Below are 57,671 nucleotides of genomic sequence, written 5' to 3'. Positions count from 1 at the left end.
CGCCGTGGTGGCGAACCAGGCGGACATCGGCCTCGCGTTCGACGGCGACGCCGATCGCTGCTTCGTCGTGGACGAGAAGGGCGCCCCGGTCTCGCCGTCGGCCATCACGGCGCTGGTGGGGCTGCGCGAGGTGGAGAAGGAGAAGGCCGAGGGCCGCGACTCGATCGTGATCCACAACCTCATCACCTCCCGCGCGGTGCCGGACTTCCTCACCGCGGCGGGTGCCGCCACCGTCCGCACGCGCGTGGGCCACTCCTTCATCAAGGCGCAGATGGCCGAGCACAAGGCCGTCTTCGGCGGCGAGCACAGCGCCCACTACTACTTCCGCGACTTCTTCTTCGCGGACACCGGCATGCTCGCCGCGATGCACGTGCTCGCCGCACTCGGCACGCAGGAGCATCCGCTGAGCGCCCTGGGTGAGATGTACGAGCCGTACGTGGCGTCGGGCGAGATCAACTCGCGGGTGACGGACGTGCCGGCGGCACGGGCGCGTGTCTACGAGGCGTACGTGACGCAGGAGGGCGCGGGCTCGGTCGAGGTCGACGAGCTGGACGGGCTCACGGTGTCCCACTGGGACGGCCACCCGCAGTGGTGGTTCAACCTGCGCGCCTCGAACACCGAGCCGCTGCTGCGGCTCAACGTGGAGGCCGCGGACGCCGACATCATGGAGAAGGTGCGCGACGACGTGCTGTCGCTCGTGCGCGCGCAGGATCCGGAGCAGGAGGCGTGAGCGGCACGGGGTTGCCCCCCTGGGTGCGTGAGATCCTGCGCTGCCCCGTCACCGGCGCCATTCTTGTGGACGGCGAGGGTCCGGTCGGGGAGCCCGAGTTGCACTCGACCGATCCGGTGCGCCCGCTCGCGTACCCGGTCCGGGACGGGATCCCCGTGCTGTTGGAGGCCGACGCACGCAGCCTGTGACGGCGCGTAGGGTCCGCGACCACATGGAGGTCGCGGACCCTACGCATCAAGCCGACCAGACGCCTGTCCGGTCAGGCGCTCTTCCGGAGGGCGCGCCGGATCTCCTCGACGAGGTAGGTTCCCAGGCTTCGTCCCCAGCTCGCGGTGACGTGTCCCCCGGCGTCGCGGTAGACGACGACGTTGCCGATCACGGAGGGACATTCCTCCGCGGTGCAGTAGAAGTCCGCCAGGTCGACCCTTATCGCACCGTCCACCTGCTTTGCGGCCTCGAAGGGGAGATCGGGCTCTGCGAGCGCCACGCTGCGCGGGGTGGGACAGGTTCCCTCCGACGCCCGGAACGTCACAGCCTGCACGCACTCGACGTGCTCGTCGGCGGGGTCGGGGTTGTCCGCCACCACGACGACCCGTGAACCGGCGGCGATCGCCTCCTGGTAGAGCGGGATGTACTCGCCGAGTGCGCCGAGGTCACCGCCGCGGCGGGCGGTTGCGATGACGATGTCGAACTCCCCCGAGGCAATGCGGTCCTTGATCATGGGCATGTTGCGCGCGCAGTTGCCGCTGCTCGGGTCGGGCGCCTCTCGCCAGACACACCCGTTGCCGACCAGGGGCGTGAGGTGCCAGTTCAGGTCCTCGAGGTGTGGCTTCAGCATCGGCGTGAGCAGAGCGGCGTGGCTGTCGCCCACGACGGCGACTTTGGTGGCGTCAGGCGCCGTGCTGCCCATGGGACAGTCCTTCAGAGGCTTGCCCTTGGTCGCGTAGCAGGAGAAGGCTCCCTTGGTGTCCGCAGGAGCGTCGACAGGAAGCGGGACGACATCGTCCCCGACGTTCAGCTCTGGGCAGTCGTGCCGGGGGTCGAGCGCCGCCGCGCCGTAGCAGTCGGAGAGGTCTGCTTCGGTCGCGCCTATGGCCACCGGGGCTTTCACCGCGAACTGTTGCGGCTCCGTGCGCTGGATGACGGTGTTCGTCGCCGCCGTCGCGAGCACGATGGCCGCAACGACGGCGGCGCTCTTGTACCAGCCGGGAGCCGGGCCGAGCAGGCGACGGCGGGCCGTCGAGGCATGCCGAACGAAGCCAGGGGCTTTGCCCTCCGTCCACTTGAACCAGTCGGCAGACCGAGCCGGGCTCTCCACGTACCGGTAGGACAAGGCGGACAACAGGACGGTCAGCGCCAGCGCTGCGCCGTAGTAGCTGCCTTGCCCGCCGGGGAAGACCACCACGAGCAGGACGACGACGGGCCAGTGCCAGAGGTACAGGCTGTAGGAGATCTCGCCCAGGTACTGGCTCATCCGGTTGGTGAGGATCGGGTTGTGCGTGGGCCCGCTCTCGCCCGCCGCGATGACGGCCGCTGTTGCCAGCGTCGGCAGGAGGGCCCAGGGCGCGGGGAACCCAGGAGACTCGGCCACCAGGAAGACGGCCGCCACGATACCGGCGAGGCCGGCCCAGGCGAGTGCTCGACGAGCCGCGGCCGACGCGATGCGTACCCAGGGTGAGACGACCGCGAGGACGGCGCCGAGTGCGAGTTCCCATGTCCGGGACAACGTCGAGAAGTAGGCATAGGTCGGGTTCGCGGTGGTCTCCCACATCGCATACGCGAAGGAGCCGACCAGGATGAGGCCGACCGCCGTCCCGGCCACGGCCCGGGCGTGCTCCCGCCGCCAGCGCAGGAACCGTACGCCGAACAGGAGCAGGCCGAGTAGCAGCCACGGCCAGACCATGTAGTACTGCTCCTCGACGGCGAGGGACCAGTAGTGCTGGAGTGGTGAAGGAGGTAGGTCCTGCTGGAAGTAGTCGGTCCCGGCCTCCGCGAACCGCCAGTTGCCGAGGAACAGCGCAGAGGTGATCGCGTCACCGACGACCGATCTGAAGCGTTCGCTGCCTACCAGGAGGAATGTCGCGCACACCGTGGAGAGCAGCACCAGTAGCGCGACGGGCATGATCCGCTTGATCCGGCGCATATAGAACTTCGTGAACGACACGGTACCGGTGCGCTCGTACTCCCGTAGCAGCAGGCCGGTGATCAGGTAGCCCGAGATGACGAAGAAGACGTCGACGCCGACGAAGCCGCCGCGCGGCCAGGCGAGGAGGTGGTCGGCGACGACGACGGTCACCGCGACCGCGCGAAGGCCTTGGATGTCGGCCCGAAACGGGGCCGACTTGGCGCTCGGTGGGTTCGTCGAGGGCGCTCGGGTGTCTGTCGGCGATGCCATGGTGGAGCTCACGGTGTTCTTTCCACGTGGTGGGAGACGAGAAGCCAGATGGGCAGGACGTGGTTCCGGCCCGGAACGCGACTGCGGTCAGCGCGGGTCCAGTCGGCGCTTCACGCGCTGGGCCAGGCCGGCGGCGAGATCCTTCGCCGGCACATCCTGCAGCAACCGGTCCGTGTCCACGGTCGCGGGCGGAGCAGGCGCGGCGTCCTGCGGTTCTTGGCGGCGCTGCGTCGTGTGCGACGCATCCCATCCGGTGGCGGACGCGAAGAGGCCGGAGAGCGCCTCGAGTGCGATGTCAGAAGGGATGGTCTCAGGGAGAACGCTGGGTTCTTCCTCGACGGAGGTGCCGATTCGGCTGAGTTCGGCGAGATCGCCGATCACGCGAGCTCCGGACGCCCGCACGGACTCCGCGAGTTGCTCACCGATTTCGGCTGCGGCTTCGAGAGCCCAGCGTGGGGTCCCGATCTTGGCCTCGTCGGGTCCGGGCACGCGAGCCTGTACCAGTCGCGAGACGGCGCCGTTGAAGACGAGCCGACGGTGGTCGGAGCGCGAGGTCTTCCACTCCTTGAAGAGGCGGCGGTTGAGCTGGACGATGAGTGCCGCCTCGACGGTGGACAAGCCGCGGTTGGCGCCGGCGCCCTTGACGGGGACGTTTGTCAGGAGCCCGGCAGGCACGCCGAGCATCTCCTCGAGGGTGTCCAGCAGACGATCCGGGTGGGACTTCTCGAGGACAACGACGGTCAAGTTCTCCTGCCCGAGTACCTCTGCCCAACGCCCTGGAAGGTCGTAGCCATCGTCCTGATGGAGACCCGGGCTCAACATGGCAGCCGGCTCGGCGCTGTCGAACACCTTCCTCAGGAACTGGTGGTACGTGTGGGTCCGGCCCGACTTGATGTTCTGCTGCCAGACGGACGGCGCGAGCTGGCCGAGGTTCCGCAGCACCAGTAGTCCGTGGGTCGGTCTCCCGACGCCCTCCACGGTCCGGCGCGCACCGGAGATCCCCGTCCAGCAGATCGCCTCGTGGCTGAGCAGTACTCGCTTGTCGCCGGCGGCGTCGATCTCTTCCTTGACGGTGTTCCACCATCGCGGGAACGGGCCCGGGTCGGGGAGATGCCTCAGCGGCGTGCGGGTCAGCCATGAAGCTGCTTTGATGTGGTTGACGCCCTTGCCGGGGTAGAGCACCCCGTGCTCCAGGAGGTCGTCCCGCGCCGCCTGAGCTGCACGCTGGATCGCGGTGGATCCGGACTTGGGCATCCCGATGTGGATGAGTCTGCTCCGCTCCGGGAGCAAAAGGTCCGGCTCTACTGTGTCCGGGTGGTTTGTCATCTCATTTCCTTCAAAGGGCTCGCTTGACCGCGCGAATCGACTCGACGCCATCGATCGACGGGACCGTATCAGTTGCGTCCCGAATTCAGGACCACAGCATTCTGCGCACCGTCCTCCGGGCTGCGCGAGCGGCCCGGCGCGGAACGGTGCGCACCTGCTGCATCAGACCCGGGTTGATGTGAACCTGGCGGTTCGTGCCGCTGCGAAAAGCCCGTGCGGAGTCCGGGTCACGCGCCACCGCCACCGGCACGACGACGTCAATCGTCCCCAGCGGGTGTCCTAGCCGCAGCCTGATGAACGCGCGTCCCGCGGGCAGTGAGGAGACCGGAGCCACAGCGGTGACGAGACCGCTGCGAGGGTCCAGGTCGATCTCGCCGAACGGCCGCCACACGGAGCCCTGAGCCGCACCCGCAGCGATCGTCGTGATCGGCTCGGCCGAGCGGACCGTCGCGCTGAGCGCGGCGCGACCGTTGGTCACACTGAGCCGGGCATCGGTGACAGCCAGCGACGGTCCTGAGAGTACGGCGAACACCGTCGCTGGGTCGCCCGTCAGCGCGGCCAGAACGAGCTCCTGGACGGCCGCCGGTTGCCAGTGCCGGATGCTGTCCGGGTACGTTCTGCGGAGCAGGTCGGCGTGCGCCGCGAGGTTCTCCGCAGTGCTTTCGTCCGTGTCTTCGGCGCTGGTGAGGCGCAGGAGAACCGTGGTGAGTGCCCGCCGGTAGTCGGTGGCGTCGGCCGGAGCGTCCGAGCCGTCCGTGACCGATGGGAAGGACGGGATGGTGTCGCTGATCAGGACGGCCTCAGGCTCGGTTGCCAGGCGTGCGGCCTCCGTCCATCGTCCGGCGCGGGCCAGCGACCAGGTCCATCGCGCCAGGGCATCGAGCCTGCCGACGGCGTCGGCAGGGAAGCGGGCGATGAGCTGATCGACTAGATCGGTGAGTTCGTCGAGCTGCGCGGCGCATTGGTCGTCGCTCTCTTCAACCGTCCCGAGGCCCGTCAGGAAGTTCTGCAGGTGGACCCAGCCGTCGCGAACCAGGACCAGCCGTTCGTACTCGCGGTCGAGCCGTTCGTCGCCGACAGCTGCCAGAAGGTCGCTCGAGCCGAGTTCCTGGCGTAGGTAGGAGCCGAACCCGGCTATGCCCGCGGCGCGGGCGCTCATCGACGTGGCGCCCGGCCGGTTGCGGTAGAGGTAGACGGTCTCCGGGAGGACGGAGATGCTGCGTGCGGCAACAAGCGCCTGTGTCATGGGCACGACGTCGTTGGAGCGGGGGACGGTGGGGAACCGGATATCCTCGCGGGTCCAGAAATCCCTGCGGAACAGCCGGTTCCAGCAGGCGCGGTTGCGGATCAGGGACGGCTGCTCGGTCAAGGTCGTGGCACGGCGCCGTTCCGCCCAGGCCGGCCAGTTCGCGGTCGGATGCCATGTTCGTGTCGTGTAGAACTTCAGGAAGCCGCCTACGACCATGTCGGCATCGTCCTCGCGGGCGGCGGTCAGCATCGACTCGTACGAGCGGCGGGGCACGAGGTCATCGCCGTCGGCGAAGGCGATGTAGTCGCCGCGGGCGAGTCGCACACCATGGTTGCGGGCGTCCGCGCCACCGACGCCCGGGTTGCGGAGAAGGCGCACCCGCGGGTCGCGCCGCGCGACGGCACTGACGACCTCCCACGTGTCGTCAGTGGACGCGTCATCGATGACGATGACCTCGTGATCGACATCCTGGTCCGAGAGAATGGACGCCAGGCAGTCCGCGACCCACGGTGCGACGTTGTGCACGGGGACGATCACGGAGACGTCGGGGGTGGCCGGTGGGATTGCTTCGTCGTTCACCGCAGCACCTGGTTCGTCGGAGTGTCTCGCGGGGCAGCCGCGGGCAGGGCGTCGAGGACGGCCAGGAAGTCACGGGACATGGCCCACGGTGTGTATTCCCGGGCGAACCGCGCGGCGGATTCCGATGCGGTAGCCGTGGCGGTGCGAGCCTCGACGAGAGCGTCGGCGAGATTGGCGGCCTGGTCGCCGTCGGCCCGGTAGGTGCGGACCCAGTCCTCGCCCTCGTAGACCGCGGAGAGCGTCGAGGAGCCCGGAATGACCACAGGCGTGCCGAAGGACGCCGCGAGCAGTGCACTGCCGGAGTTGAGGATCCGTTGGTACGGGAGCGCCACGATGTCCGTCGCACGCAACCAGAGGCCGAGTTCCTCATCCGGGACGAACGCCAGGTGCTCCACCACCGGGACCGATGCCGGCAGCAACTTCTCGAGGAGTGGAGCGTCCTCGGCGCTCACTCGCCCGGCCAGCAGCAGAGCGAGGTCGGGCATCCGTTGAGCCGCCGCCTCGATCGCGGCGCAGAGCACATCCACCCCCTTGTACGGCCGGATCTGACCGATGAATCCGACGACATATGCGTCCTCGGGCACACCGAGCTCAGCGCGGGCCTGCTCCGTGGTCCACCCGTCCGGGTAGACGCCGGCGTAGCTGGAATGACGAACGGTGACGAGCTTCTCCGGCGGGATGCGATAGGAGGTGCTGACGGCGGCGGCGGTGTGCTCGTGCAGCTGGACGACGACGGTCGCGTGCTCTGCCAGGGCCTGCCCGATCTGCTTCTCGACATCCGGGAACCGGGCATCGTGCGCGAGTTCGTTGTGCACGGTCCACAGCACGTGGGCGCCCCGCGAACGTAGGCCCGCGAGGGCGCCACGAAACCGCTCCAGGCGGGCGAGTGCCTCGGCGTCCGTCTCACAGCCCGCGAGCACCGGACTCGTCCAGTGCACGTGTGCGACGTCTCCGGCGACCAAGCCCTCCGCATGATGCTCGAAGCCCTGCAGGGACGTGGTCCCCTGGAAGTTCCACCCGTCGGCCTCGGCCGCGAGGTAGAGCATGGTCAGGTACGGATTCGAGACCCAGCGCGGAAATACGAGGAAAGCGCGGCCGCCGTCGGTCATGCGTTCGCGGTGGCGCGGACCGCGTGACGGACGTGGTTGACCAGGTCCTGCATGTGCTGGTCGGTGTCCTTGCGAATTCGCTCGAGGTCTTCCGGGGCCGGGGTGGTGCGCTCCTCGAACTTCGTGACGAGGTTCGGGTCCGTGAAGCTGGAGAGGTTGCCGTCAAGGCCGATTCGCCTCATGAAGTTCACGTTCTTGTTGGTCGCGATCATGACGATGGACGGGACGCCGTACATCGTCGCGACCACGGTGCCGTGGAACTTCATGCTGGCAAAGGCGGTGCACTCGCCGATCGACCGGCTGAGCTCGTCGAGGTCCTCGGTGTACACGAGCTCCTTGCCTGGCACGTCGAGGTCCTCGGCGTTGGCCACGTCGCGGCGGCCAACCTCCATGGTGCCCAGGACGATGTGGCGGATGCGCCAGCCCTTCGCGCTGGCGTGCCGGGCGAGCTCCTGGATACGAGTGTAGTCGTCGGGCTCGTCCAGGTTCGGGCGCTGTCGCGTGGCGATCCCCAGGATGGGTGCGCCCTCGGGCTTGTGTGCCTCGGGAAGATTCAATGAGCAGACCATGTCGGGTGCGACGAGGACCTCGCGCTTCGGCTGGATGTGCTTCCGGATCCACTGCGCGGCCTGGTCGTCGCGGACACCGATGCGCTTCACGTTCGGGTGCTGGAGGAAGGTCGTGTGCTTCCGCATGGCGAACTCCGACATCGGCTTGGCGTTCTTGTACTGGGGCACGCCGATGCCGACGACGAACACCGGCTTCTTCAGGAACGCGTGGTTGAAGTACCGGGGGTCGGAGTTCCACGACTGCAGGATGTCGCCGCCACCGATCACGATCGCGTCGACCTCCTTGACGATCTCCTCGACGGGGCGGGAGTAGAAGGGCTTCTTGTGCAGGTCGGCGAGGACCCGAAGCTCGAACTCCTCCCCGAAGTACTGCTTGTACACCTCGAGGAACAGCTCGTCCCCGTAGTTTCCCGCGCCGAAGAAGCCGGCGATCCCGAGAACGGGGCGCCCGTTCCGGTTCCGCTTCACGGTGCGCCGGATGCGCTCGCGAATGCCTTGGGGCAGTGCGCGCGCGACCGAACTCAGGACGGGGTTGGCGGGAGTTGAAGGCATCTCGAGGGCTCCTGTGCTTGGAATGCTCCGGGATTCGTTCGTCGGAGCGTAGTCAGCGTTGCAGTATCCGGCGGCCGGCGCCGCGTGCTGCACGGATCATACGGCGGGCACCGTGGCGGATGTCCACTTGCCCGTTGCCGAGCACGCGCAGTACCCGCCGTGTTACAGACCCGTCGGCGAGCGTCGGTGTCACGTTGGTCTCGACCGTGCCCAGCGGGTCCTCGACCTGGAGACGGATCGACACCGGGCCGGAAGCGAGGTGCCGGAGGCTCGCCGACGCGGTGAGCGCCCCTGTCTCGGGGTCGAACGAGACCGTGTCGAACACGTGACGGTGGCCACCACGGACGGCGACGACGGCAGGCGGTCCGAGCTCGGGCCGGGTGCAGCGCGTCACGAGCACGGCACGACCGCCCTGCACGGCCAGGACCGGTTCCCGGAACCGCAGCAGCGGCTTGCGCAGCTCCTTCTCGATCTCGCTCGAGTCGCCGGACTTCACGGCCAGCGTGAGACGCTGGGCGGGTTCGGAGCTCCAGTGCCGCGACTCCGTGGGGAAGATCCTGCGAAACGTCACGGCGCTCTCGGCGAGCAGGGCGGCATCGTCCGGGTCGAACCTCCGGCGGCCGCCCAGGATCGGGCCGAAGACGTGCTCGTTCACGGTCTTGCGCAGCTCCGCGTCGGACAGCGACAGCGATCCGATGCTGGTGAGGTCGGCTCGGAAGAACCATGTCGGGTCAAGCTTGGACAAGTCCTCGGTGTGTTCCGCGAGTTCGGCGGCCAGGGACCAGTGTCCCGCAGCCGCGAGCCCGTACGCCCATCGCTGAGCCGGGCCGAGGTCGTCGAGCACGTCCTGGGGCAGCTCACTGATCTGTCGTGCAAGCATCTCGCGCGCCAGTTCCAGGCCGCCGGCGTCCGCGGTGCCGGTGTCGAGACCGTCGAGGAACTTGACCAGGTGCACCCAGCCGTCGGCCCGGGCGAACAGTCGTCCGTACTCGCGGTCGAGGGTTGCATCGCCCACCGAGGACACCAGCTCCCGGCACACGATCTCCTGCGACAGATAGCTCACGAAGCTGTCCAGCCCTGCGGACTGTGAGCTCATCGAACTGCTGCCGGGACGGTCGCGATAGAGGTACACGGTGTCCGGGACGACGGCGATCCGCTTCGCCGCGACGAGGGCCTTCGTCATGGGCACGATGTCGTTCGAGCGAGGAACGGTGGGGAAGTAGATGCCCTCGCGGAACCAGAAGTCGCGGCGGAAGACGCGGTTCCAGCAGGCTCGGTTGCAGATGAGCGAGGGCTGGTCGGCGAGCGTCACACCGGTGCGCGGCTCGTGGAACGCGGGCCACCGCCAGGTCGGGCGCCAGGTCCTGGTCGTGTAGAACTTCAGGAAACTGCCCGCCACCATGTCGGCGTTCCCTGCACGCGCAGCGTCGAGCATGCGCGGATAGGCTCCTCGCGGGACAAGGTCGTCGGCGTCGGCGAAGGCGAGGTACTCGCCCCGGGCGATCTCGGCCCCGTAGTTGCGCGCCTGTGCCCCGCCGACGCCAGGCGAGCGGACGGCCCGGACCTCGGGATGGCTGGCGGCGAACCCCGTGACGATGTCCCAGGTGTCGTCCGTCGAGCCGTCATCGACGACCACGACCTCCAGATCGGCGTCCTGGTCGTCCAGGATCGACGACAGGCACTCGCGCACCCAGGCGCCGACGTTGTAGGCGGGGACGACGACGGAGAGCACCGGCGACCCTGCGCTGGTCGTGGTCATGCCGCCTCCTTTGTCATGTCCATCGCGTCGATCAGCCGCAGGTAGTCCCGGGACATGTCGTAGGGCGTGTACGACCGTGCGAACGCCCGCGCCGTGGCCGAGGTCCAGCGCCCGGAGCGGATCGTACGTACGATCGCCGCGGCGAGCGCCTCCACCCTGTCGCTCTCGGTCCGGAAGGTAGTGAGCCAGGGCTGATCGGCGTAGACCTGGGCAAGCGGCGTGTCGTCCGGCATGATCACGGGTCGCCCGAAGCTCGCGGCAAGCATGGCGCTCCCGGAGTTCAGGACCCGGCGGTAGGGCAGCACGACGGCGTCGGAAGCACGTAGCCACAGGCCGAGTTCGTCGTCGGCGACGAACGAGTGCTGCCGCACGACGTCGACGTGGCGCGGCAGCGAGCTCTCGATCACCGCCAGGTCACTCGGCGACGTGCCGCCGGCGAGGAGCAGCACGAGTCCGGGCAGTTCGCTCGCTGCCACATCGGCCGCGGCGAAGAGCACGTCGAGCCCCTTGTACGGGCGCATCTGGCCGACGAACCCGACCGTCGGTGCGCCCTGGGGCACCCCGAGGGCGGTGCGTGCCTCGCTGGTGGTCCAGGTGTCCGGATAGATGCCGAGGTAGCTGGCGTGCCGAAGCGTGGTGACTTTCTCTGCGGGCAGCGTGTACGACATCGCCACGGCCTCCGCGGTACGGTCGTGCAGCTGGATGATTCGCGTGGCTCGCTCGGCGAGCGCGTCGCCGATGGCCTTCTCGATGGCGAGATAGCTGGTGTCGTGCGCGATCTCGTTGTGCACGGTCCACAGGAGCCGGCAGCCACGGTCCACCACCGCGTCGAGTGTCCGGGTGAACTGGTCGAGGCGCTCCCTGGCCGCCGTCTGGTCCTCTGCGCCTGCCGTCACGGGTGACGTCCAGTGCACGTGGACGACGTCGCCGGGCACGAGCTCGCGGACGCCGTCGGCGAGCTCGTCGACTTCCGTGGTGCCGGCGATCCGCCAGCCGTCCGCCTCAGCCGCCAGGTAGAGCATTGTCAAATAGGGATTCGCCCGCCAATGGGGGAAGGACAGGATGGTGCGGGTGCTCATGCGGCGGCGTTCTCCTCGTGCTGGACCGTGCCGTCCGACGTCACGATGATCGGCTCGCCGAGGGGCGGTATGTCGTGCGCAGTGGGCGCGGACAGCGCGAGCTGAGCGGTCGACGCGTGGCGGACAGGCAAGCGCAGGTCGCCGATACGGACCTCGACGTGCCACGAGTCCTCAACGAGCTCGGTGAGAGGCACCAGGACGTCGGTCACGACGTGCCACTGCCGGCGAGCCTGCCCGAACAGGAGCACGGGCCGGGCCACCACCTTGCTCGATCCGATGGCCGTGAGGATCACCTCGACATCGGCGTCGGCGACCGTCTCTGGTACCCGAGCGGCGACCGACAGGAGCGTGTGCCGGCCCGCCGGGCGGGCCGCATGCAGCATCGCGACGGGGGGCGCGCCCTCGAGCCGAGCGGCGGTCGCCACGAGCGCGGCATCGCGGCGCAAGGTCGTATCGATCAGATGGCGGGTCGCCGGGTCGAGTGGTTCGTCAAGGACGTCGGGCACCACCTGGGTGATCAGGTCGGCCGCGATAGGGACGAGTGCGGGTCCGTCGGGTCCGCCACTGATCACGGCGGTACGCAGCCGCGGCAGGTCTTCCTGGAGGAACGATGACCGGGCGGCGGCGCCTCCCGCGACGACGCGGTGGCGCCAGACGTCCTGCATCGTGTCCAGCTCGTAGCGCCGGACATGACTCCGATCCGTGTCGGGGAATCCCCACAGATCCCACGGGAACGCGTCTTCGAGTGCGTCGAGGTCGGCGTCCGGCCGCTCATGGCCCCCGAGGTGATGCGCTTCGGCGATATCTCTGGCGATCCGGGTCGTCGGACGCCCCGTACCGGCCAGGTAGTCGCGGTACTTGAAAGGGCCCTCGGTCTCGGAGGCGACGAACCGGGCGGGGACTCCGAGGGAGTCGGCGACAATCACCGCGTACAGCGAGGAACCCACGACGAACCGGCTACGGGCGATCGTCCGCAGGACGGTGTGCAGGGGCAGCCGCGGGTCGAGCACCGGGTGTTCCGCGTCCCGGTAGGCGTCCAGGTCGTTGTGGTTCGGAACGATGAGCGTGTCCGTCACGGGGGCGTGCGCCCATGAACTGAGCTCGGGGAGGAGGCGGGGAAGTAGGAGCGCCGGGTCACCGAAGACGGCCGGCACGTCGACCCCCAGATCGGTCAGCAGCCGAGCGGTCCACGGCCCACGTACGGCCCGCACGTCGACTCGCGGGTAGGCCTTTGGATAGGGGTGGAGTTGCTTGCCGGAAACCCCGGCGCCCCAGACGACGTCGGATCCTCCGGCCCGATGGAGGGTGGAGCCGACGGCGAAGAGCCGCCGTCGGGCCAACTTCGGCGGCCGGTCCTGCGGTCGCCGTCGCCAGAGCATGCGCTCGACGACCATCGGGCCCAGGAGGTCGCCGAAGTTGTCCACGAGACGTCGACCGCCGGTGCTGTCGTCTCGTAGCGAGTTCAACTGATAGACATCGACTCCCGCGACGTCTCTTACCGAGACGCTGAGGTCGCTCTCCTTCGCAGTACCCGGCACGTCCCTCGTTGCAGGGCTGCCGCCCGCGTGGCTGTCTACGATCGCGTTCACCAGGTCTGTCTCAATCTGGTTGATGGCGTGAATGACGGCACCCATTGTGCACCACGATCGTGCCCTCGACCGATCACCTGGGTCGGCGTTCCGGCGACCAACGGCTACTCGGCCGGAGTGGAGGTCGCATGGGGCACAGGACTCTCCGTCGGAACCGCGCCATCGATCGGAACGGCGCTCTCGATCGGTGCGGGCCGTTCTGTTGGGATGTATTCCGCGAGGCGGCTCAGCAGAACGTCTTCGAACGTGCGGATGTAGGTCATCGACAGGTGGTGCGAGTCCCGGTACGGGATGACGCTGCCGATGACCGCCGGGCAGGTGGTGTCGTCGCAGTAGAAGTCCAGTGTCTGAACCACGGGAACACCCATGAGCCCGGCGATGATCGCGAATCCGTCGGGATCGCTGGTCGCGGCCTCGCGGGAGGTGTCACAGGCGCCGTCGCGCAACTCCTGCTCGCTGGCCTCGATCACGCACTGCTCGCCCTGGTCGCCGATCCGGGGGTTGTCCTCCACGACAACGAGCCGAGTACCACGGGCCTGGAGCGCGCGCCAGTTCTCCATGGTCCGCTGTGGATTGTCGAGCCCGCTGAGTCCGCCGCGGCCCCCTGCGAAGATGACAGCATCGTACGGCTCGCCGGCAAAGAGGAGGTCCTCGCTCTGCTGGACGCGGTTCACGCAGTGCTCCGAAAGCTCCGGGTCGCCCGCCCGGAGCCGCCCCCAGACGCAGCCGTTGCTGGTCAGCGGTGTGATCTCCCAACCGTGGTCCTTCGCCGCGTCCCGGAGGACGGGGCTGAAGAGGGCGGCATGCGAGTTGCCGATCAGGGCGATGCGGATCGGCCCGTCACCGAAGGTGCAGGATTCGATGTAGGTTGCCCTGGCCTTGGTGTAGCAGCGGTATGCCTCCTCGGTGTCCGCCTTCAGCGCGCTGCGGTCCGGCACGATCGGTGTTGCCGCCAGCACGGTGTCACACGCGTCTCCGGTCACCATCGCGGCGTACCCGTAGCAGTCCCCGAGCGTTGCCTGGGCCGCGGCGGCCTCTTCCTCGAGCTGCTCGGCGGCGGCTTCCGCCGCGACGGTTCCCCGGTGCGCGAGAACGGCGACGGCGATCAGTGAGCCGAGGAGTGCGACGGTGATGAGCACCTTCGTCCAGGCGCCGTTCCATCCTCGAGCCACCGGTCGCTCGAACAGGTAGTGCCCCACGACGGCGAGGGCGATGGCCGCCGCGATCATGGCGAGGCCGACCGGCAGCGACGGCACCGCGTCCTCGCCGTACAGGTAGCGGTAGCCGATGAGGATCGGGAAGTGCCAGAGATAGATGCCGAACGCGACTCCGCCCAGCCAGGCGATCGCCCGGTTGGACAGCAGCCGGGTCGCCGCCCAGGGCACCTCGTTCTCCCGGGTGGACAGGAGCAGGAGCGTCGCGCAGGCGACCGGCCAGAGGGCAGCGACGCCGGGGAACACGCCCTCGACGGGCAGGACCATCCCGCAGGCCACCAGCCCCAGCACGCTCACCCAGGACGCCACGGCGGCGGTCCAGCCCCGCAGGGCGAGAGCGCCGCCCGCGAGGGCGAGCAGCCCGCCGACCGAGAACTCCCAGAAGCGCGTGAGCGACGAGAAGTACGCGAACGGCTGGTTCTCGGCGGTCTGGATGAGGTTCCACGTGAACGAGGCCCCGCCGACGGCCGCGATCAGCACCCCGAACGCCATCTTGAACCGCCGCTCGGTGCGCCCCCGGACGACGAGCAGCAGCGCGATCAGCGCCAGCACGAGCCAGGTGACGTAGAACTGCCCCTGCAGGGACATCGCCCAGAAGTGCTGGGCCGGCGTGTGCGGGTCGTGCTGGTTGAGGTAGTCGATCGCGTTGGCCGCCAGGAACCAGTTCTCGAAGTACAGCGCCGAGGCGAACACCTCGGCGTAGTTCCGTGCGCGCAGCGCCTCGGGCGCGATGGTCACGGTCATCGCCAGGACGGCGAGGAGGACGACGGCGCCCATCGGCCACACACGTCGAGCGATCCGGCCGAGGTAGGCGAAGGGGCGGATCCGCCCCTCCCGCCGCACGTGTCCCACCAGCGTCAGGGTGATGAGGAAGCCGGTGACGACGAAGAACACGTCCACGCCGCCCGATACCTTGTTGAACCAGATGTGGTAAACGGCGACGAGCAGCGCGGCCAGGGTCCGGAGACCTTCGATCTCCTGGCGCTTCTTCTTGGGGGAGGTGTGCGATGTGTCCGGCGCGCTGATCGAACCGCTCAGGCTCGTCGGCGCGATAGGTGCGGCGGCGGAGTAGGGCACGTGCGCGGAGTCTACCGTCGGGGCAGAGGGCTGCTGCCACATGTGACCAGCACTGGAGCTTCGTCGCGTAGCCGGCGGGATCCGGCTGCGGAACCGAGTCCGGCTGTCACGTCCTGCCGTTCCGATGCCGGAATTCGGCGGGGGCCTTGCCGGACCTCCCGGCGAGCATACGGTCGACGACATCGGCGAAATCCCGGGACATCCGCGAGGGGGTGAATTCTCTCGCGTGGTTCACGGCCGCCTCGCGCACGGCGGGATCGCGGAACCACGGGTCGGCCAGTTGCGTGGCGATCGAGCCCACGGGGTCCGCCGGGTTGAAGAACCTCACCCACTTCTCGCCGCCGAAGTCGTCAACGAGGTGCGGTTCGCCCGGCAGCACCACCGGCACGCCGTAGGTGGCGGCGAGGTGCATCGTGCCGGAGTTGAGGATCCTCTCGTACGGGAGCACCACGACGTCGGCCGCGGAGAACCAGGTCGCGACCTCGTCGTCGTCGATGAACCGGAGCGCGGACGTGACCGGCACGCCGTCGTCGGTGAGGGCGGCGACCCGGTCGGCGACGTCGCCGGACGGCTTGCCCGCGAGCAGCAGCCCCGTGTCGGAGCCGGCGTCGCGCGCGGCCCGCAGCGCGTCGAACAGGTGGCGCAGGCCCTTGTACGGGCGCAGGTGGCCGAAGAACAGCACGCCGACCGGCGCGGTGACGCCCAGTGCCGCGCGCGCCGCCGCCCGGTCGAGCCGGCGCCCGTAGACGCCGTGGTAGCTGGAGTGGGGCACGACCACGGTCCGCTCGGGCGGGATGCGGTAGTCGCCGGCCACCGCGGCGACGGTGGCCGGACGGAGCACGTGCACGACATCCGCGAGGTCGGCCAGTTCCTGATGCAGGCGCCGCGCGGCCGCGGCGTGGGACGTGTCGTGCGGAAGGGAGTTGTGCACCGTCCACAGCACCGGACGGCCGTGCCCCCTGGCGGTTCGCACCGCGTCGAGGAAGTCGTCGACGCGCCCCTCCGCGTCGTCGGCGTCCGTCGCCTGGTCCGTGATCGGACTGGGCCACTGCAGGTGCACCAGGCCGGTGGTCGCCGGATCGCGCAGGGCGCGGGCCGCGAGCTGGACGTTCGCCGTGCCGGTGACGGCGATGCCACGCGCGACCGCCTCGGCGTACAACATCTGCACGAACGGGTTCGACGTCCAGTAGGGGAACGTCTGGATGCGTCGCGTGGCGCGTCCTGGCATCGAATGACCTCAGAAGGTGCGCGTGTGCTTGAATGTGACCGCCACAGTCTACGGAAGGGCGCATGGTGCACGAACCCCAGGCCGACCTCGTCGGCGGCCCGAGGTCCGCGGGGCCGGCGCGGACCCCCCTCCTGTCGGTGGTCCTGGTGACGAAGGACGAAGACGACCGCGTGGCCGAGACCGTCTGGTCCGTGCTCCACCAGTCCCTGGCCGAGCTGGAGCTCGTCGCCGTCGATCGCGGATCCCTCGACGACACCCCGGCCATCCTGTCGGCGGCCGCCACCGACCCCCGGCTGCGCCGCGTCGACGCCGCGGGCGCGAGCCGTGGCGCGGCACGCGACCTCGGCGTGGCTCGCTCCCGCGGCACCTACGTCATGTTCGCCGACGCCGACGGCACGCTGCCCGAGCACGCCTGCGCCGCCGCCGTCGCGCGCGCCAGGGAGACCGGTGCCGAGATGGTCGTGGGGGGGCACGTGATGTTCGCACCGCGCCGCCTGACCGCGTCGGCCGCCCCGGCCGTCGGGCGCGGCCGCGCCGGCTGGAACCGCCTGGTCGACCGCGCCGCGTGGCATGCCGCCGGGCTGGCGTTCGCGCCGACCGAGCACGCCGACGACCTGCTCGTCACCCTGCGTGCCGATCTCACCCTGCGGCGGGAGGTCCTGGACGATCCGGTCCAGATCCGGCGGGCCCGCGTCGGCCGCGCGCCCGCGGAGCGGGCGGCCCTCGCGCGCGACTACGTCACCCAGGAGCTCGCGTGCCTCGCCGAGGTGCGACACCGGCGTTCGCCCGCGCTGCTCACCACGTACCTCGAGGGCGTCCTGGTTACCGACCTCTGGTCGCAGCTGCCCGCGCTGCTGGAACCGGACGCGTCCGCCGACGCGGAGCTGGACGCGGCCCGCGAGGCGGCCGTGCACCTGGTCCGGGCGGCTCCCGCCGCGGTGTGGCGCCACCTGCCCGCCGACCGGCTGCGCGTCTACACCCCGCTGCGCCACCGGCGGTGGGCGCGGGCGGCGGCTGTCTTCCGGCCGCGCCCCCGGCCCGGCACCCTCGCGGGCCGAGCGCGCGCGCGGGCCGAACGGACCGTCCTCGCGGCGGTCGGCGGGGCGGAAGCGCTGATGCGCGGCGCCGCGCGTACCGCACCGCCCGCCGGCCGGAACGGCGGTGCCGCGTCATGACGACTCCCGAACTGAGCGTCGTGGTCCCCACGCACGACGTCGCACCGTGGATCGGCGAGTGCCTGCGCAGCATCCTCGGCCAGGAGGGCCTGGGGCTGGAGATCGTCGTCGTCGACGACGGCTCGGCCGACGGCACGCCGGACGTCGTCGCCGCCATCGGCGACCCGCGCGTCCGCCTCGTCGCCGCGGAACGTCCCGGCGGCGGCCCGGCACGGAACCAGGGCGTCGCGCTCGCACGCGGCGAGTACCTCGCATTCGCCGACGGGGACGACGTCGTACCGCCCGGCGCGTACGCCGCCCTGCTGGCGTCGCTGCGCGGGAGCGGGTCGGACATGGCGGTCGGCAACTTCGTGCGGTTCCGCGACGGCGAGGAGCCGGTGGCCGGCGACGACGGCCCCGTGGGTCCCGCCGGCGACCGCCAGGCGGGCCGGGCCGCCGCGAGCCCCGCCGAGCCGGTCACGCGGCACGTGACCGAGGCGCGCACCGGCGTCACCGTCCGCGACGAGCCCGGTCTCGTGCGCAACCGCGCCTGCTGGAACCGCGTGTTCCGGCGCTCCTTCTGGGACGCCCAGCGGATCCGGTTCGAGGACTCCCGGCGGTCGAACGACATCGTCGCGATGGCCCGCGCGACCCTCGCGGCGCGCGCCGACCTGGTGCCCGACGTCGTGTACCGCTACCGCCAGCGCTTCGGCAACGGCTCGATGACCACGTTCGGCGCCACCCCCGAGGCGCAGCTCGTCTACCTGGAGCAGGAGCGGCTGTGCGCGCCGCTGCTGGCCCGAGCGGGCGAGCGGGTGCGCACCGTGTACTCCGGGATGCTGCTGCGCTCCTACCTGTGGAACGCCGTGCGCATCGTCCTCGAGGACCCGGGGTTCAGCGGTGCCCCGCAGGGCGATCCGGCTTCCCCGGGCCCGGCGCCGGGCGATCCGGTCGAGGAGGACGAGCTGCGCCGGCGCCTCGCGGAACCGCTGGCCGAGATCCTGTCGCTGCTCAGCTCCGACACCCTCGCGTCCCTGCCGCGCGCGCGCCGCCAGGTGTTCACCCACGCGGCCGCCGGGAGCTGGAACCAGGCACGCGAGGCCCTGCGCCGCGTCGTCTCCCCGACGGGAACGGATCGGGCGCTCGCGGCTGCGGAACGCACGGGGCGGCGGGTCGGCCGGGCCGCCGCCCGCGTCCTGGTCCGCGCCCGGCGCCTCGTCCTCACCCCGTGAACCTGCCCGAGACCCCGCCCCGTGAACATCTCGCCGAGAACGACGTCAGGTTCGATGAAGCCGTCCGCGATCATGCGCGATGCCGCGCCCGACGGCGTCCCGAGCCTGGATCATGATCCGAGAGCACGAGCCGGGCGCCGGTAGCATTTCACCCGCATTCCCTCCCACACGGAAAGACGAGCATGAGCGGATCCTTCTCGCAACGAATGCGCCGGGCGGCGGCGTCCGTCGCACGTCCCGCCCTGTCCCGCCTCTCCGGGACGGGGCCGGCGGAGAAGGTCAGGAGGCTGCGCCGGTACGTGCTCGCCTACGACCGGATCATCGCGATCCTCGGCGGGGAGACGAATCTGCACGCCGGGCGGCAGGCCGGCGTCGTGCCGCCGCTCACGCTGACGCGCGAGCAGGAGATGGAGAACCGCCGCCGCGCTCGCGCCACGGTCGCCAAGGCCGACCTGGCGCGTGCCCTGGAGCGCGGCCTGCCGCTGGAGGCCGCCGTCGTCGAGGGCGTGCGCGGGCTCATCGCGGCGCGCGACGACGTCTCGATGCGCAGTCTCAACCAGTCCCTCATGCGCGACGACGCGACGCGCGTCGCCGGCACGCTCGGCGAGGCGGTGGCCGCCGAGTACTACAGCTTCGACACCCTGGCCTGGACCCGGTTCGGCGAGGTCCCGCTGGAGACCGCGGCGAAGTGGGCCGCCCGGGAGTACGCCCGGGTCGCAGCGCGCAAGGACCCTGCGGCGCTGGACGCTCTCGCCGACGTCGTCCTCGCCCAGCCCGAGCTCGACGTCGCCGGTGCGCTCGGCGTGCTCGAGGCGACGCTCGCGACGCACCGCGGGAAGACCGCCGCGCGCCTGTACGAGCGGCTCGTCGCCGAGGCCCCGGAGGGCTCGGAGGCGGCCGGGCGCCTGGACTGGCTGGCCGAGTGGGTGCGGCGCGAGGTCGAGCCGGCCGAGCCCGCCACGGTCGCCGACGGCGCCGTGCCGTTCGCCGTCATGGGCTACCGCGCCGCTGACCGGAAGATGACCACCCAGAACATCGGCGACTACGTGCAGACCATCGCGGCGTCATCCCACCTGGTGCGGCGCACGGGCCTGACGTTCACCGGGCAGGAGGACCTGGTGCAGAGCTTTGCGCGGCTCGCCGCCCGCGTCCCGGCCGAGCACCGGGTCGACGGCGGCCCCGAGCGCGCCGTCCACCTGGTCGAGATGAACCGCGACGCCTCGGCCACCGACGCGATCCCCGAGAACACCTGGACCCTCGGGTTCGGCTGGTACATGAACTCGGCCTTCGGCCTGATCCCGGACTTCCCGTTCCACGCCAGCCTCCGGCCGATCCTCATCTCGTTCCACGTGAACCGGCTGGAGATGCTCACGCCCGAGGCCGTCGAGTACCTCAAGGCGCACGGGCCGGTCGGCTGCCGCGACTGGAACACGGTCTACCTCCTGCTCGCCGCGGGTGTCCCGGCGTTCTTCTCCGGCTGTCTGACGACCACCGTCAACGGGCTCTTCGAGCGCCGCCGGGCGGGCGCCGGCAAGCCGGCGGTCTACGTCGACACGCCCGGCCCGCGCGGTGCCGCCACCATCAAGCAGGAGTACGACGCCGTCCGCGACCGCACGCTGGCCGAGAACATCGACGAGGCCGTCCGGCTGCTGGAGGGCTACCAGACCGACTACTCGCGCATCATCACCTCTCGCCTGCACTGCTACCTGCCCACCTGGGCGATCGGGGCCGACGTCGAGTTCCGGCCCCGGCGCGCGGCCGACATCCGGTTCAACGGGCTGCTCGACGCGACCGAGGCGGACCGCCGCGCGATGCAGGAGCGCATCACCCGCCTCCTGGACGTCGCGTTCACCGAGATCCTCGCCGGGAAGAAGCCCGAGGAGGTGTACGCGGCGTGGGCCGAGGCGTGCGAGCCGGAGGTCGCCGAGGCCCGGCGCCGGCTCGCGGCGCCCGGCACGAACGACCCACTGCCCTTCGACCTGGACGACGTCGTCGCCCGGGTGCGGTCCCGCGAGCAGGTCCGGCCCGCGCTGGTGGAGCGCGCGGGCGCGCCCGTGCACGTGTCCATCGCCATGGACGGCAACCTCAAGGAGCAGGCGAAGGTGGTCGCGACCGCGCTGGCCGATCACGCCGAACGCCCCACCGTGCTGTACGTGCAGTGCCGCGACCACTCGCAGGAGGACATCGACGCGTTCAACGCGCTGTTCCCGGAGCTGGAGATCCACTGGCTGCCGTGCGACGGCATCGAGTACGGGGCCATCAGCGGCATGCTCTCCCACATCACCGTGGCCACGATGGACCGCCTGCTGCTGCCGTACCTGCTGCCGGACCTGGCCAAGGTGGTCTACCACGACATCGACGCCGTGCTGCTCACCGACATCGCCGAGCTCTACGACATCGAACTCGGTGACGCGCCACTCGCCGCGCGCGACGCCGCCGGCCGGTACTTTCTGTCGGGGTTCCGCAACACCTGGATCACGACGAAGCGGATGCCGGGCGGGGCCGCGGTCGCGAACGAGTTCCTGCGGCGGATGTCCGCCCACCAGACGTACGACTACGTCGCGTTCAACGCCGGGATCATGGTGCTCAACCTGGACCGGATGCGCGCCGATGGCTTCGCCGAGAACTATCTCCCGTGGGCCGGCATGTACGGGCTCAACGACCAGCAGCTCCTGAACGTCTACGCCGGTAACACGCGCGTCGTGATGGACCCGGCGTGGAACGCGTTCCCGGCGCAGGAGGACGTGCGGGACCCGAAGCTGATCCACTGGGCCGGGCACCGCAAGCCGTGGAGCGCGGAGTACTCCACGTGCCAGGAGTACTGGCTGGCGGCGGAGGATCGGCTCGCCGAACGAGTCGCTGCCGCGTCCGGAGCCGACGCCGGTCGTGCCGTCGAGGGGCACTGACCGACCCGCCGGAGCGTTGTCCCCCTGACCCTGACCCGCCTCGCGCGTCGTTAGACTGAGGCCCGATCAAGACCCCGGCGTGCCCGGATGCCGCGGCACCAAGGAGAACGAGGAGTCCGTGACCGTCACCGAGAATCGAGCGGCGGTACCCCAGCCGCTGTCTTCGGCCGAGGCGAGGGCGCTCGCCCAGCAGCACGGCCTCGAGGAGGCCGGGGTCCGCCCCCGCATGGGGACCTATCTGAAGCAGCTCTGGGCGCGTCGCGACTTCATTCGCGTGTTCTCCACGTCCAAGGCGTATGCGAAGCACCAGGGGTCGTACCTGGGGCAGATGTGGGCCGCCCTGAACCCGACGCTGAACGCGATCATCTACACGGTGATCTTCGGGTTCATCCTGGGAACCAGTCGCGGACTGGACAACGTCGTCGCGTTCATCGTGATCGGCGTGTTCGTCTTCCGTCTCATCGACAACGCGATCAGCACCGGGGCGCGTGCCATCGATGGCAACATGCAGCTTGTCCGGTCGCTGCGGTTCCCGCGCGCGGTGCTGCCGCTGGCGACCGTCCTGACGAGCTTGACGTTGTTCGTTCCGACCGTCGTCGTGATGTGCCTCTTTACGTTCGGTGCGGGCTTCATCCCCTTGGAAACGCTGAACCCGGTGCCGTTGAACTGGCACTGGCTGGAGATCCTCCCCGCGGTTGCCCTGGTCACCGTGCTCAACACCGGCATCAGCCTGTTCATGGCGCGGTATGCGTACGGCAAGCCTGACCTGCTGCAGGTGCTTCCGTTCGTCACGCGCCTGCTCATGTACGGCTCCGGTGTGCTCTTCTCGATCGAACACTACGTGAGCGAGCCCACCTGGCTTCGTGTGGCTCTGGAGCACCAGCCCGTCGCCATCTATCTGGAGCTCTTCCGCATGATCATGATGAACGAGCCGTCGATCCCCTACGACCCTTGGATCTGGGCGTGGGCAGGTGGATGGGCTCTGCTTGTACTGGTGAGCGGCCTCGTCTACTTCTGGGCAGCCGAGGAAAGGTACGGGCGTGACTGACAACGTCGCCAGGGGCACCTCGAACGGGAAGTTCGAGGAGATCGACTTCGAGATCGACGCCGAGGACTTGCCTGACCGCGCGGTGCGAACCGAACTCGGTGCGCCGTCGGTCATCGTGGACGATGTTCATGTCACGTATCGGGTGTTCGGCGGCAGGCCCGTCTCCGGGACCAACAGGTCGCTGTTCAACCGGATCGTCGGGCGTGCCCGCCAGAGCGTGGGCGCCATCACCGAGGTGCGTGCGGTGCGCGGCGTGTCCTTCGTGGCGCGGCACGGCGAGGCCATCGGCATCGTCGGCACGAACGGGTCCGGCAAGTCCACGCTGCTGCGCGCCGTCGCGGGCCTCCACCCGCCCACGAAGGGGCGGGTGTACCTCTCCGGCGAGCCGTCCCTGCTGGGCGTCAACGCGGCGCTGCTGAAGGATCTCTCCGGCGAGCGGAATATCACCATCGGCGGTCTCGCGCTGGGCATGTCCGAGGCCGAGGCCCGGGCGAAGATCCCCGAGATCGTGGACTTCGCCGATCTCGGCGACTTCGTCTACCTTCCGATGAACGCCTACTCCTCCGGCATGGCCGCGCGGTTGCGCTTCGCGATCTCCACGATCGTCACGCCGGACATCCTCATGGTCGACGAGGCGCTGGCCACGGGCGACGCCGCCTTCCGGAAGAAGAGCAAGGAACGCATCGAGAAGATCCGCGAGGAGGCCGGCACGGTCTTCCTCGTCAGCCACTCGATCGCCTCGGTGCGCGCCATGTGCACCCGTGTGATCTGGCTCGACCAGGGCCAGGTCCGCATGGACGGCGACGTCGACACGGTGTGCGACGAGTACCAGAAGTTCATCAAGGGCAAGGGCGGCAAGGCGACGGCCGGCGGGAAGATCGGCCCCGGGGGCCGCCGCAAGGGCGCCGGCAAGGGCCGCGGCGCCGGCAAGGGCAGGCCGAACGGCGGCAAGCGGCCGGCGAAGGTGGCGGGGCAGCACAAGCAGCTCCCGCGGCCGGCGGAGACCGGCCACCCGGCGACCGGCTCGCTGCGCAGGGTGACCCAGGAGGACCTGCGCCCGGCCACCGGCTCCCTGCGCCAGGTCTCCCGGGACGACGTTCGTCCCGCCACGGGGTCGCTGCGCAAGGTCTCCCCGGACGCCTCCCGTCCGGCCACCGGGTCCCCGCGCCGGATCTCCCCGGACACCGCACGCCCCGCCACCGGGGCGCTGCGCAGGGTGACGGAGGACGACGCTCGCCCCTCGACCGGTACGCTGCGGCGGCTCACCTGGGAGGACGTGCGATCCGACCGCTCGGGGGGCGGCTACCAGGATCGCTCGGGAGGCGGCGACGACCCGCTGGCGGCGCCGGAGACGCGTCCCGTCATGGGACCGGCCGAACCCGCCGTTCCCCGTGTGCCGCGCTGGCCCTCGTCGACCTCGGACACCGGGTTTCCGGAGCTGCCCCGGGTGCGCGCGGACGCCGAGTCGCACCGCTCCCGCCGGTCGTGGGTGGGCCAGCGCAGGCCGCAGAGCACCGAGCCCGCGCCGGACACGGAGACGATTCCCGTTGTCAAGGTGACCGACCCGCGCGATCGTGCCGACGAGGGCTAGCATGTCCCGCATGTCTGATGCGTCCGGCGTTTCCGGGACTGTGCCCGAACCCCCCGGAACCACGCCCGCGGAGCCCGGGAAGCTGCCCGGCGTCTCCGTCTTCCTCACGGTCCGCAACGAGGAACGGGACCTGGCCGAAGCGGTCGGGCGGATCCTCGAGCAGGACTACGCCGGGCCGTTCGAGGTGGTGCTCGCCGTCGGACCGAGCACCGACCGCACCGCCGAGATCGCGGAGAAGCTCAGCGCCGAGGAGCCGCGGCTGACGGTCGTCGAGAACCCAGCCGGGTGGACGCCCGCCGGCCTCAACGCGGCGATCCGCGCCGCCCGGCACGACCTGCTCGTGCGCGTGGACGGCCACAGCCATATCGCGTCCGACTACGTGTCGCGGGTCGTGCGGGTCCTGCTCTCGTCGGGCGCGGCGAACGTCGGCGGGATCATGGTCCCCGAGGGGCGCACCGCGTTCGAGAAGGCGGTCGCCGTGGCGATGAGCTCACCGCTCGGCATCGGCTCCGCCCCGTTCCACACCGGCGGCCGGGCCGGGCCCGCCGACTCCGTGTACCTCGGCGCGTTCCGCCGGGACGCCCTGGAGGCGGTCGGGCTGTACGACGAGGCGTACCTGCGTGCCCAGGACTGGGAGCTGAACTACCGGCTCCGGCAGGCGGGGCATGCCGTCTGGTTCGATCCGGCGCTCCGCGTCGGGTACCGGCCACGCGGCAGCTGGCGCCAGCTCGCCACGCAGTTCTTCCGGTCCGGGCGCTGGCGCAACCACGTGATGCGCCAGTACCCCGACACCGCGAGCCTGCGGTACCTCGCCCCTCCGGCCGCGGTGTGCGGCATCGCGGCGGGCGTCGCGGCCGGCGTCGTCGGCGCGCTCACCGTGCCGTGGCTGCTGTGGGGTCTGGTGATCCCCGGCGGCTACGTGCTCGGCGTGACCGCCGGCTCGCTTCGCGAGGGCCGCGAGCTGCCGCCCCGCTCCCGAGCGCTGCTCCCCGGCGTCCTCGCGGTGATGCACATGTCCTGGGGCGCGGGCTTCCTCCGCGGCCCGGAACGCCATTCCTGATCCGGACCGAGGGCCGGCGCCGGAGATCGCGCGAGCGGGCGCCGCCCTCCGAGGGGCACCGCTGCTCGCGCGACGTCTTCCGGCGCGATCTCCCCGTTCTCCGTTACTCTCGGGGGCGAACGCCCCGAGACGGCCCGGCCACCCCTACCGCGTACCCCGCGGTGAGCCCACGGAAAGTTGTATGACGACCGATACCACGACGCCCGACCAGAACATCGCGGTCGAGAGCGAGACGACGACGGAGACCGAGTTGGCCGAGCACCGTGCCGAGGCGCCGCGCAACGACGTGATCGTCTGCTCGTTCTACACGGCGGACGACTACTACCGCGGACACGGCGAGCGCCTCCGCGCCGTGCTGGACCGCCTGGGCGTCGCGCACGAGCTGCGCGAGATCGAGATCCCCGAAGGGCTCGACTGGGCGGACGTGACGCGCCGGAAGGTGCCCTTCCTGGCCGAGGTGTGCGAGAAGCACCCGGACAAGAAGGTGTACTGGATCGACGTCGACTGCTCGCTGTCGTCGTTCCCGCCGCTGATCGCGGACTTCTCCGCCGACATCATCGGCTTCCAGCGCGGGTTCTCGTCGCCGCTGTCGATCGGGTACGCGAACCGCACGCGGTTCTGGGAGCCGGCCTTCTGGGGCGTCAACACGAGCCCGGCCGCGCGCCGCTTCGTGGCCGACGCCGCCGCGGCGGAGGCCGCGGGCCGGGGCATCAAGGCGACCGACGACTACTTCTTCGAGGAGTCCTGGCGCAAGAACGCCGAGTCGCTGTCGTTCCAGATCATCCCGTCCGTCGCGGTGTTCTCCAAGGCGAAGCCGGAGATCACGGACGTGACGCCGTTCTTCTCGTTCGGTTCGAGCGGCAACGTCGAGGAGTTCAAGGGCAAGGTCGTGCAGCACGGCCGCGCGGGCCTGCCCGGCGGGTCGGCGTCGGCGGGCGTGCCGATGCGACGTCGCGTGCTCGACGTGCTGAAGAAGGTGGAGCGCAAGCTCCCGGGGGACGCGCGCAACTCGCTGCGCCTCGTGGCGGACCGCGTGGGCGTGACCCATGTGCTGACGCACGGCCTCAAGGAGGGCTTCAGCGGCTCCGGCCGCCGCATCCGTATCGCGAACCGTCTCGTCCGCGAGGGCCAGGCGGGCCGCGCCGACAAGGTCGCCGAGCTGTGGTCGCGGCTGGAGCGGATGGGCCCCGTCGACGACGCCGAGCGTGACGCCAAGCGAGCCGCCGACACGTTCGTGCACTTCCGCACCACCGGCGAGGGCACACCCATTCCGCTGGCCTGGTGGCCGCGGCCGTACCCGGGCAACTTCGGCGACTGGCTGTCGCCGCTGGTCCTCGCGCACTACAGCGGCCGCCCGCTGCGCTTCCTGGAGCCCGCCGCGCCGGTGAGCCGTCCGCACATCCTGTCGGTCGGATCGATCGGCCGGTTCGTCAAGCCGAAGTCGGTCGTCGTGGGCACGGGCATCTCCAGCGACGACATCTCGCTCGAGCCGAAGGCCACCTACGTGTCGCTGCGCGGCCCGATCACCGCGGAGCGCGTCCGGGAGTCCGGCGGCCCGGAGGTCACGTCGTTCGGCGATCCGGGCCTGTTGCTGTCCCGGATCTACCCGCACGAGCGTGGCGAGACCAACGGGCGCGTCGCGCTGGTGCGCCACTTCACGCATGCGAACCTCCCGGTGGTGCTGCCGGAGGGCTGGGACGAGCTGTCCGTCCTCATGTCGTCGCCCGAGGACATCGAGACGTTCACGGCGCACCTCGTCGGGTACGACGCCGTCGTCACCAGCGCCATGCACGTGATGATCGCCTGCCATTCCTACGGGATCCCGTGCGCCCTCGTCGTGTTCGAGGGCATGGAGGGCACCGTGCACGGCAACGGCGTGAAGTACCGCGACTACTCGCTGGGCGCCGGCCTGAGCCGCACGTTCGAGCCGGTCAGCGTGCCGCTCGACCTGAACGCCGCCGACCTGCCGGAACTGGTCGTCACCGAGCGTGTGAGCGAGGCGAAGCTCGACGAGGTGGCCGCCGCGGTGCGCACCGCGGTCGACACGTGGGCCGCGCGGGCCGCGCGCTGATCCGGTCGACACCATGACCGAGGAATCGCTGCCCGGCACGCCGGCGCCGTCGTCGTCCGGTCCTCCCTTGGAGCCGGTGAGCGGCACGCCGGCGCCGTCGTCGTCCGGCATCCCCGCGTCCGACGACGGCGCCGCGGGCCCGCTGCTCACGATCGCCTACTCGTCGCTCGCCGAGCGAGCAGGCGACGTCGTCTGGCCCGAACGCTCCGACGACCTCGACCTGCTGCTGTGCGTCCAGGGCGACCTCCCCGAGGGGTTCGTGCCGCCGGAGGGCGTGCGCCTCGTGCGCGTCCCTGGGCGCGGCGTCGCCAAGAGCCGCAATGCGTCGCTGCGCCACGCGCGCGGCCGCTACCTGCTGTTCTGCGACGACGACGTGCGCGTCGACCTGGACGGCGTATGCCGCGGCGTCGAGCACCTGCGCGCCACCGGCAAGGCGATCGCCCTGGGCCGGGGCATGGGGGCCGACGGCGAGCTGCGGAAGCGCTACGCCGCCGAGGTCACCCCGCTGACGCTGTTCAACTCCGCGAAGGCCGCCACCTACGAGATGCTCGTCGACGTCGACCGGCTGCGCGCGCACGACGTCTGGTTCGACGAACGCTTCGGCGCCGGCGCGGAGCTGTACCTGGGCGACGAGTACATCCTCATCGCGGACCTCCTGCGCGCGGGCCTCGCGGGCGACGCCGTCCCGTTCGTCTACGGCATCCACCCGGTGGAGAGCTCTGGCTCCCGCTGGGGCGGCCGCGACGCCCACGCCCGCGCGGTCGTGTTCAACCGGATCTTCGGCTGGCAGGCTCCGCCGATCCGCCTGGCCTTCGCCGTGCGGTCCCGCGACAAGCTGGGCGGCTGGGGAGCGGTGGCCCGCTTCGCCCTGAACGGCACCCGCCCCCCGGCCGCCTGAGCGGAGCCCGGGTCGATCTCGTCCGGTCAGATCGCGGCGCGGACCCGGGTGACCGCGTCCTCGACCGAGACCTCGCTCGTGTCGATCGTCAGGTCGGCGTCGTCGGGGGTCTCGTAGGGAGAGCTGATGCCCGTGAAATCGGGGATCTCGCCCGCCCTGGCCTTGGCGTACAGGCCTTTGCGGTCGCGGGCCTCGCAGACCTCCAGCGGCGTGCTGATGTGCACCAGCAGGAAGCGCGCCCCCGTGGCCTCGGCCAGGGCGCGGACCTTCGCCCGGCTCGCGGCGAACGGCGCGATGGGCGCTGCGACGGCGATCCCGCCGTGCTTCGCGACGAGCGAGGCGACGTACCCGATCCGCTCCACGTTGGTCTCCCGCGACTCGCGGTCGAAGCCGAGCCCCTTGGACAGGTGGTGCCGCACGGCGTCGCCGTCGAGCAGGGTGGTTTCCAGCCCGTCGTCGTCCAGTTCGGCGGCCAGGGCCCGTGCGACCGTCGACTTGCCCGAGCCCGACAGGCCGGTGAAGAACACCACCGTGCCCCGGCTGTGACCGGCCGCGGCGGCACGCTCCACCTCGCGTGCGGACGCCGCGGGGTAGAGAGCGGCGACAGCGCGCGCATGGGCGTCCGGCAGGGCCGCCAGGGCGGCACGCGCCTCCGGCGAGCGCTCGTCGGCGGGCACGAGCAGGCGTTCCGCGCCATAGGCCGTGGCGATGTCCGACGGGGCGGGCGCCATGTCAGCCGGCGCGGTGGGGCCACCCGACGACGCTCCGCCCGCCCGCGCTGCCGAACCGTGCGGGTACGGCACGACGACGACCCGGGGGTTCCCCGTCTCGGCGGCGAGCGCCAGTGCCGCCCGCGTGAGCCCCGCGGCGCCGACCGTCCCCGGAGCGGTGTGCCGCGACGCTGGTACGAGGAGCAGCAGTTCGCCGGTCTCCGCCGCGCGGGCGACCGCCGCGACGTCCTCGGCCGTCGGGGCCTCGGCCAGCCAGACCGCCGTCGTCCCCGGTGCGACGTCGGCGCTCACGTCCCGGGCGGGGACACGCAGGCGCTCGTCCCATTGCGGTCCCAGCGCGGCGGCGATCGGCTTCACGGGTGACACGGAGCCGTCGTCGCCCACCTCGGCGAGCGGCGTGTTCTCGGTGTCCGTGAGCGTGACGGGGCCTTCGGCGAAGGGCAGGCGAGGGACCGCCCCGCCGAGGGCGAGCTCGAGGAGGTCGAGCTCGTCGTCGGTCAGGACGTGGGCGGGGGAGCTGGTCATGTGCGGCGACTCGATTCGTCGGTGCGGGCGGGATCATCCGGGGAGGACTGCGCTGCGGGCGACGCCTCGGCGGGCACGGGTGCGGCGGAGGCGGGTGCGCCGAAGCGTCGCTTCACCCAGATCCATACCAGGTTCCCGCCGACCAGTGCAGCACCGGCCGCGGCGATGACAACCCAGAGGGGAGCGCCGAGCAGCTTGAGCGCGGACGCGAGGAGCAGGATGGCCAGGGCGCGGCGGATGATGCCGCCCGGCGCGCGGCTCGAGACGTGCGCGCCGAACCAGGCGCCGGGGATCGCGCCGATCAGGAGCGAGACGGTCAGACCCAGGGAGAAGTCCCCGTACAGGAGGTGACCCAGGGAAGCCGCGGCCACCAGGGGGACGGCCTGGACGAGGTCCGTCCCCACGATCTGGGAGGCCTTGAGCGCGGGGTACATCATCAGCAGGATCACGATGACGATCGACCCGGCGCCCACCGAGGTGAGGCCGACCATGAGGCCGGCGACGGCGCCGAGCAGCACAGTCGGCAGCGGGCGCACCACGAGCTGGGGTGCGCTCGGCTCGACGGGGCCCTCGCCGAAGGCGGAACGGGCGCGGACCATCTGCAGGACGGCGCGGACGACGAGCCCGATCGACGCGAGCAGCAGCGCCACGCCCAGGATGGACTTCAGGACGGCGTCGAGCTGGTCGCCGAACGGGATGACCTTGATGAGCAGGGCACCGGAGAACGCGGCCGGGACGGAGCCGAGGCACAGCCAGCCCACGAGCGGCAGGTTCACGGTGCGGCGGCGCAGGTGCACGATCGCCCCGGCCGGCTTCATGAGGAGGCTGGCCACGACGTCGGATGAGACCGCCGTGAGCGGGTCCACCCGGAACACGAAGATCAGCATCGGCGTCATCAGCGCTCCACCGCCCATACCGGTGAGGCCGACGACGAAGCCGACGACCAGACCGCCCAGGATGAGGGGAAGGTCGATGTCCACGCTTTTCCTATCTTTCCGGCCGGATATCTCGATCATCAGTCTGCCATCAGCGGCACCGATCGTCGAATGGTAGCCTCGGCGCGACCTCGGGGTTTCACCCGCTCGCCCTCCGCGTCGGGCTCCGGGGTGTCCCCGCGCTCCCGGATGCCGGCTGGAGACTGATGAACTCGCCCTCACCCCGCCTTCCCACGGGCTCGCTCGACGACACCGCCCTGGCGCGAGCCCTGGCCGACGGAGCCGCGGAGGTGCTGCTCGGACTCCGGGCCGACGTCGACGCCGCGGGCGGCGCCTTCGAGCAGAAGGCGTTCAAGAACGCGGGCGACGCCGCCGCCCAGGACTGGCTGGCGCGCGCTCTCACCGCCGCCCGGCCGGACGACGCCGTGCTGTCCGAGGAGGCGAAGGACGATGCGTCGCGCACGAGTGCAGATCGTGTGTGGATCATCGACCCGCTCGACGGCACGCGGGAGTTCGCCGAGCGGCACACCGGCGCCGACGGCCCGGAGGGCGAATGGCGCGACGACTTCGCCGTGCACGTGGCGCTCTGGGAGCGGGGCGCCGGCCTGACCGTCGGCGCCGTGGGCCTCCCGGGCCGCGGCACGACCTTGACCACGGCGGACACCACTCCCGGCGGCCCTGCCGACCCGGACGCCGTGCTGCGCGGTGACCGTCCGCTCCGCATCGCGGCCAGTCGCAGCCGCCCTCCGGAGTTCGTGGCGACGCTTGCCGAGCGGGACGACGTCGAACTCGTGCCGATGGGTTCGGCCGGGGTCAAGGTGATCTCCGTCGCAGGGGGTACCGTTGACGCCTACGTCCACGGCGGCGGGCAGTACGAGTGGGACTCGGCGGCACCGGTCGCGGTGGCGCAGGCTCGCGGGCTCGTGTGCACCCGTCTCGACGGGTCGCCGCTCGAGTACAACCGGGAGAGTCCCTGGCTCCCCGACCTGTTCGTGTGTCACCCGGCACTCGCGGTGCGGCTTCGCGAGCTGCTCGATTCCGTCGGGGTCGAATCCGTCGTCGCGTCGATCAGCAAGGAAGGTGCTTGAGGAGTGAAGAGTCATGTCCTGAGCCAGTTGCGTAGTCTGGAGGCCGAGGCCATCCACATCATGCGCGAGGTGGTCGCGGAGATGCAGCGCCCGGTGCTGATGTTCTCCGGCGGCAAGGACTCCATCGTCATGCTGCATCTGGCGGCCAAGGCGTTCGCGCCGGCGCGTATCCCGTTCCCGATCCTGCACGTGGATACCGGGCTGAACTTCCAGACGGTGCTGGACTGCCGTGACCGGTGGGCCTCTCGTCTCGGGGTGCAGTTGGTGGTGGCGTCGGTGCCCGAGGCCATCGACCGCGGTCTGGTGCAGGAGGAGCCCAACGGTTCGCGCAACCGCATCCAGACGCCGGTCCTCCTCGAGGCGTTGGAGAAGCATGGTTTCGACGCCGCGTTCGGTGGCGGGCGCCGGGACGAGGAGAAGGCGCGCGCGAAGGAGCGGGTGTTCTCCTTCCGTGACGACTTCGGTCAGTGGGACCCGAAGAACCAGCGTCCGGAGATCTGGAACCTGTACAACGGCCGGGTCCACCAGGGCGAGTCGATCCGGGTGTTCCCGCTGTCGAACTGGACGGAACTCGACATCTGGTCGTACATCGAGGCCGAGGAGATCGACCTTCCGGACCTCTACCTCGCGCGGGAGCGTGAGGTCGTGAACCGGAACGGCATGCTGTACGAGGTCAACGAGTTCACCCCGCTCCGGGACGGCGAGACCGCGGAGCGCAAGCTCACCCGCTACCGCACGGTCGGGGACGCGAACCTGACCGCGTGCGTCGAGTCCGAGGCGACCACGATGCGCCAGGTCGTCGAGGAGGTTGCGGCAGTGCGCCTGACCGAGCGCGGCGCGACGCGCGGGGACGACAAGGTCAGCGAGGCCGCCATGGAGGACCGCAAGAAGGAAGGCTACTTCTGATGACGACGGCGACGGAGCCCGCTGGCAGCACGGCCGGGCAGGAGCTGGGTGTGTACGAGGCCGGTTCGACCGACCTGCTGCGGTTCGCGACGGCCGGCTCGGTGGACGACGGGAAGTCCACACTGATCGGACGGCTGCTGTTCGACTCGAAGACGATCTTCGAGGACCAGCTGGAGTCGGTGGAGCAGGTCAGCAAGGATCGCGGTAACGACTACACGGATCTGGCGCTGCTGACCGACGGCCTGCGTTCCGAGCGTGAGCAGGGCATCACCATCGACGTGGCGTACCGCTACTTCGCGACGCCCAAGCGCAAGTTCATCATCGCGGACACGCCCGGGCACATCCAGTACACGCGGAACATGGTCACCGGCGCCTCGACCGCCGACGTGGCGCTGATCCTGGTGGACGCGCGCAAGGGCGTGGTGGAGCAGTCGCGCCGCCACACGTTCCTGGCCACGCTGCTGGGCGTGCCGCACATCGTCGTGTGCGTGAACAAGATGGACCTGGTGGACTACTCCGAAGAGGTCTTCGAGAACATTCGCGGGGAGTTCACGGAGTTTGCCGCCCGCCTGCGGGTGCCGGACATGACGTTCATCCCGGTGTCGGCCCTCAAGGGCGACAACGTGGTGGACCGGTCGGCGCACATGGGCTGGTACGAGGGCACGACGCTGCTCAGCCACCTGGAGCGATTGCACGTGGCCTCGGACCGCAACCTGGTGGACGTGCGGTTCCCGGTGCAGTACGTGATCCGGCCCCAGCAGAACGACGCCCGTGACTACCGGGGCTACGCGGGCACGGTCGCGTCCGGTGTGATGAAGCCGGGTGACCGTGTCCTGACCCTGCCCTCCGGTCTGGAGTCCACGATCGAGTCGATCGACACAGCGGACGGCCCGGTCCCCGAGGCCTACCCGCCGATGTCGGTGACCGTGCGGCTGACCGACGAGATCGACATCTCGCGCGGGGACATGATCTGCCGTCCGAACAACGCACCGACCGTGACGCAGGACATCGACGCCCAGATCTGCTGGATGGACGAGACCGCCTCGCTCACCCCGGGCAAGAAGTACGCCATCAAGCATACGACCCGCTGGGCACGGGCCATGGTCAAGGGCATCAACTACCGGGTCGACGTGAACACGCTGCACCGGGACGAGGAAGCGACCGAGATCAAGCTCAACGAGATCGCCCGCATCAAGCTGCGCGTGACACAGCCGCTGTTCGTGGACAAGTACCAGAACAACCGCCAGACCGGCTCGTTCATCCTGGTCGACGAGTCCACCAACAAGACGGTCGCCGCCGGCATGATCGGCGCCGTCTCGCACGGCTATTGATCCGGACGCCCGAAGCGCCCGGCCGCTTCGTGCAGTCCGGGCCGACGGATGAGATTCGGGAAAGGCATGACATGGACGTTGTGGCGGGTCTGATTCGAAGGGTCCCTTCGTTGTCGAGACTCGTGGGTGAGCGGGACGCCTATCGCCGCCGCGCGGAGGCCGCCGAGCAGCGGTCGGAGGCCGCCGAGCGCGATGCCGCGGCTGCCGCGAGCCGCGCGGAGGAGGCCGAACGTGCCGTCAAGCAGGAGAGGCGCCGGGTGAAGATCGCGCGGGAGCGGATCAGAGGGCTGGAAGCGGGGACGATCCCGTCGTTCCGCAAGTATCTTGAGGCCGAGCGCCGGATCAGCGCGCAGGGGGCGAAGTCGTCACGCACCGAGTGGGAACGCGCCGAGGAGTCCGTCGATCCGCGTTTCGCCCTCGTCCAGAAACTGAGGGGCAAGGCGCTCGTCCAGGGCAGGGGCGTGGTCCTGCCCGCGGTCTACCGAACGTGGGAGACCGTCGACGAGATCGAGCTGTCCGGCCTGCCAGAGGCGTTCGTCCTGAAGTCGGCAGGGGGTGCGACCTCGCACGGGGTGCTTCCTCTGCGCCGCGAGGGCGCGGCGTTCCGCCTGATCAGCACGGACCAGGTGCTCAGCCGGGAGGACATCGTCGAGCACTTCCGCCTCAAGGAGGCGAGGAGGCGTGCGTTGGCGCCGTACTTCGCGGAGGAGTTCCTGACCGGTCTGTCCGGCAGCGAGATCCTCGAGGACGCCAAGATCTACGCCTTCTACGGGGAGATCGGGCAGGTGCTTCTGCGCTCGGTGGGGTCGCACGGCGACGCCACGTCGGTGCGTTTCCGCTACGTGGACGAGAACGGGGCGGACCTGGGGGCGATCTCCCGGTGGCGGCCCGTTGATCCGACCGTGCCCGTGCCCGCGTCCCTGCCCAAAATGACCGAGATCGCGCGCGATCTGTCCAAGGCGGCGGGCGTGCCGTTCGTTCGCGTCGACCTGTACGAGACGGAGCGCGGTGTCGTGTTCGGGGAATTCACGCCGCGGCCCGGCGGCCTGCAGGACTACGTGCCGAGCCACGACCGCAAGCTCGGTGACATGTGGGAAAGGGCGCGGCTGCGCCTGGACGCCGACATCGCGCGCCGGATCGGGCCGGTGCCCGACGCCTCGGTCGCACTGAGGCAGGCCGCTGCGGGCTAGCTCACGCTCCGCCGTGACGCGGCGTGCCGCACTCGTTCTGACGGCTGTCCGACCGCCCGGCGCGGACGTACGAAACGGCGGACGTGGTCGCTCACGCGACCACGTCCGCCGTCGTCCATCTGACCTCGTATCAGTGGTGGATGACCGCCTCCAGGGCGTCCGCGATGCCGTCGCCGTAGAAGGAGTTCTCCTCCGGCGAGCCGACGCACTCGGGGCCGCGGCTGACCGGCCCGCACTCGTGGTCGTCGGCCTGGGCGCGGATCTGCCACTCCATGCGTCGGGGCGACCAGTCGGGGTGCTCCGACCTCATGAGCGCCAGCACGCCCGCGACGTGCGGGGACGCCATCGACGTGCCGCTGTACAGCGCGTAGCCGTGCCCGGTCACGGTGGACAGCACCCGTGATCCCGGGGCCGCGACGTCGATCTCACCGAGGCCGCGGTTGGAGAAGGGCGACAGGTTCGCCTCCGCGTCGATCGAGGACACGGTCACGACGCCGTCGAGCTCTGCCGGGATGTCCTCGCAGCCCGAGTTGATGACGCGGTCGATCGGCTCCGAGTCGTTCGGGCTGCTGCTGTCGCTCGTGTTGGTCGACAGGTCGGTGGCGGCGTTGCCGGCCGCCGCCGCGTGCACCACGCCCCGGCGGGTGGAGAAGTCCACCGCGCGGCGGACGGCCTCCTTGGCGGCGTACTGGTCGGGCTGGTCCTCGCACCAGTACATGAACGGGTCGACGTAGTAGCTGTTGTTCGTGACGTCCATGCCCTTGAGGCCGGCCCACATGAACCCGCAGATCGCGTACTCGGGGAAGATGTATCCCTGGTCGTTGACCACCTTGACCGAGGCCATCGTCACCCCGGGCGCCACGCCCACGATGCCCGTTCCGTTGCGGGCCGCGGCCACGGTGCCGGCCACGTGCGTGCCGTGCGACGACGTCGTGGGCCACCAGCCCTCCGCCGACGTGTCGGGACGACCCGCGTCGGTGCAGTTCACCGACAGGTCCGCGGACACCTGGCCCGCCAGGTCCGGGTGATCCGCCTCGATACCGCTGTCCAGGATGCCGACGACGACGCCGGGCGAGCCGTCCGTGATCTCGTGCGCCGCGTCCGCCTGGATCAGCGACATGTCCCACTGCTCGCTCTCGCGGGGGTCCTCCTCGACCATCGCGGTGAACTCCTCGTCGGTGGCGGCGTCCACGGCCGCGCCGCCCGCCGCCTCGGACCGGAGCGAGGGAGCCCGCTGGACGCCGGGCCCCGCGACCGCCTCGGGCGTACCCTCGTACGGCGTGGCGGTACGGGTCGCGCCGACGGAGTCGACGGACCAGCGGCCGTGGCCCGAGACGACGTCGTCCCGGAACGAGCCGTTGGCCGAATGGGCGACGACGACGCCGATCTGCGGCCACGACTGGACGACGACACCTCGGGCGGCTCGCACGGCCCGCTCCACGGCGTAGGTGCTCCCCGGGTTCGCGTGCCTGGCGTTGACCACGTACGAGAACGTCTCGCCGTCCGGTGTGACGATCGGGACCGGCGTGGAGGCGGGCTCGTCCGTGGCGGCGGCGCTCGCCGACAGGCCGAACGACGCCGCGGCGAGCGCCGCCACCGACGCGACCGCGAGGCCGCGCGCGGGACGGGGGTATCGCATGCGCATGGTTGCTCCCTCAGGTTGATGCGGCCCCGTGGTCCGAGGCCAAAAGGCAACTTACGGGTTGACCCGACATTCGGGAAAGTGTCCGACAATAAAGTCACCTGTTGGAAACATACCTGCACGGGGCGGCTCTCGCGAGAAGAGTCGGTGATGAGGGCTGGTCGCGAATGTCCTGCTCGGCCTTCGACGGACATGTTGGTGGTCTCCGCCGGACCGGTGGTGATCCTCGCCGAGGTCAGGGCCCCGCCGTCGAAGTCGCTGACGGTCTCTGCCGGGGCGAGTGGCTCCGGCCGCTGCGGTCAGCGGCCCGCCGCGTAGCCCTGGGCGCCGCGGGAGTTGGCGGCGGCGCCCAGCAGACCCGTCGACGGGTCGCGGGTGACCGCCGACAGGCGGCCCAGCGCCCAGTCGCCGGCCCGCGTGATCTCGTGGCCGCGCGCGGCGAGGGCGGCGATCACGTCGTCGCCGAGCCGGTCCTCGACCACCAGGCCGCCGGGCGTCCAGGTACGCGGCCAGAACGAGCCGGGGAAGGACGTCGTGTGCCAGGCCGGGGCATCGATCGCCGCCTGCGGCGAGTAGCCGCCCACGAGCACGCGCAGGAGGAACAGGAGCTGCCACTGGTCCTGCTGGTCGCCACCGGGGGAGCCGCAGGCGAGCACGGGCTCGCCGTCGCGCAGCACGATCGTGGGCGTGAGCGTGGTGCGGGGGCGGCGACCGGGTACGAGGGCCGACGGCGACGCCGGGTCCAGCCACGTCATCTGCAGTCGCGTGCCGAGACAGAAGCCGAGACGCGGGATCGTGGGCGAGGACTGCAGCCAGCCGCCCGACGGGGTCGCGCTGATCATGTTGCCCCAGCGGTCGACGACGTCGATGTGACAGGTGTCGCCGCGGGTGGCGCCCAGGGCGTCCGGCGGGAGCTCGCCCGCGGGGTGGCCGTGGTGGACGGAGGGGTGCGTGGGGTCTCCGGATGCGGGTCCGGGCGTGGACTCGGGCCGGTCACCGGACGTGGCTGCCCCGCCGGGGACGGCGGATGGTTCGGACGCGGCTGCCGGTCCGGGGACCGTCGGCTCACCGACCCCGGCTGCCGCTCCGCCCGTGGGCGCGCCCGGCAGGGAGCCGGCCGGGGCGGTGGTCGCGTACTCGGTGCGCAGCGGGGGCACGGGCGGCGTGGCGCGCCCCGGGACGACACCGGGGCGGATCTCGTGGCTCGCCGTCTCGCCGATGAGCGACCGGCGCTCGGCCGCGTACCCGGCCGACAGAAGGTGGTCCAGCGGGACGCCGGCCGTGGTGCCGGACCGCTCCGTGCCTGCGGTGTCCGTGTCCGCGGCGCTCGTGTCCGCGGCGCCCGCGACTGCGGTGTCCACCGGGACGGCGTCCCCGTACCAGACCTCGCGGTCCGCGAGCGCGAGCTTCTGCGCCTCGGCGATCGTGTGCGCGCCCGCGGCGGTGGAGGGGTCCAGCAGGGCGTCGTCGTACCCGTCGAGGATCGTCAGCGTCTGGAGGAGGGCGGGGCCCTGCCCCCAGGCGCCGGTCTTCGCGACGACGTGGCCCCGGAAGCGGGCGGTCGTGGGTTCCTCGAAGGTCGCCTCGAACCGGGCGACGTCGTCGGCGGTCATGATCCCCGCGTGGTCGGCGCCGTCGGAGTGCCGGTGCGGCGTGCGGACGAACTCCTCAATCGCCGGGCCGACGATCTCGCGCCACCGGGCACGGGCGGTGTCGACCCCCGCCTCGCGCGAGGGCGCGCCATCGGCCGCCGCGGCCAGGGACTCCAGCAGGTCGGCGTAGGCGGGGTTGGTGATCAGCTCGCCGGGGGCGGGCGGGGTACCGCCTGGCATCCACCGCTCCGCCGAGGTGGGCCAGTGCTCGCGGAACAGCTGCTGGACCGCCGCGATCGTGCCGGACACGCGCTCCAGGACCGGGTGGCCGTCGCGCGCGTAGCCGATCGCATGCGACAGCACGTCGCGCACGGTCCACGTGCCCTGGTCCCGCAGGAGCAGCAGCCAGGCGTCGACGGCACCGGGGACGGCCGCGGCGAGCGCACCCGAACCGGGCACGAGGTCCAGGCCCTCGGCACGGTAGCGGTCGATGGTGGCCGCGGCCGGTGCCGGGCCCTGACCGGCCAGGACGCGGGGACGGGCGGCGTCATCGGCCGCGACGAGGACGGCGGTCATGTCGCCGCCCGGTCCGTTCAGGTGCGGTTCGACGACGTGCAGCACGAACGCGCCGGCGCAGGCGGCGTCGAACGCGTTGCCGCCGCGCTCCAGGACGGACTGCGCGGTGGCGGTCGCGATCCAGTGCGTGGACGCGGCCATGCCGAACGTGCCGGCCAGGTCGGGACGGGTGGTGGGCGCGGGCGGTGGAACGAAGGACACGGCGACACGGTAGCCGGAGTGTCGGACACACGTGTCCGGCCGCTCGGCGCCGTGGCCCCCGCGCACCATCGGCGCCGTGGTCGCGGTGCCGGTCCGGACCCGGCGCCACAGGCAGGCCCCGGCAGGCGGGCCGCAGGAGGGCCGGGTCAGCCCGCCGTCACCGCGTAGGCCCCGGCCTCGTCCGCCGAGAGGTCACCGGTCTCGCCGTCGCGCACGGCACGACCGCCCAGGACGTACACGTACGCCCAGAAGGCCGCCAACGCGATCGCCCCGATGACGATCTTCAGCCACCAGAACATCGACGACCCCGTGACGAAGCCCTCGACGAGGCCGGACACGCCGAGCGCCACCGTCAAGGAGATGGCGACCGTGATCAGGGCCCGGCCCTCACGTGCCAGGGAGGTCGAGCGCCGGAGGGGGCCGGGGTCGATCCAGGACCAGAAGAACCGCAGGCCCGCGGCCCCGGCCACGAAGATCGCCGTCAGCTCGAGCAGGCCGTGCGGGGCGATCAGCGTGAGGAACGTGTCGAGCTCGCCGTGCGCGGCCATCATCCCGCCGATGGAACCGACCGTCACCGCGTTCTGCCACAGCACGTACAGCGGGAAGAAGCCGGTGATTCCCCCGCCGATGCACTGCCACGCGATCCAGAAGTTGTTCGTCCACACCACGCCCGCGAAGCCTGCGCCGGGGTCGTAGTACTCCGCGAACGCCTGCTCGACGTACTGCTCCTGGAACGACGGCGTGCCCATGGCGCGCAGCGCCTCGGGGTCGGTGGCCACGTTCACCCCCGTGATCACGGCGACCACGAGCGCCGCCGCCGTGACCGCGTGCGCCCACCAGCGGATCCGGTACAGCGCCGCGGGCGCGGTGACCATCGCGAACCGCACGACACCGCGCCACGCGGGCTCGTGCGAGCCGGCGATCTTCGCGCGGGCACGGACCAGCAGCTCGGACAGGCGGGTCACCACCGCCGGATCCGGCGCGGCCGACCGTGCGGTGGACAAGTGCGTCGCCACGGCCTGGTACAGCCGCACCAGCTCGTCCGCCTCGGCGCCGTCCAGGCGCCTGCGCCTCGTCAGCTCGGCGAGGCGGTCCCACTCCTTCGCGTGCACGGCGGTGAAGGCATCGATGTCCACGGCCGATAGTCTGCCCCACACCGGGGCCATCCCCTAGATTCTGTCGTGGACAGGACGGCCATCGGCAGGAACGCAGAGCCCGCAGCAAGGAGATCACGTGCACGACGGCATCGTCATCGGCGAGGGAGTGCTCCTCGACGCCCGCCCGGCCGGGTTCATCTCGCGCACGCTCGCGGTGCTGCTCGACCTGATCGCGCTCTTCGTCGTCATCGTGCTCCTGCTCGTGCTCGCCGTGCCGTGGCTGACCGACCAGTTCCTGCGCGGCGAGGCCGGGTTCGACGCCCTGCTGATCACCAACGTGCTGGTCACGATCACCGTCATGGTCGGCGTCCCGACCACGGTCGAGACGCTGACCCGCGGCCGCTCGCTCGGCAAGCTGGCCGCCGGGATCCGGGTCGTGCGCGACGACGGCGGCCCGATCCGGTTCCGGCACGCCTTCGTCCGCGCCCTGGTGGGCATCTTCGAACTGTGGCTCACCGTCGGCTTCCTCGCCGTCATCACCTCGCTGATCAACCGCCGCGGCAAGCGCCTGGGCGACCTCGCCGCCGGATCCTACGTGGTGCGAGTGCGGGGCGGGCACCCGCCGTCGGCGCCCGTCGTGATGCCACCCGAGCTCGCGACGTGGGCCGACACCACCGACATGCGCCGGCTGCCGGACGGGCTGGCGCTCGCGGCGCGCCAGTTCCTCGGCCGGGCGCACAAGCTGGCGCCGCAGTCCCGGCTCCGCGTCGCGGACGACCTGGCAGGTCGCGTCGAACCCTACGTCGCGCCCGGCCCGCCCGCCGGGACGCACCCCGAGGCATTCCTGCACGCCGTCCTCGCGGAGCGGCGCCTGCGGGAGGAGGACGCGGCGCGGCTGCGGCAGTCGCGTGCCGACGAGCACGCGAGCCTGTTGCACCGGCTCCCGTACGCGGTCCCGGACCTGCGGGACTGATCTCCGGGACCGACCTGGACCGACCTGCTCGATCGGCAGCGACCGTGCCGGATCCGACGCCGGACCGCGCCGCCGGACCCGGTGCGCACCGAGGGGCGCGCGCGTTTCTGTCCGCCGTGTCGGCGTCTCGCGCTAGGGTGGCGACGTCGCTCCGAACGACATGCCACCGACATCCGTGGTGTGCTGGAAGCCCACGAATTCCCCGGGAGACAAGCCTGTGACGACGCCAGCCAGTCCTGACGGCGGTTCGGGCGCGCCCGCCCCCCAGAACGGGTGGGGCGAGCCGCCGCGCTACGGTCAGTACGCACCGGGGTACGGCCCCGGCGAACCGGCCACCGGCGCGCCGGCACCGCAGTCGGCGCCCCAGTACGGGCAGGGCCGGTACGGCCAGGCACAGTACGGCCAGGCCCCGTACGGTCAGCAGCCTGGCGCCGCCCCCGGCGGGATGCCTGGCGCGCTGCCGCCGGTCGCCGACAAGCCGGGCATCATCCCGCTGCGCCCGCTCTCGCTCGGGGAGATCTACGACGGCGCCTTCCAGGCGGTGCGGCACAACCCCGGCGTGGTCCTCGGATTCACCACGATCGTGCTGGCGCTCGCCGCCGCGGTCGGTGCCGTGCTCAGCCTCCCGCTCACCACGATCTTCGCCGACCTGTGGGGCCAGCTCGAGGACGTGATGGCCGCCGAGACGGCGGACCCGGCCGATGCCGCCGCCCTGAGCCAGATGAGCGGGCTGATCCCAGGGCTCTACGGCGTGGGGATCGGCACCGGGATCACGCTGGCCCTGGCCACGCCCCTCGCCATGGGCGGTGTCGCCCTCTCCGTGAGCGAGTCGGCCATCGACAAGAAGGTCTCCATGGGCGACGCCTGGCGCCGCGTCGGCCCGCGCTGGTGGTTCCTCGTCGCGCTCGGCCTGCTCCAGGGCCTCGCGGTGTTCGTGTTCCTGGCCGTCGCCGTGGCGCTGGTGGTCGGCATGTTCGCGCTCGACACGGGCTTCGGGGTGCTCGGCGCGTTCCTGGCGCTCGCGGGTTACCTGGTCTTCATCGCCTGGTTCTTCGTCCGGACCCTGCTCATCGCGCCCGCGATCGTGCTCGAGGGCCAGGGCTTCTGGGCCGCGGTGGTGCGCGGGTGGCGGCTGACGCGCGGCGTCTTCTGGCGCATGCTCGGGATCTACCTGCTGACGTACCTGATCCTCTGGTTCCTGAGCCAGATCATCACCGCGCCGATCTCCTACGGGCTCGGCTTCGCGTCGGTCATGGCCGATCCGATCGTCGTGCAGATCGGCGTCGCGCTCACGTCGCTGATCGCCGTGCTGGCGCAGACGATCTTCCTGGGCGCCGTCGTCGCCCTGCTCTACATCGACACGCGGATGCGCCGTGAAGGCCTCGACGTGCAGCTCGCGGCGGCCGCGGCGGACCGATGACACCACGAACCGCACCTCCGGTCGAACCCGGCCGTGAGGAAGCGCACGACTGGCTCCGGACCGAGCTGCAGCGCGCGGAGTACGCCGAGCGCGAGAGCCTGCTCCAGCGCCTCATCGACGCGGTCGTGGACTGGTTCCGCGGACTGGAGGTCCCGGATGCCGGGCTGCCCGGCACCCAGCTCGCGATCGTGATCGTCGTCCTGGTGCTCGTGGTGCTCGCGATCGCCTGGTTCGTGGCCGGCCCGGTACGCCGCGAGCGCGGGGTCAGGCGCTCCGCGGCCGTCGTGGAGAAGGACGACGCACGGACCGCCGCGCAGATGCGCGCCGCGGCCGACGCCGCCGCGCGATCCGGCGACTGGTCGGCGGCTGTGGCGGAACGGTACCGGGCCGTGGTCCGGTCCTGTGAGGAACGCGCCGTCATCGACTCCCGCCCGGGACGGACGGCCCAGGAAGCCGCGAACGACATCGGCGTGCGGCTGCCCGGACTCGCGGCCCGCCTGCACCTCGCCGCCGGCCTCTTCGACCAGGTCGAGTACGGCGGCCTCGGCGCCTCCGCGCCCGACGACACCGCCCTGCGCGAGCTCGACGACGCCGTCGCCGCGGCAAGGGTGGAACGCAAGGAACCGGCGGCGCCCGGAGCAGGACCCGGCGACCCGGCGTCGCCCGCCCGGACCTCCGGTGACACGGCCGGGGCCGCCTCCGCGGGCTCCACCCCTGCGCACACGGCGGGCGGGCACCACACCTCGGCCCGGGAGGTGGACGCGCCGTGACCACCACGCAGATCCCCACTCCGCCACCCGCCGTCGGCCCCCGGCCGGGCGGCGGCACGGGAACCGACGTGCCGGTCGTCGTCGGACGCCCGGCGCGCCGCGGCTTCTCGTGGAAGACCGTCGGATGGATCGGACTCGTCATGGCGGCGATCGGCCTGTTCCTCTTCGTCCTGGCCTTCACCCGGCCCACGGGGTCGGACATCCCGTACTCGACCGGCAACCCGGACGACGACGGCGGACGCGCCGTCGCGGAGGTCCTCGGGGACCACGGGGTGACCGTGAACGAGGTGCGCACCGTTCGTGCGGCCTTCGACGGCGCGTCGGCCGGGGAGACGCTGGTCGTCACTCCGCATCCCGCCTACTTCGAGCCGGGGCAGATCGAGGCGCTCGCAGCGATCGAGTCCGACGTCGTGCTGCTCGCCCCGAGCCTCGAGCTCCTCGACGCCTTCACGGACGGACGGGTCGAGGAGTGGTACGCGGGGCCGGCGGCTCCGGGTGGCCCGCAGTGCGCCGCGCCGGCCGCTCGAGCCGCCCAGGACGTCCGGCTGGAGACCGGGCTGAGTGTCGTGGAGGGCACCGCCGACAGCTGCTGGCCCGCCGCCGCCGGCGACGGCTTCGCCTATGTGCGGCTGCAGGCCGACGGCCGGTGGGTGCACGTGATCTATGATCCGTCCCTGATCCGCAACGACACCGTCCTCGACGGCGGTCACGCGGCGCTCGCGCTGTGGACGCTCGGCGCGCACGACGAGTTGACGTGGCTCGTCCCCGACCTCTTCGACACCACCATGCTCGACGGGCCGCCGGGCGGTGGGGAAGCCGGCCGCGGCGACGGCGGCGACAGCGGGGCGCCGCGTCCGGAGGCGAGCCCGGGGAGTGTGCTGCCCCAGGGCACCGGGCCCGTGGTCTGGATCCTCCTGCTCACCGGCCTGGTGCTCGCGATCTGGCGAGCGCGGCGCCTCGGCCCGCTCGTGACCGAGCCGCTGCCGGTGCTGGTGCGCTCGGCCGAGACGATGCGCGGCCGCGCCCGCCTGTACCGTGCGGTAGGTGCGCGCGGCCACGCCGCGGCGGGCCTGCGGGCCTCGGCGGCGCACCGGATGGCACAGCGGCTGGGCCTGGCCCGATCGGCCGACGCGACGGCCGTCACCGACGCCGTCGCGGGCGCCACACGGCGGTCCACCGACGAGGTGGCGCGCCTGCTGTACGGGCCCCCGCCCGCCGATGACGGCGAGCTCACCGAACTCGCCCGCAGTCTCGACAACCTGGAGAGCGAGGTCCACCGATCGTGACCGAACCCGTCTACACCCGGTCGGAGTCCGGCGCCGGCCCGGCGCCCCGCCCCGACGCCGCACCGCCCGAGGCCGCCGAGCCGCGCGCCGTACAGCCCGGTGCCGCGTCCCAGCCTCCCGCGCCGTCGCAGAGTCTTCGCTCGGCCCTCGCGGGTGTGCGCGCCGAGGTGGGCAAGTCCGTCGTCGGCCAGGACTCCGCGGTGACGAGCCTGCTCATCGCGCTGCTCTGCCAGGGCCACGTGCTCCTGGAGGGTGTGCCCGGCGTCGCGAAGACACTGCTGGTCCGCTCGCTCGCGGCGGCGCTGTCCCTGGACACCAAGCGCGTGCAGTTCACCCCTGACCTCATGCCCGGCGACGTGACGGGCTCCCTCGTCTACGACGCCGGTACCGCGCGATTCTCGTTCCGCGAGGGTCCGGTGTTCACGAACCTGATGCTCGCGGACGAGATCAACCGGACGCCGCCCAAGACCCAGGCGTCGCTGCTGGAGGCGATGGAGGAGCGGCAGGTCTCGGTGGACGGCACACCGCGCATGCTGCCGGACCCGTTCGTCGTCATCGCCACGCAGAACCCCGTCGAGTACGAGGGCACCTACCCGCTGCCGGAAGCGCAGCTCGACCGCTTCCTCCTCAAGCTGGTGCTGCCGCTCCCCGAGCGCGACGAGGAGGTCGAGGTCCTCGCCCGGCACGCGGCCGGCTTCGACCCCCGCGACCTGCGCGGCGCCGGCCTCGAACCGGTGGCCGACGCGGACGTGCTCGCCCGTGCGCGCGCCGAGGTGAGTCAGGTGCAGGTGTCGCGCGAGGTCCTCGGCTACGCGGTCGACGTGTGCCGGGCCACGAGGTACTCGCCCTCGCTCTCGCTCGGCGTCTCACCGCGCGGGGCCACGGCCCTCCTGCGCACGTCGCGCGCATGGGCCTGGCTGTCCGGACGCTCGTTCGTGACGCCCGACGACGTCAAGGCGCTCGCCCACCCCACCCTGCGGCACCGCGTCCAGCTGCGGGCCGAGGCGGAGCTCGAGGGCGTGACGGCCGAGGGCGTGCTCGACACGGTGCTGGCCTCCGTGCCGGTGCCCCGCTGAGGCGGGACGCATGGCCCTGACCTGGCGAGCCGCCGTGCTCATGGCGGCGGGTGTGATCCCGGCGCTGCTCTGGCCCAGTGCCGGGACCGTGGTGGCCTGGGCCCTGCTCGTCGTTGTCGTGTGCGGGGTGGACATCGCGCTCGCGGCCTCGCCACGCCGTGTCGAGGTCCAGCGGTTCGTCCCGCAGTCGGTCCGGCTGGGTGAGCTCGCGACGTCGGAGCTGGTGGTCCGGAACGTGGCCGGACGCCGGCTGCGCGGCGTGGTCCGGGACGCGTGGCCGCCGTCGGCCGGGGCCGGCGAGGGCTCCGCGGCGGGCGGCCCGGGCCGGCACACCGTCGACCTGCCCCACGAGGAGGCGATCCGTCTCACCACGCCGTTGCGGCCGATGCGGCGCGGGGACCGGCTCGCGGGCGGTGTCACCGTCCGTACGCTCGGCCCGCTCGGGATCGCCGGGCGCCAGCACACGCTGCCGGTGCCTGGCCGGCTGCGGGTGCTCCCGGAGTTCGCCAGCCGCAAGCACCTGCCCTCCCGCATGGCTCGCCTGCGCGAGCTCGACGGGCGGGCGGCCGTACAGGTCCGCGGCGAGGGCACCGAGTTCGACTCGTTGCGCGAGTACGTGGTGGGCGACGACGTCCGCTCGATCGACTGGCGTGCCACCGCGCGCCGCGGCGACGTCGTGGTCCGCACCTGGCGGCCGGAGCGTGACCGTCGCGTGCTGATCGTGCTGGACACGGGCCGGACATCGGCCGCCAGGGTCGGCGCGGTGGGCAGCCAGATCGGTGCCCCGCGCGTCGACGCCAGCATCGAGGCCGCACTGCTGCTGTCGGCGCTGGCGGGTCGGGCCGGCGACCGCGTCGAGCTCGTGGCCTACGACCGTGCCGTCCGTGCCCGGGTCCAGGGTGCGGCCGGGCCGCGGCTCATGCCCGCCATGGCCGAGGCGCTCAGCGTCGTCGGGCCGGTGCTCCTGGAGACCGACTGGCCGGGAGTGGTCGGGCAGGTACGCGAGCGGATGTCGCAGCGGGCGCTCGTCGTGCTGCTCACGTCCCTCGACCCGGCGGCCGTCGAGAACGGGCTGCTCGCCGTCGTCGACCAGCTCACGCGCGACCACCAGGTCGTCGTGGCGTCCGTGGCCGACGAGGAGGTCGCCGGGATGGCCGTGGGACGCGGGTCGTCGTCGGAGGTCTACGACGCCGCCGCGGCGGCGCGAGGCGGTCTGGAACGCACGGCGGCGACGACCATGCTGCGCCGCTACGGCGCCGAGGTGATCGAGGCGCTGCCCGACGACCTGGCTCCCCGCCTGGCGGACACCTATCTGGCACTGAAGGCAGCGGGAAGGCTCTAGAAGTCCTGGCTCCAGAAGGTCCTAGCCGGGATACGCGACCGCGACGATGTTCTCGGCGATCGGCTCGCCCCAACCGGTGGTCTGCTCCTGGTACAGGTCGCCGCGGTGGGTGAGGGCCAGCGCGGTGCCCGCGTCGGTGACGCCCGAGGCCAGGGTCTTCACGTCGGTCAGCCCCTGGACGGACTCGGTGCTGCCGCTGTCGTCGGGGAGGCCGCCCACGCCGGCCTCGTACATCGCGGTCGTACCGTCGTCGTCCCGGGTGAGCAGCAGGAGCGATGTCTGGCCGGACCACTGGGCAGACACCACGTCGGGCACGGAGGCCGCGACCTCCAGCGGCGTGGTGAGCTGCTCGGGCTCGCCGTTCTCGCCCCGCTTGACGGCGGTGACGTGCACGGACGTCGTTCCCGCCCGGCGGCTGACCACCGCGACCCGGGTCCCGTCCGGGGCGACACGGACACCGATCACCTGCCGGCCGCTCAGCCAGTCCGGCGCCCGGTCGTGCCGCGTGCCGGACTCGTGCACCACGAGGAGCTCCCCGGCGTCCTCCGCCGGGTCGAAGTTCTTCTTGCCGAGGTCGTCGCTCGACCAGACGTACCCGTGGCGGTCCACGGACGGCTCGGCGAGCCGCGTCCCCGCCAGGAGCTCCTGCTGGCCCGTGGCGTTGCCGACGTCGGCGACCCGCACGATCCGGCTCCTGCCGTCGCGGACGACGATCGGTGCCGCGCCCGGCCCGAGCGCGATCGCCGTCGGGTCGAGATTCTCCAGATGGACCGGGCGTTCGAAGTCCGTCAGCCGGTCGCCGGACACCGTGAACAGCTCGTTGCCCGACAGCGCGACGGGCGTGCCCCGCGTGGCCGGCAGACTGGGCTTGTCGATCGACGGTTCGTTCAGCCTGGCGTCACCGGCGTACAGCGCGATCTCCGGCCGGACCTCGCCGTCGGACAACGTCTCCTTGAGCTGGGCGAGGAGCAGTCCGTGCGCGGACTCGCCGAGCTCACCGATGTCGCCACCGAGTCTGACCGTGACGGTGCCGTCACTGGCCTCGGGAACGGTCGGGACGGCCAGTGGCGTGCCCTCCGGGGCCGCGGTGTCGACCGCCCCCTGAAGCCAGGGGGGCGGACCGTTCAGGAGCTCGACGACCGCGCTGGTGCGCCAGAAGTTGCGCGGGAACCAGCGCTGGTCGGGCACCCAGGCCTCGTGGTCGCGGCTCGGGAAGTACAGCCGCGTCGCCCGGAACTGGTTCGCGAACAGGCGTTCCGGGACGAGGATGCCGTCCTCGAGCTCGTCGATGCGCCACTGGTCGTCGGCGTCGCGGGTCAGCGAGAAATTCGTGGTGAAGGGCGCCGCGTTCGACGCCTCGGTGTACATCCCGTGCGCGTCGACGCGGGCGACGGCATCCACCGACACCGCGACGTCGGCGGCGTCGGGGCCGTCGGTGGTGAGCGAGAAGTTGAGCGATCCCCGGTAGACCACGACGTTCTCCGTCGGCACCCACGACTCCTGCCGGTCGGCCGTCAGGTAGAGCTGTGCCGTGTCGTACCCCGTCACCGCGGAGGAACCGGACCCGGCGGCGAGCAGGAAGTACCGCACGAGGTCCTCCGGGGCCGCGCCCTCGAGCGGTGCCGGGGGGACGACGGCGTACGTGTCGTCGTCGCCCGCGTCGGCCTGGCGGTGCATGACCGGTCCCGCCGATGGTACCGACGCGCACCCCGCCGCAGGGAGCAGGAACGCGAGGGCCGCCGCCAGCCCGGCGGCGAGGTGCGTGGCGCGCATCAGCGGATCTCCAGGTCGGGGATGGTGGTGGGCGACGGTCCCGTGGGCGGGTGCACGACGGGGATCTGATCGGTGGTCACCTGCGGCTCGTGCGAGTCGGGGACGAGCGGGATCGGCGACGAGTCGAGCCGGATGCCGGCGCGCCGCGGCAGCGTGAGCCGGAAGCTCGCGCCGCGGCCCGGCCTGGCCCACACCTCGAGACGGCCCGCGTGCAGGCGGGCGTCCTCCTGGGCGATGGCGAGCCCGAGTCCGCTGCCGCCGGTGGTGCGGGCGCGCGCCGGGTCGGCCCGCCAGAAGCGGTCGAAGACGTGCTCGACCTCCGGCTTGGTCATCCCGACCCCGAAGTCGCGCACGACGACGGCCACCGCGCCGGCGTCCTGCCCGACCGTGACCTCCACCGGGCGGCCCTCCGAGTGCTCGATCGCGTTCACCACGAGGTTGCGCACGATGCGCTCGATGCGCCGGGGATCGATGTCGGCCACGGTGTCGCCGTCGGGGAGCCGCACGGACAGCGGTACGTTCTTGTTCTCCGCGAGCGGCCGGGCCATCTGCACCACCGACATGACGACGTCCCCCAGATCGCGCCGCTCGGCGTCGAGCACCGCCGCGCCCGCGTCGAACCGGCTGATCTCCAGCAGATCCGAGAGGAGCCCTTCGAACCGCTCGATCTGGTCGGTCAGGAGTTCGGCGGATCGGCTCACATCGGCGCTGAGCTGGTCCCGCGCGGCGTGGATGACGTCGCCCGCCATGCGGATCGTGGTGAGCGGGGTGCGCAGCTCGTGCGACACGTCCGACACGAACCGTCGCTGCGCCGCGGACAGCTCCTCCATCTGCTGGATCTGCTGCTGCAGGCTGTCGGCCATCGCGTTGAACGACCGGGACAGCGTCGCCATCTCGTCGATCCCGGTGACATCGGGGAGCCGCTCGTCCAGGCGGCCGTCGGCCAGGCGCTCGGCCACCGCCGCGGCCCGTGTCACCGGTGCCACCGTCTGGCGGCTGACGAGGGCGGTGATGAGGCCGATGAGGAGGAGGACGAACGCCGCCCCGATGCCGAGCACCCGGTGCACGAACGTGAGCGTCTCCTGCTCCGCCTGCAGGGAGTACACGTAGTAGATCTCGTACGGACCGAACCGGGGCACCTGCAGCGATGTGCCGACGACGACGCCGGGCTCGGCCCGGTTCGACTGCCCCGGGTCCCGCACCTCGGTGAACTGCATCACCTGCTCGCCGGTGGCGCCGTCCCGCTCGCGCAGCGCCGCGTTCTCGCGGCGCAGGTCCGCGGTGAGCAGGGTGTTCTGCTGGGCCCCCATGCTGTCCGGGATGATCACGTCGCTGACCTGCGGTTGCGTGTCGAGCGGGTGCACGACGAAGACCGCCTCGACGCTGGAGGCGCTGGCCAGGATCCGCTCGGCCACGGAGCTCATGAGCAGCAGCGCCTGCTGTTCGTCCGCGACCGCCGAGCTCCGGAACTCCTGGTTGGCGTCCGCCGTCAGGGCGGCGCTCTCGTTCATGATCGACTCGAGCCGCCGCTCCACCATGCCGTCGCGGACCGACGTCGACAGGTACAGCCCCAGCACCGCGACCGCCACGACGCCGATGGCCAGCGCCGACGCCATGATGCGCAGCCGCAGGGACGCGCGGAACGCGTGCACCGCGCGCCGCACGAGCCGGACGATCGCGATGCGGGCGCGGGCGATCGAGCGGCGTGGCCAGGACGTGACCCTGGGCATTACTGCGGAGTACCCGCCTTGTAGCCGACGCCGCGCACGGTCAGGACGATCTCGGGGTTCTCCGGGTCACGCTCGATCTTCGAGCGCAGGCGCTGGACGTGCACGTTCACCAGCCGCGTGTCCGCGCTGTGCCGGTAGCCCCACACGCGCTCGAGGAGGACCTCGCGGGTGAACACCTGCCACGGCTTGCGGGCGAGCTCCACGAGCAGGTCGAACTCCAGCGGCGTCAGGGCGATTTTCTCCCCGTCCCGGGTGACGGTGTGCCCGGTGACGTCGATGTCGATGTCTCCCACCTGGAGCCGCTCGGGCCCCGGGTCCTCGGTGCGGCGCAGCCGCGCCTTGACGCGCGCCACGAGCTCCTTGGGCTTGAACGGCTTGGAGATGTAGTCGTCGGCGCCCGACTCCAGACCCAGCACGACGTCGACCGTGTCGGACTTCGCGGTGAGCATGATGATCGGGACGCCGGACTCGGCACGGACCTCGCGGCAGACCTGGACGCCGTCCTTGCCGGGAAGCATCACGTCCAGCAGGATCAGGTCCGGCTGGTGCATGCGAGCCATCGGCAGGGCCTCGTCCCCGTCCGTGCAGAAGATCGGTTCGAGCCCCTCGCCCCGCAGCACGATGCCGATCATCTCTGCCAGGGCGGTGTCGTCGTCGACGACCAGGACGCGGGATTTCATGACGTCCAGTGTGCCAGGTCCAGCTGCGTGCCAGGCGTGAATCGCCCGGCGGGCCGGGTGAAACCCGGGCCCGCCCGGCCCGGGGCGGGCGGCGGCAGCCACTCCCTGCCTCGTCGCTGCCGCCGCCTCCGCCTCGGCCGTCACCTCAGGGCAGTGCGAGCCGCACTCCCCGCGCGGCGTCTATCCGATGCAGGCCTCGTCGAGCTGGATCACGCCGAACGTCCACCCCTGGCGCTTGTAGAGCACGGACGGGCGCGCCGTCTCCTTGTCGATGAACAGGTAGAAGTCGTGGCCCACCATCTCCATCTCGTAGACGGCGTCGTCGAGAGTCATGGGCTCGGCGTGGTGCAGCTTCTGGCGGATGACGACGGGTGAGTCACCCATCGTGGTCTCCACGGAGTCGCCCGGTTCGGCGAGCGCGGCGGGCGCCGCGACCTGCGGCTCCGGGCGGTCGCGGGGCGTGAGGATGTCGTCGTCGAGCGGGCGGGGGGTCGTCGTGTGCGAGTTCGGCTTGTGGTTCCGGTGGTGCTTGCGCCGGTCGCGTGCGCGGCGCAGTCGTTCGTTGAGCTTGTCGATCGCGAGGTCGAGCGCGCCGAAGCGGTCGTCCGCCGCGGCCTCCGCCCTGATCACGGGCCCCTTCGCCCGCACGGTGAGCTCCACGCGCTCGCGCTGCTCGGCCATCCGCGGGTTGTTCTCGTGCGTGACCTCCACGTCCACCCGCCTGGCCGTGGGGGAGAGGAGCTCGACCTTGGAGAGCTTGTCCTCCACCTGCTGACGGAACTTGTCCGCCACCACCGTGTGCCTGCCGACGACGACGATCTCCATGTTGCTGTCTCCGCTTCGGGTCGAGGGCGCCTTGCGCGCCCGGGTTCCGCCTGGATGAATGGGGCACCTTTTCGCGGTGCCGGGATGGATCACCCCCCGTCGCGGTTTCGAGGGGCCGCTACTCCCCTCGGGGAAACTCAGGCTAACCCCCGATCGGGAGTTTGCGACAGCCCCAATGACAGGTAAACAACACGACATGTGCGGACCGGTCGTCACCATGTCGTGGCACGTCCGCGTTCGTCGTCGGGCGGCGGCGTCGCTGCCAGCACAATTGCTCCGAGCACGGCAGATCCGGCCGCTTCGAGCGCGCGTTCGCTCGCGGCGAGCGTGGCCCCGGATGTGAGAACGTCGTCGACCAGCATGCAGACACGTCCCTCCGTCCGGCGGGTGGACCGGATCGCCGATGCGAGGTTGCGTCCGCGCTCCCGGGAGCCGAGTCCGACCTGGTCCCGGGTGGTGCGGCGGCGCAGGACGGGCGCGAGACGGGCCGGCGTGCCGCCCTCGCGCAGCCCGCGTGCGACGGCCGCGGCCAGCGCGCGGACCGGATCACGCCCGCGCTGTCGCCGGGCAGGGCCTGCCGTCGGCACGGGAACGACCGCGATCGTGGCACGTGTCCGCAGGGCGAGGCCCCGGGCCGCCCGGAGCAGCGCCCGGGTGAGCAGGGCGTCCAGGTCCGCCCGCCCGCGGTCCTTCCAGTGCACGACGACGTCCCGGACCGGACCCGTGTACGCCGTCAGCGCCCACACCGGCAGCGGCGGCACGCCGTCGAGCCGGTCGAGCCGACCCGCGCCCTGCTCGACGCGGGCCGGCGGGCCGGCGAACCGCTCCGCGCATCGCGTGCACCACCGCACGTCGGGTTCGCCGCACGGGCAGGCGACCGGCAACAGCAGCCGGCTGAGGTCGACGAACGGGCACAGGGCACGGGCCGCCACGGCGCGCGCCGGTGGAGCGGGCGCACCAGGGGAGGGCGCCTCGGACAAGGGAATCCTGGACGAGGGCATGCGGCCAGCCTGCCCCGGCACGTGTCCCCGCGCCGGTTGTCCACAGGGTGAAGCTACGCGTCACCCGGCAGGCGACGCTCCGGCCCCGCGCCGTCCGGCCTCGCCGTCGGGCTCCCGCCGCGCCTCGGCCTGCGCGTCGCGCAGGTCCTCCGCCGCGTCGTAGCCGAGAGCCGCCTCGGCCGCATGGTCCGCGAGGGCCAGCCCGGCCGTGCCGTAGAGGTGGAACACCGCGTCGGCGCCGTGTCGCTCCAGCTCGGCGACATCGTCGTCGTACCTGGCCACGGCCGCGACCGTGCCGTTGAACTCGCCGGCGCGCAACTGGCCGAGCGCGATGAGGTTGGCCTGGTGGAAGGGCATCGCGAGGATCGCCAGGCGGACGTTGCCCGCACTGCGGACGCGCCCCCAGAACTCGATGTCGGTGGCGTCGGCCTGGACCACGGTGTACCCCTCGGCGCGCAGCGCGGCCACGCGTTCGGGGTCGTGCTCGACGCCGACGACGTTCATGCCGTAGTCGTCGGCGAGCTGCCGGAACGCCCCGCGACCGATGCGTCCCATACCGAGTACGAGGGCCTCGGCACCGGACACGTCGATGAGGCGCTCCTCCCGGTGCAGCCAGTCGTTCGGCTTGGAGGGGAACCGCTTGGCGAGGGCGATGGCGATCTCGTTGCCGCGCGTGTTCACCGCCGAGGCGAGGACGAAGCTGAGGGCGACGGCGACGGCGAGGACGACGACCCAGTCGTCGGCGAGGAGCCCCGCCTGGGCGCCGACCGCCACGACGATCAGCCCGAACTCGGAGTAGTTGGTCAGCACGAGCCCGCTCAGGATCGCGGTGCGCTTGCGCAGGTGCATGAGACGCAGCAGCAGGGCGGTGGCGATGCCCTGCAGGGGGAGCATGAGCAGCACGAGGAGTCCGACGGCGATGGTGATGCCGGTGGGCTCACCGGCGAAGCCGATGGACACGAAGAAGCCGACGAGCAGGAGCTCCTTGAGGGTGAACAGGTTCCGGCTGAGCTCGGTGCTGTTCGCGTGGCCCGCGAGCAGGACCCCCATCACCAACGCGCCGAGGTCGCCCTTGAGCCCGACGAGGTCGAACAGCGCGTATCCCGGGCCGAGCGCGACGGCCACGCCGAACAGCGCCTGCAGCTCGCCGTGGCCCATGTGGGACCAGGCCTTGCGCAGCAGCCACGCACCCGGGACGAGCAGCACGAGGGCGAGCGCCCACGGGCTGGGCGGGTCGTCGGCGGTGACGGACACGAAGACGACGGCGATGACGTCCTGCATGATCAGCACGCCGATGGCGATGCGCCCGTAGAGCGCGCGCTGGTCGGAGCGGCCGTCGAGCACCTTGACCACGAAGACGGTGGAGGAGAAGGAGAGCGCGAGGCCGATGAGCGCGAGCGTGCCCAGGTCCTTGTCCGCGGCGAGGGACAGGCCGACGGCGCCGAGCGCCCCGAGGAACCCGATCGTGATGGCGACACTGATGACCAGGTGGGCGACGGTGGTGAGCCACACCTCCTTGCGCAGCAGGGAGCGCAGATCCAGCTTGAGCCCGATGCCGAACAGCAGCAGCGTGACCCCCAGGTCGGCGACCGGCTCCAGGTACGCGGGCTCGGCGAAGCCCGCCGCGTGCAGCACGAAACCGGCGACCAGGAACCCCACGAGGGGAGGGAGGCGGAACAGGTGTGCGCCGAGGCCCAGGGCGGTCGTGACGAGCAGGAACGTTGCTGCGGTCACCATGCAGCGATGGTAAGCAAGAAACGTTTCGTACGGTCGCGCGGTATCACGCCGTCGCCCCGCGCCGCGGGGTCCTCACCCCGCCCCGCGGGGCGTCGCGAGGGCTCCGAGGTCCCGCGCCGTTCTCCCCAGAGCGAACCCTGCGGCGCGGGGCGCTCGTGGCTGCCATCGTTGTGTTCGAACATCCAGCCTTACGGCCTACGATGGGCACGCATGCCCACGCAAGCGTGCCCACAGGTGGGCAACATCACACCGACCGATCCGGGAGAACCCGCGTGCCCTCGATTCTCGAGAAGGTCCTTCGCTTCGGCGAGGGCCGGACGCTCAAGAAGCTGCACTCCATCGCGGAGCAGGTGAACCGGCTCGAACCCAGTTTCGAGGAGCTGAGCGACGCCGAGCTCCGGGAGGAGACCGAGCGCTTCAAGGAGCGGCTCGCGGCAGGGACCCCGCGCGACGAGCTCCGGGCCGAGGCGTTCGCGGCCGTGCGCGAGGCCGCGCGGCGCACGCTCGGCCAGCGCCACTTCGACGTGCAGATCATGGGCGGGGCCGCGCTCGACCTGGGCAACATCGCCGAGATGCGCACCGGTGAGGGCAAGACGCTCGTGGCCACCACCGCCGCCTACTTCAACGCCCTGGAGGGCAAGGGCGTCCACGTCGTCACCACGAACGACTACCTCGCCAAGTACCAGGGCGAGCTCATGGGCCGCGTCTACCGCTTCCTCGGCATGTCGACGGGCATCATCGTGTCGGGCCAGACGCCGGCCGAGCGCCGTGAGCAGTACGCCGCCGACATCACCTACGGCACCAACAACGAGTTCGGCTTCGACTTCCTGCGCGACAACATGGCGTGGTCACCCGGGGACCTCGTGCAGCGCGGTCACCACTTCGCCGTCGTCGACGAGGTGGACTCGATCCTCATCGACGAGGCCCGGACGCCACTGATCATCTCGGGGCCGGGGTCCGGCGACGCCAACCGCTGGTACGTCGAGTTCGCCAAGGTGGTGCGCCGCCTGGTGCCCACCCAGGACTACGAGGTCGACGAGAAGAAGCGCACCGTCGGCGTGCTGGAGCCGGGGATCGCGAAGATCGAGGACTACCTCGGCATCGACAACCTCTACGAGTCGCTGAACACCCCGCTGATCGGCTTCCTCAACAACGCGATCAAGGCCAAGGAGCTGTTCAAGCGCGACAAGGACTACGTCGTGCTGAACGGCGAGGTCATGATCGTCGACGAGCACACCGGGCGCATTCTCGCCGGCCGCCGCTACAACGAGGGCATGCACCAGGCGATCGAGGCCAAGGAAGGCGTCGAGATCAAGGCCGAGAACCAGACGCTCGCCACGATCACGCTGCAGAACTACTTCCGCCGCTACGACAAGCTCGCGGGCATGACCGGTACGGCCGAGACCGAGGCCGCCGAGTTCCAGGGCACGTACAAGATCGGCGTCGTCCCGATCCCTACGAACAAGCCGCCGCAGCGCATCGACCAGCCCGACCTCGTGTACAAGAACGAGGAGGGCAAGTTCAACGCGGTCGTGGCCGACATCGTCGAGCGCCACGCGGACGGCCAGCCCGTGCTGGTCGGCACGACCAGCGTCGAGAAGTCCGAGCTGCTGTCCGGCCTGCTGAAGAAGGCCGGCGTGCCGCACAGTGTCCTGAACGCGAAGGAGCACGAGCGCGAGGCGTCGATCATCGCGATGGCGGGCCGCAAGGGTGCGGTCACCGTCGCCACGAACATGGCGGGCCGCGGTACCGACATCATGCTCGGGGGCAACGCCGAGCACATCGCGGTCGCGGCGCTCGCCGAGAAGGGCCTGGATCCGGCCGAGACCCCCGAGGAGTACGAGGCCGCGTGGCCGCAGGCGCTGGAGCAGGCGCAGCAGGCGGTGGCGGCCGAGCACGACGAGGTGACGCGGCTCGGCGGCCTGTACGTGCTGGGCACCGAGCGCCACGAGTCCCGGCGCATCGACAACCAGCTCCGCGGTCGTTCCGGACGCCAGGGCGACCCTGGCGAGTCGCGGTTCTACCTGTCCATGCAGGACGACCTCATGCGGCTGTTCAACTCGGGTCTGGCCGAGGCGATGATGCACCGCGCCGGGTTCCCCGACGACATGCCGCTGGAGTCGAAGATGGTCACGCGCGGCATCCAGTCCGCGCAGGCGCAGGTGGAGTCCCGGAACTTCGAGATCCGCAAGAACGTGCTGAAGTACGACGACGTCCTGTCCCGCCAGCGCGACATCATCTACGCCGAGCGGCGCAAGGTGCTGGACGGCGAGGACCTGCACGAGCAGGTGCAGCACTTCATCACGGACGTCATCACCGACTACGTCACGGCGGCGACCGCCGAGGGCGCGCCCGAGGAATGGGACCTGGACGGCCTGTGGACGGCGCTGCGCAACGTCTACCCGGTGTCGATCACCGTCGACGACGTGGTCGCCGAGGCGGGCGGCGCCGGCGGCGTCAGCCGCGAGATGCTGCTCGAGGAGATCCTCTCGGACGCGCGCGTCGCCTACGCCGCGCGCGAGGAGGAGCTCGGCTCGGCCGCGATGCGCGAGCTGGAGCGCCGGGTCGTGCTGTCGGTGACGGACCGCAACTGGCGCGAGCACCTCTACGAGATGGACTACCTCAAGGAAGGCATCGGCCTGCGCGCCATGGCGCAGCGCGACCCGCTGGTGGAGTACCAGCGGGAGGGTTTCCAGCTCTTCGAGGCGATGAAGGACGCCATCCGGGAGCAGTCCGTCGGGTTCCTGTTCAACCTCGAGGTGACGGTGCAGCAGCCCGAGGGCGGGCAGGCGCCGGGCGCCGCGATCGCGGGCGCCGTCGCCGGTGCCG

Annotated in this window: 42 protein-coding genes (1 of these 42 running past the window's edge); 21 read left to right on the top strand and 21 right to left on the bottom strand. The window is 71.4% G+C overall.

Annotated features, from left to right (window positions below):
* On the top strand, positions 1-730 hold the 3' end of the coding sequence (locus IIE03_RS11745) for a phosphomannomutase/phosphoglucomutase (protein WP_192862949.1). The gene continues 743 nt to the left of window position 1, outside the view; 730 of the gene's 1,473 nt are visible here — the last part of the coding sequence; its start codon lies off the left edge, out of view; the stop codon is at positions 728-730.
* Positions 727-918: a Trm112 family protein gene (locus tag IIE03_RS11740; RefSeq protein ID WP_192862948.1), complete on the top strand. Its 192-nt coding sequence runs from the start codon at positions 727-729 to the stop codon at positions 916-918. Before IIE03_RS11745 ends, IIE03_RS11740 begins: the two co-directional genes overlap by 4 nt.
* Before the next feature lie 71 nt (positions 919-989).
* On the opposite strand, the gene IIE03_RS11735 is transcribed toward IIE03_RS11740, so the two are convergent.
* From IIE03_RS11735 to IIE03_RS11690, 10 genes are all read right to left on the bottom strand, one after another.
* Positions 990-3,125: an acyltransferase family protein gene (locus IIE03_RS11735; protein WP_225997639.1), complete on the bottom strand. Its 2,136-nt coding sequence runs from the start codon at positions 3,123-3,125 to the stop codon at positions 990-992.
* Positions 3,126-3,212: 87 nt separating this feature from the next.
* Positions 3,213-4,379: a hypothetical protein gene (locus tag IIE03_RS11730; RefSeq protein WP_192862946.1), complete on the bottom strand. Its 1,167-nt coding sequence runs from the start codon at positions 4,377-4,379 to the stop codon at positions 3,213-3,215.
* Positions 4,380-4,536: 157 nt separating this feature from the next.
* A complete protein-coding gene (locus IIE03_RS11725) occupies positions 4,537-6,279 on the bottom strand; it encodes a glycosyltransferase (RefSeq protein WP_192862945.1) in 1,743 nt (580 codons plus the stop codon).
* Positions 6,276-7,388 (bottom strand): glycosyltransferase, encoded by a 1,113-nt coding sequence (locus IIE03_RS11720; RefSeq protein WP_192862944.1) that lies wholly within the window; start codon positions 7,386-7,388, stop codon positions 6,276-6,278. The genes IIE03_RS11725 and IIE03_RS11720 overlap by 4 nt, the downstream gene beginning before the upstream one ends.
* Positions 7,385-8,509 carry a polysaccharide pyruvyl transferase family protein gene (locus IIE03_RS11715; protein ID WP_192862943.1) on the bottom strand — a complete coding sequence of 375 codons (1,125 nt, stop codon included), beginning with the start codon at positions 8,507-8,509 and terminating at the stop codon, positions 7,385-7,387. Before IIE03_RS11715 ends, IIE03_RS11720 begins: the two co-directional genes overlap by 4 nt.
* 52 nt (positions 8,510-8,561) lie before the next feature.
* Positions 8,562-10,268 (bottom strand): glycosyltransferase family 2 protein, encoded by a 1,707-nt coding sequence (locus tag IIE03_RS11710; protein WP_192862942.1) that lies wholly within the window; start codon positions 10,266-10,268, stop codon positions 8,562-8,564.
* The gene (locus IIE03_RS11705; protein ID WP_192862941.1) at positions 10,265-11,347 is read right to left on the bottom strand and encodes a glycosyltransferase family 4 protein; all 1,083 of its coding nucleotides are present in this window, start codon (positions 11,345-11,347) and stop codon (positions 10,265-10,267) included. Before IIE03_RS11705 ends, IIE03_RS11710 begins: the two co-directional genes overlap by 4 nt.
* Entirely contained in the window at positions 11,344-12,813 is a 1,470-nt protein-coding gene (locus IIE03_RS11700) for a polysaccharide pyruvyl transferase family protein (protein ID WP_192862940.1), read from the bottom strand. Before IIE03_RS11700 ends, IIE03_RS11705 begins: the two co-directional genes overlap by 4 nt.
* A gap of 227 nt (positions 12,814-13,040) precedes the next feature.
* A complete protein-coding gene (locus tag IIE03_RS11695) occupies positions 13,041-15,227 on the bottom strand; it encodes an acyltransferase family protein (protein ID WP_192862939.1) in 2,187 nt (728 codons plus the stop codon).
* Between the two features lie 106 nt (positions 15,228-15,333).
* Positions 15,334-16,455: a glycosyltransferase gene (locus tag IIE03_RS11690; RefSeq protein ID WP_192862938.1), complete on the bottom strand. Its 1,122-nt coding sequence runs from the start codon at positions 16,453-16,455 to the stop codon at positions 15,334-15,336.
* 62 nt (positions 16,456-16,517) lie between these two features.
* Between IIE03_RS11690 and IIE03_RS11685 the strand changes: the two genes are divergently transcribed.
* From IIE03_RS11685 to IIE03_RS11650, 8 genes are all read left to right on the top strand, one after another.
* Complete coding sequence (locus tag IIE03_RS11685; RefSeq protein ID WP_192862937.1) at positions 16,518-17,630, top strand: glycosyltransferase family 2 protein; 1,113 nt, start codon at positions 16,518-16,520, stop codon at positions 17,628-17,630.
* Entirely contained in the window at positions 17,627-18,841 is a 1,215-nt protein-coding gene (locus tag IIE03_RS11680) for a glycosyltransferase family 2 protein (RefSeq protein WP_192862936.1), read from the top strand. Before IIE03_RS11685 ends, IIE03_RS11680 begins: the two co-directional genes overlap by 4 nt.
* A gap of 182 nt (positions 18,842-19,023) precedes the next feature.
* Positions 19,024-21,747 (top strand): glycosyltransferase family 8 protein, encoded by a 2,724-nt coding sequence (locus tag IIE03_RS11675; RefSeq protein WP_192862935.1) that lies wholly within the window; start codon positions 19,024-19,026, stop codon positions 21,745-21,747.
* A gap of 118 nt (positions 21,748-21,865) precedes the next feature.
* Entirely contained in the window at positions 21,866-22,795 is a 930-nt protein-coding gene (locus IIE03_RS11670; RefSeq protein ID WP_192862934.1) for an ABC transporter permease, read from the top strand.
* Positions 22,788-24,386: an ABC transporter ATP-binding protein gene (locus IIE03_RS26735; RefSeq protein WP_192862933.1), complete on the top strand. Its 1,599-nt coding sequence runs from the start codon at positions 22,788-22,790 to the stop codon at positions 24,384-24,386. Before IIE03_RS11670 ends, IIE03_RS26735 begins: the two co-directional genes overlap by 8 nt.
* A 10-nt stretch (positions 24,387-24,396) precedes the next feature.
* Positions 24,397-25,446 carry a glycosyltransferase family 2 protein gene (locus tag IIE03_RS11660; protein ID WP_192862932.1) on the top strand — a complete coding sequence of 350 codons (1,050 nt, stop codon included), beginning with the start codon at positions 24,397-24,399 and terminating at the stop codon, positions 25,444-25,446.
* Positions 25,447-25,627: 181 nt separating this feature from the next.
* Complete coding sequence (locus tag IIE03_RS11655) at positions 25,628-27,517, top strand: polysaccharide pyruvyl transferase family protein (RefSeq protein ID WP_192862931.1); 1,890 nt, start codon at positions 25,628-25,630, stop codon at positions 27,515-27,517.
* Between the two features lie 13 nt (positions 27,518-27,530).
* The gene (locus IIE03_RS11650) at positions 27,531-28,415 is read left to right on the top strand and encodes a glycosyltransferase family 2 protein (RefSeq protein WP_192862930.1); all 885 of its coding nucleotides are present in this window, start codon (positions 27,531-27,533) and stop codon (positions 28,413-28,415) included.
* Positions 28,416-28,441: 26 nt separating this feature from the next.
* Here IIE03_RS11650 and cysC read toward each other — a convergent pair whose 3' ends face one another.
* Both cysC and IIE03_RS11640 read right to left on the bottom strand, forming a co-directional pair.
* The gene (cysC, locus tag IIE03_RS11645; RefSeq protein WP_192862929.1) at positions 28,442-29,671 is read right to left on the bottom strand and encodes an adenylyl-sulfate kinase; all 1,230 of its coding nucleotides are present in this window, start codon (positions 29,669-29,671) and stop codon (positions 28,442-28,444) included.
* Positions 29,668-30,651 carry a sulfite exporter TauE/SafE family protein gene (locus IIE03_RS11640; protein WP_318842939.1) on the bottom strand — a complete coding sequence of 328 codons (984 nt, stop codon included), beginning with the start codon at positions 30,649-30,651 and terminating at the stop codon, positions 29,668-29,670. Before IIE03_RS11640 ends, cysC begins: the two co-directional genes overlap by 4 nt.
* Positions 30,652-30,812: 161 nt before the next feature.
* On the opposite strand from IIE03_RS11640, the gene IIE03_RS11635 reads away from it, so the two are divergent.
* The 4 genes from IIE03_RS11635 to IIE03_RS11620 all read left to right on the top strand — a co-directional run bounded on the left by IIE03_RS11635 (position 30,813) and on the right by IIE03_RS11620 (position 35,121).
* Entirely contained in the window at positions 30,813-31,694 is an 882-nt protein-coding gene (locus tag IIE03_RS11635; protein ID WP_192862927.1) for a 3'(2'),5'-bisphosphate nucleotidase CysQ, read from the top strand.
* A gap of 3 nt (positions 31,695-31,697) precedes the next feature.
* Positions 31,698-32,600, top strand: a complete 903-nt coding sequence (gene cysD / locus IIE03_RS11630; RefSeq protein WP_192862926.1) for a sulfate adenylyltransferase subunit CysD — start codon at positions 31,698-31,700, stop codon at positions 32,598-32,600.
* The gene (cysN, locus tag IIE03_RS11625) at positions 32,600-33,931 is read left to right on the top strand and encodes a sulfate adenylyltransferase subunit CysN (RefSeq protein ID WP_225997637.1); all 1,332 of its coding nucleotides are present in this window, start codon (positions 32,600-32,602) and stop codon (positions 33,929-33,931) included. The genes cysD and cysN overlap by 1 nt, the downstream gene beginning before the upstream one ends.
* A gap of 110 nt (positions 33,932-34,041) precedes the next feature.
* The gene (locus tag IIE03_RS11620) at positions 34,042-35,121 is read left to right on the top strand and encodes an ATP-grasp fold amidoligase family protein (RefSeq protein WP_192862925.1); all 1,080 of its coding nucleotides are present in this window, start codon (positions 34,042-34,044) and stop codon (positions 35,119-35,121) included.
* 130 nt (positions 35,122-35,251) lie between these two features.
* On the opposite strand, the gene IIE03_RS11615 is transcribed toward IIE03_RS11620, so the two are convergent.
* The 3 genes from IIE03_RS11615 to IIE03_RS11605 all read right to left on the bottom strand — a co-directional run bounded on the left by IIE03_RS11615 (position 35,252) and on the right by IIE03_RS11605 (position 40,268).
* The gene (locus IIE03_RS11615; RefSeq protein WP_318842938.1) at positions 35,252-36,766 is read right to left on the bottom strand and encodes a S8 family peptidase; all 1,515 of its coding nucleotides are present in this window, start codon (positions 36,764-36,766) and stop codon (positions 35,252-35,254) included.
* Positions 36,767-37,062: 296 nt separating this feature from the next.
* Positions 37,063-39,132 carry a gamma-glutamyltransferase family protein gene (locus tag IIE03_RS11610; protein WP_408632844.1) on the bottom strand — a complete coding sequence of 690 codons (2,070 nt, stop codon included), beginning with the start codon at positions 39,130-39,132 and terminating at the stop codon, positions 37,063-37,065.
* Positions 39,133-39,278: 146 nt separating this feature from the next.
* The gene (locus tag IIE03_RS11605; protein ID WP_192862924.1) at positions 39,279-40,268 is read right to left on the bottom strand and encodes a stage II sporulation protein M; all 990 of its coding nucleotides are present in this window, start codon (positions 40,266-40,268) and stop codon (positions 39,279-39,281) included.
* A gap of 97 nt (positions 40,269-40,365) precedes the next feature.
* Between IIE03_RS11605 and IIE03_RS11600 the strand changes: the two genes are divergently transcribed.
* From IIE03_RS11600 to IIE03_RS11575, 6 genes are all read left to right on the top strand, one after another.
* Positions 40,366-41,202: an RDD family protein gene (locus tag IIE03_RS11600; protein WP_192862923.1), complete on the top strand. Its 837-nt coding sequence runs from the start codon at positions 40,366-40,368 to the stop codon at positions 41,200-41,202.
* Positions 41,203-41,419: 217 nt separating this feature from the next.
* Positions 41,420-42,622: a proline-rich domain-containing protein gene (locus tag IIE03_RS11595; protein WP_192862922.1), complete on the top strand. Its 1,203-nt coding sequence runs from the start codon at positions 41,420-41,422 to the stop codon at positions 42,620-42,622.
* Positions 42,619-43,392: a DUF4129 domain-containing protein gene (locus tag IIE03_RS11590; RefSeq protein WP_192862921.1), complete on the top strand. Its 774-nt coding sequence runs from the start codon at positions 42,619-42,621 to the stop codon at positions 43,390-43,392. The genes IIE03_RS11595 and IIE03_RS11590 overlap by 4 nt, the downstream gene beginning before the upstream one ends.
* A complete protein-coding gene (locus IIE03_RS11585; protein WP_192862920.1) occupies positions 43,389-44,678 on the top strand; it encodes a DUF4350 domain-containing protein in 1,290 nt (429 codons plus the stop codon). The genes IIE03_RS11590 and IIE03_RS11585 overlap by 4 nt, the downstream gene beginning before the upstream one ends.
* Positions 44,675-45,754 (top strand): AAA family ATPase, encoded by a 1,080-nt coding sequence (locus IIE03_RS11580; protein ID WP_318842937.1) that lies wholly within the window; start codon positions 44,675-44,677, stop codon positions 45,752-45,754. The genes IIE03_RS11585 and IIE03_RS11580 overlap by 4 nt, the downstream gene beginning before the upstream one ends.
* A 10-nt stretch (positions 45,755-45,764) precedes the next feature.
* Positions 45,765-47,096 carry a DUF58 domain-containing protein gene (locus IIE03_RS11575; RefSeq protein WP_192862919.1) on the top strand — a complete coding sequence of 444 codons (1,332 nt, stop codon included), beginning with the start codon at positions 45,765-45,767 and terminating at the stop codon, positions 47,094-47,096.
* Between the two features lie 21 nt (positions 47,097-47,117).
* Here the strand turns inward: IIE03_RS11575 and IIE03_RS11570 are convergent, their stop codons facing one another.
* The 6 genes from IIE03_RS11570 to IIE03_RS11545 all read right to left on the bottom strand — a co-directional run bounded on the left by IIE03_RS11570 (position 47,118) and on the right by IIE03_RS11545 (position 54,842).
* Positions 47,118-48,869 carry an LpqB family beta-propeller domain-containing protein gene (locus IIE03_RS11570; RefSeq protein ID WP_192862918.1) on the bottom strand — a complete coding sequence of 584 codons (1,752 nt, stop codon included), beginning with the start codon at positions 48,867-48,869 and terminating at the stop codon, positions 47,118-47,120.
* Complete coding sequence (gene mtrB / locus IIE03_RS11565) at positions 48,869-50,599, bottom strand: MtrAB system histidine kinase MtrB (protein WP_192862917.1); 1,731 nt, start codon at positions 50,597-50,599, stop codon at positions 48,869-48,871. Before mtrB ends, IIE03_RS11570 begins: the two co-directional genes overlap by 1 nt.
* Positions 50,599-51,279 carry an MtrAB system response regulator MtrA gene (gene mtrA / locus IIE03_RS11560; RefSeq protein ID WP_192862916.1) on the bottom strand — a complete coding sequence of 227 codons (681 nt, stop codon included), beginning with the start codon at positions 51,277-51,279 and terminating at the stop codon, positions 50,599-50,601. The genes mtrB and mtrA overlap by 1 nt, the downstream gene beginning before the upstream one ends.
* 180 nt (positions 51,280-51,459) lie before the next feature.
* Entirely contained in the window at positions 51,460-52,104 is a 645-nt protein-coding gene (gene hpf, locus IIE03_RS11555; protein ID WP_192862915.1) for a ribosome hibernation-promoting factor, HPF/YfiA family, read from the bottom strand.
* A 212-nt stretch (positions 52,105-52,316) separates the two neighbouring features.
* Positions 52,317-53,105, bottom strand: coding sequence for a ComF family protein (locus IIE03_RS11550; protein WP_192862914.1), 789 nt, complete (start codon positions 53,103-53,105; stop codon positions 52,317-52,319).
* Between the two features lie 60 nt (positions 53,106-53,165).
* Positions 53,166-54,842 (bottom strand): cation:proton antiporter family protein, encoded by a 1,677-nt coding sequence (locus IIE03_RS11545; RefSeq protein ID WP_192862913.1) that lies wholly within the window; start codon positions 54,840-54,842, stop codon positions 53,166-53,168.
* A 272-nt stretch (positions 54,843-55,114) separates the two neighbouring features.
* On the opposite strand from IIE03_RS11545, the gene secA reads away from it, so the two are divergent.
* A partial coding sequence (secA, locus tag IIE03_RS11540; RefSeq protein ID WP_192862912.1) for a preprotein translocase subunit SecA occupies positions 55,115-57,671 on the top strand: 2,557 nt, incomplete at its 3' end.

It is taken from the genome of Myceligenerans pegani (assembly GCF_014892515.1).
Lineage (GTDB): Bacteria > Actinomycetota > Actinomycetes > Actinomycetales > Cellulomonadaceae > Myceligenerans > Myceligenerans pegani.
The sequence above is the reverse complement of the archived record's forward strand: the minus strand, read 5'-3'. Positions and strand labels throughout refer to the sequence as shown.

Coding starts and splice junctions, on each gene's coding strand:
- IIE03_RS11655 (WP_192862931.1), top strand. CDS start 25,628: ATGACGACCGATACCACGACGCCCGACCAGAACATCGCGGTCGAGAGC.
- IIE03_RS11715 (WP_192862943.1), bottom strand. CDS start 8,509: ATGCCTTCAACTCCCGCCAACCCCGTCCTGAGTTCGGTCGCGCGCGCA.
- IIE03_RS11685 (WP_192862937.1), top strand. CDS start 16,518: ATGGTGCACGAACCCCAGGCCGACCTCGTCGGCGGCCCGAGGTCCGCG.
- IIE03_RS11635 (WP_192862927.1), top strand. CDS start 30,813: ATGAACTCGCCCTCACCCCGCCTTCCCACGGGCTCGCTCGACGACACC.
- IIE03_RS11690 (WP_192862938.1), bottom strand. CDS start 16,455: ATGCCAGGACGCGCCACGCGACGCATCCAGACGTTCCCCTACTGGACG.
- mtrA (WP_192862916.1), bottom strand. CDS start 51,279: ATGAAATCCCGCGTCCTGGTCGTCGACGACGACACCGCCCTGGCAGAG.
- IIE03_RS11720 (WP_192862944.1), bottom strand. CDS start 7,388: ATGACCGACGGCGGCCGCGCTTTCCTCGTATTTCCGCGCTGGGTCTCG.
- IIE03_RS11570 (WP_192862918.1), bottom strand. CDS start 48,869: ATGCGCGCCACGCACCTCGCCGCCGGGCTGGCGGCGGCCCTCGCGTTC.
- IIE03_RS11660 (WP_192862932.1), top strand. CDS start 24,397: ATGTCTGATGCGTCCGGCGTTTCCGGGACTGTGCCCGAACCCCCCGGA.
- IIE03_RS11735 (WP_225997639.1), bottom strand. CDS start 3,125: ATGGCATCGCCGACAGACACCCGAGCGCCCTCGACGAACCCACCGAGC.
- cysN (WP_225997637.1), top strand. CDS start 32,600: ATGACGACGGCGACGGAGCCCGCTGGCAGCACGGCCGGGCAGGAGCTG.
- cysC (WP_192862929.1), bottom strand. CDS start 29,671: ATGACCAGCTCCCCCGCCCACGTCCTGACCGACGACGAGCTCGACCTC.
- IIE03_RS11650 (WP_192862930.1), top strand. CDS start 27,531: ATGACCGAGGAATCGCTGCCCGGCACGCCGGCGCCGTCGTCGTCCGGT.
- IIE03_RS11550 (WP_192862914.1), bottom strand. CDS start 53,105: ATGCCCTCGTCCAGGATTCCCTTGTCCGAGGCGCCCTCCCCTGGTGCG.
- IIE03_RS11590 (WP_192862921.1), top strand. CDS start 42,619: ATGACACCACGAACCGCACCTCCGGTCGAACCCGGCCGTGAGGAAGCG.
- IIE03_RS11710 (WP_192862942.1), bottom strand. CDS start 10,268: ATGACCACGACCAGCGCAGGGTCGCCGGTGCTCTCCGTCGTCGTCCCC.
- IIE03_RS11675 (WP_192862935.1), top strand. CDS start 19,024: ATGAGCGGATCCTTCTCGCAACGAATGCGCCGGGCGGCGGCGTCCGTC.
- IIE03_RS11575 (WP_192862919.1), top strand. CDS start 45,765: ATGGCCCTGACCTGGCGAGCCGCCGTGCTCATGGCGGCGGGTGTGATC.
- hpf (WP_192862915.1), bottom strand. CDS start 52,104: ATGGAGATCGTCGTCGTCGGCAGGCACACGGTGGTGGCGGACAAGTTC.
- IIE03_RS11615 (WP_318842938.1), bottom strand. CDS start 36,766: ATGCGCATGCGATACCCCCGTCCCGCGCGCGGCCTCGCGGTCGCGTCG.
- IIE03_RS11680 (WP_192862936.1), top strand. CDS start 17,627: ATGACGACTCCCGAACTGAGCGTCGTGGTCCCCACGCACGACGTCGCA.
- mtrB (WP_192862917.1), bottom strand. CDS start 50,599: ATGCCCAGGGTCACGTCCTGGCCACGCCGCTCGATCGCCCGCGCCCGC.
- IIE03_RS11730 (WP_192862946.1), bottom strand. CDS start 4,379: ATGCCCAAGTCCGGATCCACCGCGATCCAGCGTGCAGCTCAGGCGGCG.
- IIE03_RS11545 (WP_192862913.1), bottom strand. CDS start 54,842: ATGGTGACCGCAGCAACGTTCCTGCTCGTCACGACCGCCCTGGGCCTC.
- IIE03_RS11705 (WP_192862941.1), bottom strand. CDS start 11,347: ATGAGCACCCGCACCATCCTGTCCTTCCCCCATTGGCGGGCGAATCCC.